The sequence below is a fragment of the Streptomyces cinnabarinus genome (assembly GCF_027270315.1).
GTDB classification, from domain to species: domain Bacteria; phylum Actinomycetota; class Actinomycetes; order Streptomycetales; family Streptomycetaceae; genus Streptomyces; species Streptomyces cinnabarinus.
The window spans coordinates 3,761,272-3,818,942 of the sequence record NZ_CP114413.1 but is presented as its reverse complement, the minus strand read 5'-3'; the positions used below and the strand labels follow the sequence as shown (position 1 = coordinate 3,818,942).

Annotated in this window: 49 protein-coding genes (2 of these 49 only partly in view); 29 read left to right on the top strand and 20 right to left on the bottom strand. The window is 71.3% G+C overall.

The genetic code is table 11. The features are described from left to right. The 6 genes from STRCI_RS17090 to STRCI_RS17065 form a co-directional block, all read left to right on the top strand. Positions 1-218 carry the 3' portion of an STAS domain-containing protein gene (locus STRCI_RS17090; protein WP_269659817.1) on the top strand. 160 nt of this gene lie to the left of the window's left edge, so the window shows 218 of its 378 coding nt (coding positions 161-378); its start codon lies beyond the left edge, outside the window; its stop codon occupies positions 216-218. A 217-nt stretch (positions 219-435) separates the two neighbouring features. Continuing rightward, a complete protein-coding gene (locus STRCI_RS17085; RefSeq protein ID WP_269659816.1) occupies positions 436-942 on the top strand; it encodes an ATP-binding protein in 507 nt (168 codons plus the stop codon). Between the two features lie 127 nt (positions 943-1,069). Then, positions 1,070-1,759, top strand: a complete 690-nt coding sequence (locus STRCI_RS17080; RefSeq protein ID WP_269659815.1) for an LPXTG cell wall anchor domain-containing protein — start codon at positions 1,070-1,072, stop codon at positions 1,757-1,759. Between the two features lie 101 nt (positions 1,760-1,860). After that, the gene (locus tag STRCI_RS17075; RefSeq protein ID WP_269659814.1) at positions 1,861-2,673 is read left to right on the top strand and encodes a hypothetical protein; all 813 of its coding nucleotides are present in this window, start codon (positions 1,861-1,863) and stop codon (positions 2,671-2,673) included. Next, a complete protein-coding gene (locus STRCI_RS17070; RefSeq protein WP_269659813.1) occupies positions 2,673-3,746 on the top strand; it encodes a hypothetical protein in 1,074 nt (357 codons plus the stop codon). The genes STRCI_RS17075 and STRCI_RS17070 overlap by 1 nt, the downstream gene beginning before the upstream one ends. Beyond that, a complete protein-coding gene (locus STRCI_RS17065; RefSeq protein WP_269659812.1) occupies positions 3,743-4,981 on the top strand; it encodes a hypothetical protein in 1,239 nt (412 codons plus the stop codon). The genes STRCI_RS17070 and STRCI_RS17065 overlap by 4 nt, the downstream gene beginning before the upstream one ends. A gap of 69 nt (positions 4,982-5,050) precedes the next feature. On the opposite strand, the gene STRCI_RS17060 is transcribed toward STRCI_RS17065, so the two are convergent. Next, a complete protein-coding gene (locus tag STRCI_RS17060; protein WP_269659811.1) occupies positions 5,051-6,547 on the bottom strand; it encodes an oligopeptide:H+ symporter in 1,497 nt (498 codons plus the stop codon). Between the two features lie 440 nt (positions 6,548-6,987). Between STRCI_RS17060 and STRCI_RS17055 the strand changes: the two genes are divergently transcribed. Both STRCI_RS17055 and STRCI_RS17050 read left to right on the top strand, forming a co-directional pair. Further along, positions 6,988-7,665: a response regulator transcription factor gene (locus tag STRCI_RS17055; RefSeq protein WP_041821882.1), complete on the top strand. Its 678-nt coding sequence runs from the start codon at positions 6,988-6,990 to the stop codon at positions 7,663-7,665. A gap of 12 nt (positions 7,666-7,677) precedes the next feature. Continuing rightward, complete coding sequence (locus STRCI_RS17050; protein ID WP_269659810.1) at positions 7,678-8,946, top strand: ATP-binding protein; 1,269 nt, start codon at positions 7,678-7,680, stop codon at positions 8,944-8,946. Between the two features lie 24 nt (positions 8,947-8,970). On the opposite strand, the gene STRCI_RS17045 is transcribed toward STRCI_RS17050, so the two are convergent. After that, positions 8,971-9,495 carry a GtrA family protein gene (locus STRCI_RS17045; RefSeq protein WP_269659809.1) on the bottom strand — a complete coding sequence of 175 codons (525 nt, stop codon included), beginning with the start codon at positions 9,493-9,495 and terminating at the stop codon, positions 8,971-8,973. A gap of 128 nt (positions 9,496-9,623) precedes the next feature. Between STRCI_RS17045 and STRCI_RS17040 the strand changes: the two genes are divergently transcribed. The 4 genes from STRCI_RS17040 to STRCI_RS17025 all read left to right on the top strand — a co-directional run bounded on the left by STRCI_RS17040 (position 9,624) and on the right by STRCI_RS17025 (position 13,736). Next, the gene (locus STRCI_RS17040; protein ID WP_269659808.1) at positions 9,624-10,763 is read left to right on the top strand and encodes a 5-(carboxyamino)imidazole ribonucleotide synthase; all 1,140 of its coding nucleotides are present in this window, start codon (positions 9,624-9,626) and stop codon (positions 10,761-10,763) included. Beyond that, on the top strand, positions 10,760-11,281 hold the full coding sequence (gene purE, locus STRCI_RS17035) for a 5-(carboxyamino)imidazole ribonucleotide mutase (protein WP_269659807.1): 522 nt from the start codon (positions 10,760-10,762) through the stop codon (positions 11,279-11,281). The genes STRCI_RS17040 and purE overlap by 4 nt, the downstream gene beginning before the upstream one ends. A 5-nt stretch (positions 11,282-11,286) precedes the next feature. After that, on the top strand, positions 11,287-12,465 hold the full coding sequence (locus STRCI_RS17030; protein WP_418953464.1) for a dipeptidase: 1,179 nt from the start codon (positions 11,287-11,289) through the stop codon (positions 12,463-12,465). Positions 12,466-12,596: 131 nt separating this feature from the next. Beyond that, positions 12,597-13,736, top strand: a complete 1,140-nt coding sequence (locus tag STRCI_RS17025) for a dipeptidase (RefSeq protein ID WP_269659805.1) — start codon at positions 12,597-12,599, stop codon at positions 13,734-13,736. Positions 13,737-13,739: 3 nt separating this feature from the next. Here STRCI_RS17025 and STRCI_RS17020 read toward each other — a convergent pair whose 3' ends face one another. Beyond that, positions 13,740-14,132, bottom strand: a complete 393-nt coding sequence (locus STRCI_RS17020) for a VOC family protein (protein WP_269659804.1) — start codon at positions 14,130-14,132, stop codon at positions 13,740-13,742. A 17-nt stretch (positions 14,133-14,149) separates the two neighbouring features. Continuing rightward, positions 14,150-14,509 carry a VOC family protein gene (locus tag STRCI_RS17015; protein ID WP_269659803.1) on the bottom strand — a complete coding sequence of 120 codons (360 nt, stop codon included), beginning with the start codon at positions 14,507-14,509 and terminating at the stop codon, positions 14,150-14,152. 88 nt (positions 14,510-14,597) lie between these two features. Between STRCI_RS17015 and STRCI_RS17010 the strand changes: the two genes are divergently transcribed. Continuing rightward, positions 14,598-15,098 carry a CGNR zinc finger domain-containing protein gene (locus STRCI_RS17010; RefSeq protein WP_269659802.1) on the top strand — a complete coding sequence of 167 codons (501 nt, stop codon included), beginning with the start codon at positions 14,598-14,600 and terminating at the stop codon, positions 15,096-15,098. Between the two features lie 177 nt (positions 15,099-15,275). Here STRCI_RS17010 and STRCI_RS17005 read toward each other — a convergent pair whose 3' ends face one another. After that, positions 15,276-16,619, bottom strand: a complete 1,344-nt coding sequence (locus tag STRCI_RS17005; protein ID WP_269659801.1) for a UDP-glucose dehydrogenase family protein — start codon at positions 16,617-16,619, stop codon at positions 15,276-15,278. A gap of 191 nt (positions 16,620-16,810) precedes the next feature. Between STRCI_RS17005 and STRCI_RS17000 the strand changes: the two genes are divergently transcribed. After that, positions 16,811-17,968, top strand: a complete 1,158-nt coding sequence (locus tag STRCI_RS17000) for an acyl-CoA dehydrogenase family protein (protein WP_269659800.1) — start codon at positions 16,811-16,813, stop codon at positions 17,966-17,968. Between the two features lie 56 nt (positions 17,969-18,024). Here the strand turns inward: STRCI_RS17000 and STRCI_RS16995 are convergent, their stop codons facing one another. Continuing rightward, a complete protein-coding gene (locus STRCI_RS16995) occupies positions 18,025-18,582 on the bottom strand; it encodes an acyl-CoA thioesterase (protein ID WP_269659799.1) in 558 nt (185 codons plus the stop codon). A 119-nt stretch (positions 18,583-18,701) separates the two neighbouring features. Here STRCI_RS16995 and STRCI_RS16990 point away from each other — a divergent pair, with 119 nt between their 5' ends. Beyond that, the gene (locus STRCI_RS16990; RefSeq protein ID WP_269659798.1) at positions 18,702-19,970 is read left to right on the top strand and encodes an LCP family protein; all 1,269 of its coding nucleotides are present in this window, start codon (positions 18,702-18,704) and stop codon (positions 19,968-19,970) included. A 45-nt stretch (positions 19,971-20,015) separates the two neighbouring features. Here STRCI_RS16990 and STRCI_RS16985 read toward each other — a convergent pair whose 3' ends face one another. From STRCI_RS16985 to STRCI_RS16975, 3 genes are all read right to left on the bottom strand, one after another. Continuing rightward, the gene (locus STRCI_RS16985) at positions 20,016-22,715 is read right to left on the bottom strand and encodes a S8 family serine peptidase (protein WP_269659797.1); all 2,700 of its coding nucleotides are present in this window, start codon (positions 22,713-22,715) and stop codon (positions 20,016-20,018) included. Between the two features lie 179 nt (positions 22,716-22,894). Further along, complete coding sequence (locus STRCI_RS16980) at positions 22,895-23,725, bottom strand: SAM-dependent methyltransferase (RefSeq protein WP_269659796.1); 831 nt, start codon at positions 23,723-23,725, stop codon at positions 22,895-22,897. 122 nt (positions 23,726-23,847) lie between these two features. Beyond that, positions 23,848-25,299, bottom strand: a complete 1,452-nt coding sequence (locus tag STRCI_RS16975; protein ID WP_472926749.1) for an LCP family protein — start codon at positions 25,297-25,299, stop codon at positions 23,848-23,850. Positions 25,300-25,426: 127 nt separating this feature from the next. Between STRCI_RS16975 and STRCI_RS16970 the strand changes: the two genes are divergently transcribed. Further along, on the top strand, positions 25,427-26,458 hold the full coding sequence (locus tag STRCI_RS16970) for a glycosyltransferase family 2 protein (RefSeq protein WP_269659794.1): 1,032 nt from the start codon (positions 25,427-25,429) through the stop codon (positions 26,456-26,458). 30 nt (positions 26,459-26,488) lie between these two features. On the opposite strand, the gene STRCI_RS16965 is transcribed toward STRCI_RS16970, so the two are convergent. The 5 genes from STRCI_RS16965 to STRCI_RS16945 all read right to left on the bottom strand — a co-directional run bounded on the left by STRCI_RS16965 (position 26,489) and on the right by STRCI_RS16945 (position 34,193). Beyond that, the gene (locus STRCI_RS16965; RefSeq protein WP_418953346.1) at positions 26,489-28,069 is read right to left on the bottom strand and encodes an LCP family protein; all 1,581 of its coding nucleotides are present in this window, start codon (positions 28,067-28,069) and stop codon (positions 26,489-26,491) included. A 120-nt stretch (positions 28,070-28,189) separates the two neighbouring features. Further along, entirely contained in the window at positions 28,190-29,905 is a 1,716-nt protein-coding gene (locus STRCI_RS16960) for an LCP family protein (RefSeq protein WP_269659793.1), read from the bottom strand. 219 nt (positions 29,906-30,124) lie between these two features. Beyond that, positions 30,125-31,846, bottom strand: a complete 1,722-nt coding sequence (locus STRCI_RS16955) for an LCP family protein (protein WP_269659792.1) — start codon at positions 31,844-31,846, stop codon at positions 30,125-30,127. Positions 31,847-32,074: 228 nt separating this feature from the next. After that, positions 32,075-33,202 (bottom strand): LCP family protein, encoded by a 1,128-nt coding sequence (locus STRCI_RS16950; RefSeq protein ID WP_269659791.1) that lies wholly within the window; start codon positions 33,200-33,202, stop codon positions 32,075-32,077. A gap of 235 nt (positions 33,203-33,437) precedes the next feature. Continuing rightward, entirely contained in the window at positions 33,438-34,193 is a 756-nt protein-coding gene (locus STRCI_RS16945) for a TIGR03089 family protein (RefSeq protein WP_269659790.1), read from the bottom strand. Between the two features lie 129 nt (positions 34,194-34,322). Between STRCI_RS16945 and STRCI_RS16940 the strand changes: the two genes are divergently transcribed. Then, positions 34,323-35,678, top strand: coding sequence for a peptidoglycan recognition protein family protein (locus STRCI_RS16940; RefSeq protein ID WP_269659789.1), 1,356 nt, complete (start codon positions 34,323-34,325; stop codon positions 35,676-35,678). A gap of 174 nt (positions 35,679-35,852) precedes the next feature. Continuing rightward, positions 35,853-36,935: a mannose-1-phosphate guanylyltransferase gene (gene manB / locus STRCI_RS16935; protein ID WP_269659788.1), complete on the top strand. Its 1,083-nt coding sequence runs from the start codon at positions 35,853-35,855 to the stop codon at positions 36,933-36,935. 144 nt (positions 36,936-37,079) lie between these two features. Here the strand turns inward: manB and STRCI_RS16930 are convergent, their stop codons facing one another. The 4 genes from STRCI_RS16930 to STRCI_RS16915 form a co-directional block, all read right to left on the bottom strand. Continuing rightward, complete coding sequence (locus tag STRCI_RS16930; RefSeq protein WP_269659787.1) at positions 37,080-38,084, bottom strand: DNA-3-methyladenine glycosylase family protein; 1,005 nt, start codon at positions 38,082-38,084, stop codon at positions 37,080-37,082. Positions 38,085-38,146: 62 nt separating this feature from the next. After that, on the bottom strand, positions 38,147-39,454 hold the full coding sequence (locus STRCI_RS16925) for a coenzyme F420-0:L-glutamate ligase (RefSeq protein WP_269659786.1): 1,308 nt from the start codon (positions 39,452-39,454) through the stop codon (positions 38,147-38,149). Then, a complete protein-coding gene (gene cofD / locus STRCI_RS16920; RefSeq protein ID WP_269659785.1) occupies positions 39,451-40,410 on the bottom strand; it encodes a 2-phospho-L-lactate transferase in 960 nt (319 codons plus the stop codon). The genes STRCI_RS16925 and cofD overlap by 4 nt, the downstream gene beginning before the upstream one ends. Positions 40,411-40,452: 42 nt before the next feature. Then, complete coding sequence (locus tag STRCI_RS16915) at positions 40,453-40,944, bottom strand: cysteine dioxygenase (protein WP_269659784.1); 492 nt, start codon at positions 40,942-40,944, stop codon at positions 40,453-40,455. Positions 40,945-41,546: 602 nt separating this feature from the next. Here STRCI_RS16915 and STRCI_RS16910 point away from each other — a divergent pair. The 3 genes from STRCI_RS16910 to STRCI_RS16900 all read left to right on the top strand — a co-directional run bounded on the left by STRCI_RS16910 (position 41,547) and on the right by STRCI_RS16900 (position 47,212). Then, positions 41,547-41,810 (top strand): WhiB family transcriptional regulator, encoded by a 264-nt coding sequence (locus tag STRCI_RS16910; protein ID WP_003975777.1) that lies wholly within the window; start codon positions 41,547-41,549, stop codon positions 41,808-41,810. Between the two features lie 216 nt (positions 41,811-42,026). Further along, complete coding sequence (locus tag STRCI_RS16905; RefSeq protein WP_269659783.1) at positions 42,027-45,674, top strand: glycosyltransferase family 2 protein; 3,648 nt, start codon at positions 42,027-42,029, stop codon at positions 45,672-45,674. Further along, on the top strand, positions 45,671-47,212 hold the full coding sequence (locus STRCI_RS16900; protein ID WP_269659782.1) for a DUF5719 family protein: 1,542 nt from the start codon (positions 45,671-45,673) through the stop codon (positions 47,210-47,212). The genes STRCI_RS16905 and STRCI_RS16900 overlap by 4 nt, the downstream gene beginning before the upstream one ends. A 56-nt stretch (positions 47,213-47,268) precedes the next feature. On the opposite strand, the gene STRCI_RS16895 is transcribed toward STRCI_RS16900, so the two are convergent. Further along, a complete protein-coding gene (locus STRCI_RS16895) occupies positions 47,269-47,718 on the bottom strand; it encodes a metallopeptidase family protein (RefSeq protein ID WP_078599031.1) in 450 nt (149 codons plus the stop codon). A 342-nt stretch (positions 47,719-48,060) separates the two neighbouring features. Here STRCI_RS16895 and STRCI_RS16890 point away from each other — a divergent pair, with 342 nt between their 5' ends. The 7 genes from STRCI_RS16890 (at position 48,061) to STRCI_RS16860 (ending at position 55,573) form a co-directional block, all read left to right on the top strand. After that, positions 48,061-48,438 (top strand): DUF3499 domain-containing protein, encoded by a 378-nt coding sequence (locus STRCI_RS16890; protein WP_015659980.1) that lies wholly within the window; start codon positions 48,061-48,063, stop codon positions 48,436-48,438. A gap of 179 nt (positions 48,439-48,617) precedes the next feature. Further along, positions 48,618-50,234: an L-lactate permease gene (locus STRCI_RS16885; protein ID WP_269659781.1), complete on the top strand. Its 1,617-nt coding sequence runs from the start codon at positions 48,618-48,620 to the stop codon at positions 50,232-50,234. Between the two features lie 101 nt (positions 50,235-50,335). Further along, on the top strand, positions 50,336-51,700 hold the full coding sequence (locus tag STRCI_RS16880) for a phosphomannomutase/phosphoglucomutase (RefSeq protein ID WP_269659780.1): 1,365 nt from the start codon (positions 50,336-50,338) through the stop codon (positions 51,698-51,700). A gap of 214 nt (positions 51,701-51,914) precedes the next feature. Continuing rightward, a complete protein-coding gene (locus STRCI_RS16875; RefSeq protein ID WP_015659983.1) occupies positions 51,915-52,085 on the top strand; it encodes a Trm112 family protein in 171 nt (56 codons plus the stop codon). A 36-nt stretch (positions 52,086-52,121) separates the two neighbouring features. Continuing rightward, positions 52,122-53,249, top strand: coding sequence for an SIS domain-containing protein (locus tag STRCI_RS16870; RefSeq protein WP_269659779.1), 1,128 nt, complete (start codon positions 52,122-52,124; stop codon positions 53,247-53,249). 66 nt (positions 53,250-53,315) lie between these two features. Continuing rightward, on the top strand, positions 53,316-54,467 hold the full coding sequence (manA, locus tag STRCI_RS16865) for a mannose-6-phosphate isomerase, class I (RefSeq protein WP_269659778.1): 1,152 nt from the start codon (positions 53,316-53,318) through the stop codon (positions 54,465-54,467). 125 nt (positions 54,468-54,592) lie between these two features. Next, a complete protein-coding gene (locus tag STRCI_RS16860; RefSeq protein WP_269659777.1) occupies positions 54,593-55,573 on the top strand; it encodes a cation diffusion facilitator family transporter in 981 nt (326 codons plus the stop codon). Between the two features lie 69 nt (positions 55,574-55,642). On the opposite strand, the gene lepB is transcribed toward STRCI_RS16860, so the two are convergent. Then, positions 55,643-56,320, bottom strand: a complete 678-nt coding sequence (gene lepB, locus STRCI_RS16855) for a signal peptidase I (protein ID WP_269659776.1) — start codon at positions 56,318-56,320, stop codon at positions 55,643-55,645. Between the two features lie 462 nt (positions 56,321-56,782). On the opposite strand from lepB, the gene ahcY reads away from it, so the two are divergent. Next, positions 56,783-57,671, top strand: partial view of an adenosylhomocysteinase gene (gene ahcY / locus STRCI_RS16850; RefSeq protein WP_269659775.1) — the 5' portion only. 569 nt of this gene lie beyond the right edge of the window; only the first 889 of its 1,458 coding nucleotides appear in the window; the start codon lies at positions 56,783-56,785; its stop codon lies beyond the right edge, outside the window.

Genomic DNA, 57,671 nt, shown 5'->3' with positions numbered 1-57,671 from the left:
GCCGGCTGGTCGTGGACTGTGCGCGACTGGACTTCTGCGACTCCACGGGACTCAATGTGCTGCTCGGGGCGCGCCTGAAGGCGGAGGCCGCCGGTGGCGGTGTCCATCTCGCCGCGATGCAGCCCGTGGTGGCGCGGGTCTTCGAGATCACCGGGGCCGAGGCGGTCTTCACCGTCCACGACAGCCTCGAATCCGCCCTGGCCGACGAGGCCGACTGAACCGGACGGCGCCCGGGTGCCCGCACCCGCCGCCCTCCCCGGAATGCCGCACTCCGGATGTCACGGGATTCGTGCCGAAATCCGGGGGTGTTCCACCGGTCCGCTCGGGCAGGAGTCATCCTGAACATGTCGCTGTCATGGCGGCGAGGCCCGCGACCGGACCTAGGTATCGATTTCTTGAATCATGAACTTGGTGAATCGGTGAGGTGAAGCGCTGATGAGCACCACCCGGCCCTGCACGCCGGGCGACCGCGGCCCCGAGCCCAGCGGCGCTTCCGGGATGTCCGACGCGGGCCCGTCCGGGCCGGTGACCGGGCCCCAGGTCCGCAGCCTGGCCCTGGACGGGCAGAGCGGTGTCGTGCCGCTCGCCCGCGACTTCACCCGGCAGGCCCTGTACGCGTGGGGCTGGCTGCCCGCCGCCACCGCCGACCAGCGGGCGGCGGCCGAGGACGTGCTGCTCGTCGTCTCCGAGCTGGTCACCAACGCGTGTCTGCATGCCGAGGGCCCCGACCACCTCCGCATCACCTGTGACAACAAGGTGATCCGGCTGGAGGTCTCCGACCGCGGCACCGGCCAGCCCGCACCCCGTACCCCGCACCGCGCGGGCCGTCCCGGCGGCCACGGCATGTTCATCGTGCAGCGGCTCTGCCTGGACTGGGGCGTCGTACGGACCCCGGGGGTCACCGGCAAGACGGTCTGGGCCGAGCTCGGGGCGCCTGCCTGACCGTCCGCAACGCCGGCGACGAGTATCCCCACACTTCCGACACGCACTGTGTCTTCCCTCCTCACGGCCCCGGGCGTACCTTGACGGCCGATCTGATGTGCCGTCAGGAACGAGAGGGAGCGGAACCGTGTCGTACCGGAATCGAACCGCCGCGCTCGCGTCCGTCGCGGCCCTGGCCGGCTCGGCGGTGCTGATGGCCGCCCCCGCCGCCCGGGCCGAGGCCGTGGACGTCAACTACCAGTGCAAGACCCCGATCGGCGACAAGAGCGCCGTCTCGCCCATCGACATCAAGGGTGTCGAGAGCGGCGGCGGCTACAAGATCACGATGTCCTGGCAGAAGGGCGTCTCCTCCAGCCCGGTCGAGCTGGGCAAGGGCGCGATGAACCCCAGTGCCACCATCAAGCTGGGCGGCGCGGAGAGCGGCACGCTGTCGGTGTCCGGTCCGGCCAACCAGGAGGCCATCCCGGCCGACACCCCCATCAAGATCAACGACCTGACCGGCACCTACACACCGAAGAAGTCCGGCAAGGTCACCTTCACCCCGGGCGTCCTCACCATCAAGGCGCTCGGTACGACGACCACCTGCACTCCCTCCAACAGCCCCGGCCCGGCGCTCACGCTGGACGTGAAGGCGGCGGGTGGCGGGGGTGGTGGCGCGCCCCAGTCCGGCTCCGGCTCCGACTCCGGGTCCGAACTCCCGCAGACCGGCCCCGAGGACTCGGCCGTGGCCCTCGGCACGCTCGGCGGCACGGTCCTGCTCGCGGGTGCGGCGGGTGCGCTGTGGCTTACGCGACGGAACCAGACGGCGCGTCGCTGAACGCTTGTGGTCTTTCGTCTGCGGCGACGTCGTGGCTGGTCGCGCAGTTCCCCGCGCCCCTATGGGGCGCTGATGAAACGGCGTTCGTCATGGAGCCGCCGATGTCGCTTACCGTCCGTGTCCTGTGTCTGTCGCTGTTCGTCCTGCTCGGTGTCACCCCGCAGGCGAACGCCGCCTCGGGCTGGTCCGTCGCGCCCGGCGGCGGCGGGCGGCCCGCCTTCTACGCCGAGGGCGCGCCCGGGGCGGTGGTCGAGGACACGGTGTCGGTGACGAACCGGGGCGGTGAGCCGGTCACCGTCCGGCTGTCCGCCACCGGCGCCCGGGTCGTCCTGGCCCGCTCCGAGGTCAGCGTCCCGGCCCGCACCCGCGCCGACGTCCCCTTCACGGTGACCGTCCCGGACGCCGACCGCTCGGCCGTCCTCACCGCCCGCGGTCCCGACGGCCGCTCCCGCACGGTCGGCCTGCATCTGCGCGCCCGCGTCCCGCGGTTGTCGGCGCTGACGGTCGAGCGGGTACGCATCGGCGGCGACGGCATCGCCTACGAGATCGTCAACCGCGGTACGACCACGCTCGTCCCCCGGCTGGCCGTGCGCGCCGACGGTCTGCTCGGCCCGGTCCTGGACCGCCCCACGCGCACCCTTCCCGTCGAACTCCCCCCGGGCCGACGGATCCGGCTCACCGAGCCCTGGCCCGACCGCCCGGCCCTCGACGCGCTCGACGTCCGACTCACGGTGACCGCCGGGGGAGGGGCGCGCGACACGGCGCAGGCGTCGGCCCGGTTCGTGCCCTGGCAGCCGGTGGCGGGCGGCGCGGGCGCCCTGGCCACCGCCGCCTTCTTCGGCATACGGCGTCACAGGCGCCGCACGCGCGAACCGTCTGATGCAGACGCCGAGTTGACGGGAGCCGTGAAGTGATGAGCAAGGTGCGGATCCCGGCGCTGCTCGCCGTACTGCTGCTGGCGCTCTCCCTGACGCCTGCCTCCGTCTCCGCAGCCGCCGATCCGCCCTCCGTGAAGCTCTCCAAGTCGCAGGCGGGAACCGGGGGCTCGGTCACCGTCACCGGTGAGGGCTGGCGGCCCCGGGCGCTGCTGATGATCCTGATCTGCGGCCAGTCGGTGCCCGCCACGGGCGTGACCGGCGGCACCAACTCCTGTGCCAACGCCGACGGCCGGGCCGTGACGACCGACGCAGAGGGCCGGTTCGGCCGGAAGCTCCCCGTGGCCGAACCGCCCGTGCCCTGCCCCTGTGTGGTGCACGTGGCCACGGTCCAGGGCGCCAAGGCCGAGGCCGACGCCGTGTTCCAGGTGGCCGGGCACGCCGTCGAACCGCTGCCCGCGGACGCCTCCGGCGGACGGCTGTCCGTCCTCACCGACACCCGTCTCGACGGGTCGAGCGGCCTGCTGACCTGGTTCGGCGCCCCGCCCGCCCGCACCCTGGTCTTCACCGTCGGCAACGTCGGCACCTCACCCGTGAAGAACCCGGTGTTCCAGGTCGGTACCTCGCACGGGGTGTTCGCCCCCGAATGGCAGGAACAGCAGTGGCGCGGCACCATCCGGCCCGGCGGCAAGGCGCGCATCGAGCTGCCGGTCGAACTGGCCGCCGGAGCCCACGGCGACTACACCGTCTCGCTGAAGTACGGCGGCAAGGTGATGGCCGAACAGCCCTGGGGAGTGGGCCGCCCCTGGGGTGTGACCCTGTTCTGGATCCTGGTCTGCCTGGTCGTCCCGGCCGCGGTGTTCCGCGTCGGCATGGCGGCCGTGGACCGGGTACGGCCCCGGCCGCACCAGCGCCGCCGCGGGCTGCGCCTGCCCGAACTCGCCCTGCGCCTGCCCGGGCTGAAGCCCCGCGAGGAGGCCAGGCACTCGATCGCCTCGACCCTGCCGTGGTTCACCCCGGACTCCGGTCCGGACCCGGCCGGTCGGCTCTCCGCACCGCACGACGACAGCCCGTCGAGTCCAACGACTCCCATCAGGAAGGGACCCACGTGAGCAAGCGCAGGAGAGCCATCCCGGTCGTCGCGGCCGCACTGCTGCTGGGCGTGGCCGCGAGCCCGGCGAGCGCGGCGGAGGTGGCGTACGCGACCGAGTGCGTCCCGCCGTCGATCTCGGGCCTGCCGCCGGTCCACGGCATCACGAAGGTCGACATCACCGCGCCGGAGACGGCGAAGGTGGGCGACGAGATCGAGGTGGTCTGGAAGTTCGTCCAGGCCGCCTCCAAGAACCCCGACCTCATCGACCTGCCCGCGAACTCGGTCCAGCCCGGCGGCACCCTCAAGGCGGCCGGCGCGCAGAGCGCGGACATCGCGATGCGGGGGCCGCGGGAGAACCCGGCGATCCCCAAGGGCGGCGCCATGGTGCTGTCCGACATGAAGGGCACGCTGAAGCTGACGGCGCCGGGTGAGGTGACGCTGACGCCGGACGCGTACGCCATCAACGCCATGTCGACGGACACCAAGTGCACGCCGGAGGAGGCCGTCGGGCCCGCGGCGACGATCACCGTGACACCGGGGGACGGGAGCCCTTCCACACCGGCGCCCGATCCGACGGACAGCCAGACGCCGAGCCCCTCACCGACCGCCTCGCAGACCGAGGGCGGCGGACAGACCGACTTCACCGGCAAGGAGGTCCAGGTCCCGTACGCCTGCAAGACGCCCATCGGCGACAAGAAGGCGACCTCCCCCGTGCAGATCGACGCCAAGAAGAACGGCGGCGGCTTCGACCTCACCGTGCAGTTCAAGAAGTCGGTGATGGACAGCCCCGCCGACATCCCCAAGGGCTCGGTCAAGCCCTCCATGGAGGTCGCCCTGGGCGGCGCCGACAAGGGCACGGTCCATGTCGAGGGCCCGGCCAACGCCGAGGACATCAAGGCGGGCGACCCGATCGAGATCCCGGATCTCAAGGGCACCTACAAGCCGGGCGCGAGCGGTGAGTCGACCCTCGCTCCGGGCGTCCTGACCATCGAGGCCCTGGGCACGACGACCACCTGCACACCGGAGAAGACAGAGGTCTCCCTGACTCTGGACACGACCGAGCAGGAGGGCGGCGCGGCGGGAGGCGGCGGCTCCACCGGTACGACGGGCGGCAGTACGACCCCGGACGGCGGCCTCGCGGACACGGGCGCCGAGAGCGACGGCTCGCTGAAGGCACTGGGCCTGGTGGCGGGGACGGCGGTGCTGCTGGGGGCGGCGATCTTCACGTTCCTGCCGGGCAGAAGGGCACGCTGAACGTACGTGAACGGGGCCGCCGCGATCCCGGAGGATCACGGCGGCCCCGTTCACGGCTCGGACCTGACGTCAGTTGACGCTGCCCATGAGCTCCTTGACCTTCTTGCGGTACATCCACACAGCGACACCGGCGACCACGGCGAGCGTGGCCTCAAGAGCGACGACACCGGTCTTGTTCAGGTCGACCCCGCCGAGGGACAGCAGACCCGTGGTCGCGTCACCCGCGGTCACCGCCAGGAACCAGACACCCATCATCTGCGAGGCGTACTTCGCGGGCGCCATCTTCGTCGTCACCGACAGACCCACCGGCGACACCAGCAGCTCACCGACGGTCTGCACGAAGTAGATCGCCACCAGCCACATCGCGGCCGCCTTGTGACCGCCCTCGGCGATCGACAGCGGGGCGAGGAAGAGGAAGAAGGACGCGCCGACCAGGACCAGACCCGAGGCGAACTTCACGATCGTGCTCGGCTCCTTGCCGCGCCGGTTCAGCGCGAGCCAGAACCAGGCGAAGACCGGGGCCATGGCCATGATCAGGACCGGGTTGACCGACTGGTACCAGGAGACCGGGAACTCCCAGCCGAAGACGGTGTTCTCGGCCGAGGCGTCGGCGAAGATCGACAGGGTCGAGCCGCCCTGGTCGTAGATCATCCAGAAGACGGCCGCGGCGACGAAGAACCAGATGTACGCGGACATCGACTTCTGCTCGGTGCGGTCCAGGTCCCTGTCGCGCTTGATGCGGACCAGGACCATCGTCGGGATGATCACGCCGAGCAGGGTCAGCGGGACCAGGATCCAGTTCAGCGTGTAGTTGCCGGAGAGCCCGACGATCGCGTAGAAGACCAGGGCGATACCGGCCCAGATCGCGGCCTTGCGCAGCGTCGAGGACTTCTCCTCGGCGGACAGCGGCGTCGGGACGACGCTGGAGCGCGCGGCCAGGTTGCGGCTGCCGATCAGGAACTGGGCGAGGCCGAGCGCCATGCCGAGCGCGGCGAGGGCGAAGCCGAGGTGCCAGTTCACGTTCTCACCGATGGTGCCGATGATCAGCGGAGCGGCGAAGGCACCCAGGTTGATGCCCATGTAGAACACGGTGAAGCCACCGTCGCGGCGCGGGTCGTCCGGACCGTCGTAGAGGTGGCCGACCATCGTGGAGATGTTGGCCTTCAGCAGACCCGAGCCGATGGCCACCAGGCCGAGACCGGCGTAGAAGGTGCCCGAGGAGGGCAGGGCCAGCGTGAGGTGGCCCAGCATGATCACCGCGCCGGCGACCGCGACGGTCTTGCGCGGACCCCAGACCCGGTCGCCGAACCAGCCGCCGGGCATGGCGAGCAGGTACACGAGCGACACGTACACGGAGTAGATCGCGGTGGCCGTCGCCGCGTCGAGGTGGAGACCACCCGGCGCCACGAGGTACAGCGGGAGCAGAGCCCTCATGCCGTAGTAGGAGAACCGCTCCCACATCTCGGTCATGAAGAGAGTGGCCAGTCCGCGGGGGTGGCCGAAGAAGGTGCGCTCGGTGCCGGGGGTGCCCGGTCGGGCCGAGTCCTTCGTCAGGCTGGACGCCATGGTCGTTCCTTGCTGGTCGGGACGCGCGGGGTGGAGCGTCGCGCGCCCGGTGGGGCGGCCGGCACCGGCGGGGTCGCCGCCGGGATCCACGCCCCGCACGGGGGCCCGGCCACGGGTCGTTCCGATCGGGGCCGGTGGAAAACCGGCCCCCACACAAAAGAGACCCTCGGCGTCGAATACGACACCGAAGGCCCCCATGGCGCTAAGAGCGCTCAGTCACCATACGGCAGGACAGCGCCTGAAATGAAAGGACTTGAGACACGGATCACAGGTGTCGACGGAGCCGTGCACACCCTTTCGAAGGTCCCTGACAGGATCGCACCCCATGACCATAGGTCCGTACCAATTCGCGGCGAGGTAAGAGGCTGGTGGGGGAGAGGTGAGAATCACTCCCGGCCATCCCGCCCCGGCTCTTGTCATGGGCGGACTACCATCAGCTCATGACCCGTGTACTGCTCGCCGAGGACGACGCGTCCATCTCGGAGCCGCTGGCCCGTGCCCTGCGCCGGGAAGGGTACGAGGTGGAGGTGCGTGAGGACGGCCCCACCGCACTCGAAGCCGGCATGCAGGGCGGCGTCGACCTCGTGGTGCTGGACCTCGGGCTGCCCGGCATGGACGGCCTGGAGGTGGCGCGGCGGCTGCGGGCCGAGGGCCACAGCGTCCCGATCCTCATCCTGACCGCGCGCGCCGACGAGGTGGACACCGTCGTCGGGCTCGACGCGGGCGCCGACGACTACGTCACCAAGCCCTTCCGCCTCGCCGAGCTGCTCGCCCGGGTCCGGGCCCTGCTGCGGCGAGGTGCCGCGGAACCGCAGCAGCCGCCGGCCACCCACGGCGTGCGGATCGACGTGGAGTCCCACCGCGCCTGGATGGGCGAGGAGGAGCTCCAGCTCACCGCCAAGGAGTTCGACCTGCTGCGGGTGCTGGTCCGGGACGCGGGCCGGGTGGTGACGCGGGACCAGCTGATGCGCGAGGTCTGGGACACCACTTGGTGGTCGTCCACCAAGACCCTCGACATGCACATCTCCTGGCTGCGCAAGAAGCTCGGCGACGACGCCGCGAACCCGAGGTACATCGCGACGGTGCGTGGCGTGGGCTTCCGGTTCGAGAAGAGCTGAGCAAGCAGCTCCATGCGCCGCCGACTGATCCAGTCCACGCTCGCCGTGGTGCTCGTGGTGATCGCCGTGTTCGGGGTCTCCCTCGTCATCGTGGAGACCCGCACGATCAGCAGTACCGCGCAGGAGCGGGTCGACTCCGAGGCGGTGCGGCTCGCGTCCATCGTGGACAGCAGGCTCATCGCGACCGGTGCGGTCACCGCGGACATGCTGCGCGACCAGGTGCCCAAGGACCGGTACGCGGTGATCCGGGTGCCCGGGGAGCGGCCCATCGCGATCGGCACCAAGCCGGACGGGGACACCATCAAGGCCACCCGCAAGGGCGAGGAGGGCGAGACGGTCACCGTCCAGGAGCCCCGCTCGACGGTGACCCGGGAGGTCGGCCGGACGCTGCTGATCATCGGGGCCGTGGCCCTGCTGGCGGTGATCGCGGCGGTGCTGCTGGCGCTGCGGCAGGCGAACCGGCTGGCGTCCCCGCTGACCGACCTCGCCGAGACCGCGGAACGCCTCGGCTCGGGCGACCCGCGCCCCCGTCACAAGCGCTACGGCGTCCATGAGCTGGACCGGGTCGCGGATGTGCTGGACGCGAGCGCGGAGCGGATCGGCCGCATGCTGACCGCGGAGCGGCGCCTGGCCGCGGACGCCTCCCACCAGCTGCGCACCCCGCTCACCGCCCTGTCCATGCGGCTGGAGGAGATCACCCTCACCGACGACCCGGACACCGTGAAGGAGGAGGCGATGATCGCGCTGACGCAGGTGGAACGCCTGACGGACGTGGTCGAGCGCCTCCTGACCAACTCCCGCGACCCCCGGACCGGCTCCGCCGTCACCTTCGACCTCGACGAGGTCATCCAGCAGCAGCTGGCGGAATGGCGCCCGGCGTACCGGGGCGTGGGCAGGGCGATCGTCAGCTCGGGCAAACGGCATCTGGAGGCGGTCGGCACGCCGGGAGCGGTGGCCCAGGTCCTCGCGGCGCTGATCGAGAACTCCTTGATGCACGGCGGCGGCACGGTGGCGCTGCGTACCCGTGTCACCGGGAACCAGGCGGTGATCGAGGTGACGGACGAGGGGCCCGGTGTCCCGGCCGACCTCGGCGCGCGGATCTTCGAGCGGGCGATCAGCGGCCGTAACTCCACGGGCATCGGCCTGGCGGTGGCCAGGGACCTGGCGGAGGCGGACGGCGGCCGGCTGGAGATGCTCCAGGCATCCCCGCCGGTGTTCGGCCTGTTCCTCTCCCGGACCCCGGCCAGGCCGAGCAAGGACGCGACACCGACGGTCAGGTAGCTCCGGGGCGACCGGGCTACGGGCTTACGGGCGCCTGCCCGCCGGCTGCGGGGAGCGGCGTCGGCGCTGGACCGGAGGCGGGTCCTCCAGGAACGATTCCGCGGTGGCCACCGTGTCGCGGGCCGGGAGTGCCCGGAACACCCAGGTGCGGTAGGACCAGAAGCGGAACAGGGTCGCGACGCCGATGCCGAGGAACTTGAAGATGTTGCTCTGCAGCGGGCTGTCCCAGTGGAAGCCGTAGGTCGCCGCGTACAGCACGCCGTTCTCGATCACCAGTCCGACCGCGCTGAACAACAGGAACAGGGTCAGTTCCTTGGTGCGGCCGCTCTTGTCACGGTCCCGGTAGGTGAAGTAACGGAAGCCGACGTAGTTGAAGGCGATGGCGATGACCGTGGCGATGACACTGGCCCGCACGACCTGGAGATCGGTGACGTGCCGCACGAGGTTGAAGACACCGAGGTTGACCAGCAGCCCGGCCCCGCCCACGGCGCCGAACTTGGCGACCTCGTGCGCGTAACGTCGCAGCAGCCCCGAGGAACCACGTCCCATGGAGTGAAAGCCCCCGTCAGTCGGTTTCGTCAACCAAGCCATGCTAACCACCCCTCCGCACGATTGCCTGTGGACCGGCACACAGGCGCCGAAACCGGCCTTCCCGGCGTGGCCGATACCCTAGGGGCGTGACGTTCCCGGTAGTCGGCATGGTCGGCGGGGGCCAGCTCGCTCGTATGACACACGAGGCAGGCATCCCGCTGGGCATCAGGTTCAAGCTCCTCAGTGACACCCCTCAGGATTCCGCGGCCCAGGTGGTGAGCGAAGTCGTCCTCGGCGACTATCGCGACCTGGACACGCTGCGTGACTTCGCGCGCGGGTGCGATGTGATCACCTTCGATCACGAACATGTACCCACCGAGCACCTCAGGGCCCTGGAGGCGGACGGCATCCCCGTGCGCCCCGGCCCGGACGCTCTGGTGCACGCCCAGGACAAGGGGGTGATGCGGGCGAAGCTGGACGCCATCGGCGTGCCCTGCCCACGGCACCGCATCGTCTCCGATCCCGCGGACGTGGCGGCCTTCGCGGCGGAGGGCGACGGATTCCCGGTCGTCCTCAAGACGGTCCGCGGCGGCTACGACGGCAAGGGCGTGTGGGTCGTGGACTCCGTCGAGGAGGCCGAGGCCCCCTTCAAGGCCGGCGTCCCGGTGCTCGCCGAGGAGAAGGTCGACTTCGTCCGCGAGCTCGCCGCCAACGTCGTACGCTCCCCGCACGGCCAGGCCGTGGCCTACCCGGTGGTCGAGTCCCGTCAGGTCGACGGCGTCTGCGACACCGTGATCGCCCCCGCCCCCGACCTCGACCCGGCCCTCGCCCTGCACGCCGAGGAGATGGCGCTGCGCATCGCCAAGGAACTGGGCGTCGTGGGCCACCTCGCCGTCGAGCTGTTCGAGACCCGCGACGGCCGCGTCCTGGTCAATGAGCTCGCGATGCGCCCGCACAACTCCGGCCACTGGACCCAGGACGGCGCGATCACCAGCCAGTTCGCCAACCATGTGCGGGCCGTGCTGGACCTCCCGCTCGGCGACCCGCGCCCGCGCGCCAAGTGGACGGTGATGGCCAACGTCCTCGGCGGCGACTACCCGGACATGTACTCCGCGTACCTGCACTGCATGGCCCGCGACCCCCAGCTCAAGATCCACATGTACGGCAAGGACGTGAAGCCGGGCCGCAAGGTCGGGCACGTCAACACCTACGGCGACGACCTGGACGACGTGCTGGAGCGCGCCCAGCACGCGGCCGGATACCTGAGAGGCACGATCACCGAATGAGCCCGGTTGTAGGCATCGTCATGGGGTCGGACAGCGACTGGCCGGTCATGGAGGCCGCCGCGCAGGCGCTCGACGACTTCGAGATCGAGTACGAGGTCGACGTCGTCTCCGCGCACCGCATGCCGCGCGAGATGGTCGCCTACGGCGAGCAGGCCGCCGAGCGCGGGCTGAAGGTGATCATCGCCGGGGCCGGCGGAGCCGCACACCTCCCCGGCATGCTCGCCTCCGTCACCCCCCTCCCCGTGATCGGCGTGCCGGTCCCGCTGAAGTACCTGGACGGCATGGACAGCCTGCTGTCCATCGTGCAGATGCCGGCCGGGGTCCCCGTCGCCACCGTCTCGGTCGCCGGTGCCCGCAACGCCGGACTGCTCGCCGCCCGGATCCTCGGCACCCAGGACGAGGAGCTGCTCGGCCGGATGCGCGAGTTCCAGCAGGAGCTGAACGACCAGGCCACCGAGAAGGGCAGGCGGCTGCGCACCAAGGTCGAGGGGTCCAGCGGCTTCGGCTTCGGGAAGTGACGGCCGTGGGCTCCGTGGACGCGGCCCGGGAGCTGCTGCGGGAGTTCCCCGTGGTCGACGGGCACAACGACCTGCCCTGGGCACTGCGCGAGCAGGTCCGCTACGACCTCGACGCCCGTGACATCGCCGCCGACCAGAGCGCCCATCTCCACACCGACCTCGGCCGCCTGCGCGCGGGCGGGGTCGGGGCGCAGTACTGGTCGGTGTACGTCCGCTCCGACCTGCCCGACCCGGTCCCGGCGACCCTGGAGCAGATCGACTGCGTACGGCGGCTGATCGAGCGGCACCCGGCCGAACTGCGGGCCGCGCTGACCGCCGCCGACCTGGAGACCGCGCGCCGGGAGGGCCGGATCGCCTCGCTGATGGGCGCGGAGGGCGGGCACTCGATCGCCAACTCCCTGGGCACCCTGCGCGGCCTGTACGCGCTCGGCGTCCGCTACCTGACGCTCACCCACAACGACAACGTGGACTGGGCGGACTCGGCGACCGACGAACCGGGCGTGGGCGGTCTGTCGGCGTTCGGGCGGGCGGTCGTGCGGGAGATGAACCGCGAGGGCATGCTGGTCGACCTCTCCCATGTCGCCGCGACCACCATGCGGGACGCGCTGGACGCCACCGCGGCGCCGGTGATCTTCTCGCACTCCTCGTCGCGGGCGGTCTGCGACCACCCCCGCAACATCCCGGACGACGTCCTGGAGCGGCTGCCCGCCAACGGCGGGGTGGCGATGGTGACGTTCGTCCCGAAGTTCGTGCTCCGGGCGGCCGTCGACTGGACCGCTGCGGCGGACGAGAACATGCGCGCCCACGGCTTCCACCACCTGGAGACCACCGCCGAGGCGATGAAGGTGCACCGCGCCTTCGAGGAGCGCAACCCGCGCCCGATCGCCACGGTCGCGACGGTCGCGGACCACCTCGACCACATGCGCGAGGTCGCGGGCATCGACCACCTCGGCATCGGCGGCGACTACGACGGCACCGCCTTCACCCCGGACGGCCTGAACGACGTCTCTGGCTACCCGAACCTGATCGCGGAGCTCATGGACCGCGGCTGGTCGAACACCGACCTGGCCAAGCTGACCTGGCAGAACTCGGTGCGGGTGCTGGGCGCGGCGGAGGACGTGGCCCGTGACCTCCAGGCCACGAGCGCGCCGTCCCACGCCACGATCGAGGCGCTGGACGCGTGAGTGAGGCGGGCGGGGCGATCGGCTGCCCCGCCCGTCCGGCGGACCCCCGAACGCCCCGTCCACCAGGAAGCCCCCGGTCACGCGTGCGACGGTGACCGTACAGCGATCACCTCGCACGTACGGAGCCCGCCATGGCAGATCTCCAGGACGACCTGCATCCCCCGGCCGAGGTCGACGCGCTCGACGAGCTGCCGCTGGCCGACCCCTTCCCGGCCGGGCCGCCCGCTCCGCTCACCGACGATCCGGACCCCGCCGACCCGGACGCCGAGCCCCTGGAGCGCGCCCACGCCCTGCTCGTCGCGCACCCCGTCGCCGACGGCTACAGCGGACTGCCCTGGGCGCTGCGCCACCTGCCCTGGTACGACCTGGAGCTGGGAGAGAGCGCTGTCGACACCGATGTGCCGCGGCTGCGGCAGGGCCATGTCGGCGCGCTGTTCTGCTCCCTGCACCTGCCCGAGGGGCTGGCCGCGGACCGGGCCGTCGCCGCCACCCTGGAACAGCTCGACCTGGTGCGCGCGGTGATCGCGGCACACCCCGAGGGCCTACGGCTCGCGCGCACCGCGGGCCAGGTCATCGACGCCCGCAACTGCGGCCGCGCGGCGGTGCTGCTGGGCCCGGCGACGGCCGCCGCGCTGGACGACTCGCTCGCCATCCTGCGCGTGCTGCACAGCCTGGGCCTCAGGGTGCTCACCCTGGCCGGGACCTCGTGGGCCAGTGAGGCGGGGCTGACCCGGTTCGGGGAGGAGGTGGTCCGGGAGATGAACCGGCTCGGTGTGCTCGCCGACCTCTCCGGCGCCTCCGAGCAGACCATCCGCCGGGCACTGGCCGCCTCCAAGACGCCCGTCCTGTGCACCCGCTCCGCGGCCCGCGCGCTGCGGCCGCACCCGGCCAACCTCCCCGACGACCTGCTCGCCGAGCTGGGCGCGGCGAAGGGCCTGTGCATGGTGCCGCTGACCGCCGAGCAGACCGGCCCCTCGGTGCGGGACGTCGCCGACCACCTCGACCATGTCCGCGGGGTCGCGGGCACCGAGTGCGTGGGCCTGTCCGGCACCTACGACGTCGGCACCGCCCATCCGCAGGACCTCGCCGACACCTCCTGCTACCCCCACCTCGTCGCCGAACTGCTCCGCAGAGGCTGGACGGAGACCGACCTGTCCCTGCTGACCTGGGGCAACATCCAACGCGTCCTGCGCACCGCCGACTTCACCGCCAAGGCGGCCCAGCAGCGCCGGGAGGCGTCCACGGCACAGATCGCGGAGCTCGACGGCTGAGCCCTACGGGTGGTCGATCCGGCACAGGCAGAACGGATGCCCCGCCGGATCGGCGTACACCCGGAAGTCCTCCGCCACCGGATCCTCCTCCCGCTTCAGCGGCCGTGCCCCCAGCGCCAGCACCCGTCGCTCCGCCGCGTCGACGTCCGCCCAGGTGGACCCGGCGTCGAGGTCGAGGTGGAACTGCTGGGCGTTGCCGCCCTCGCGGGGCCAGGCCGGGGGCCGGAAGCCCGGCTCCCGGTTGAAGGCGAGGCGCGGCACGCCCGGCGCTTCGAGGACCACCCAGTCCTCCTCCTGCACCTGGGGAGTGCCGCCGAGGAGCGCCGCGTAGAACTCGGCGAGCGCGAGCGGCTCGGGGCAGTCGATCACGACCGAGCGGAAGCGGGCGACCGGCACGGGGGAGACCTCCTGGGTCAGCCGGCGCAGAGGCAGAACGGGTGGCCGGCCGGGTCCGCGTAGACCCGGAAGCTGCGGGTGCGGTCCTCCGTGTCCAGGGGCTTGGCGCCCAGTTCCAGTACGCCCTTCTCGGCCGTGTCCAGGTCGGTCACGGTCAGGTCGAGGTGGAACTGCTGGGAGTGGTCGGACGAGGGCCACTTCGGCGGTACGAAGCCGGGGGCGGCCTGGAAGGCCATGCCGGTCCCGCTGGGCAGCTTCAGGTCCACCCACTCTCCCTGGTCCTCGATGGTGCCGCCGAGGACGGCGGCGTAGAACCCGGCCAGGGCCGTGGGGTCGGGACAGTCCAGGACGACGACGTCCAGGGTGGCGAGAGCCATGACTTCCTCCGGTCGTTGTTACTGGTAACGGCCTTCATGCAGTAACGCCGTTACTGCATGCTCTCGCATTGGAGGTAACGTCGCAACCATGAATGCGCGCTCACCCGCCCCCGGGGCCCTGGAGCTGGTCCAGTCCCTGGTCAACACGCTGGACCTGGAGTCGGGCGCCGACGCGCTGGACACCGCGGACGGCCGGGCGCGCCTGGGGCTGGCCGAGGAGGAGGTCCCGGCCGCCCGGGAGCTGCGCGAGTCCCTGCGGGCAACGCTCCTGGCCCACGCCGGTCACCTCCCGCACCGCGACGTGACCCCGCTGACGGAGCTGCTCTCCCGGGCCGCGCTCCATCTCTCGGTCGACCCGGCCGACGGCTCGGCGGTCCTCACCGCCGCCAACCCCCGCGCGCTCACCTCGCGGATCGCCACCGCCGTGGCCGAGTCGCTGGTCGCGGGCACCTGGCCCCGTCTGAAGGCATGCGAGGCGGCCGACTGCCACTGGGCGTACTACGACCGCAGCCCCGCGGGACGCGGCCGCTGGTGCTCGATGCAGGTGTGCGGGGCGCGGGCGAAAATGCGGCGTTACCGGGCCAAGTAGCCGCGCGGAAGCGCCGCTTCACGACACGCGGCGCAAGGGCCTGTTGAGGACTCCCGGGCCACTGCGCCCCGGTGTGCGGCAGAATGCGGGAAGACGCCGTTTCGGCCGACTGAGCCTCGGCCGAAGCGGCGTCGCCTTTCCTGCCCGGCGCCGCGGCGACTCTCCGGTGGACAGGCCCTACGCGGTCGGGCGCCCCATCGCCCGGTACGTCCACCCCGCCGCCCGCCACAGCGTCGGGTCCAGGGCGTTGCGGCCGTCGAGGACGAGCCGGGTCGCCGCGACCTCGCCCAGCGCCGCCGGGTCCAGCTCACGGAACTCACGCCACTCGGTGAGGTGCAGGACGACATCGGCGCCGCGGACCGCCTCCACGGCGGAGTCGGCGTAGCCGAGCGTCGGGAAGACACGGCGCGCGTTGGTCATGCCCTTGGGGTCGTAGACCGTGACCTGGCCGCCCTGGAGATGGATCTGGCCCGCCACATTGAGCGCGGGCGAGTCCCGCACGTCGTCCGAGTCCGGCTTGAAGGTCGCGCCGAGCACCGCGACCCGCTTGCCGAGGAAGGGCCCGCCGCCCAGCGCCTGCCGGGTCAGCTCCACCATCTGGCCGCGCTGGCGCATGTTGATGGAGTCGATCTCGCGCAGGAAGGTCAGTGCCTGGTCCGCGCCCAGCTCACCGGCGCGCGCCATGAACGCCCGGATGTCCTTCGGCAGACAGCCGCCGCCGAAGCCGATCCCGGCCCGCAGGAACTTCTTCCCGATCCGGTCGTCGTACCCGATGGCCTCCGCCAGCTTCGCCACATCGCCGCCCGCGGCCTCGCACACCTCCGCCATCGCGTTGATGAAGGAGATCTTCGTGGCGAGGAAGGAGTTCGCCGAGGTCTTCACCAGCTCGGCGGTCGGGAAGTCGGTCACCACGAAGGGCGAGCCCTCCGCGATCGGCGCCGCGTACACCTCGCGCAGCAGCTTCTCGGCCCGCTCACTGCGCACCCCCACCACGAGCCGGTCGGGGTGCAGGGTGTCGTTGACGGCGAAGCCCTCGCGCAGGAACTCCGGGTTCCACGCCAGCTCCGCGTCCGCCCCGGCCGGCGCGTGCTCGGCGAGGTAGGTGGCGAGCCGGTCCGCGGAGCCGACCGGCACCGTCGACTTGCCGACGACCAGCGCGGCGTTGGTCAGATGCGGGGCGAGCGAGGCGAAGGCGGAGTCGACGTAGCTCATGTCACAGGCGTACTCGCCGTGCCGCTGCGGAGTGTTCACACACACGAAGTGCACATCGCCGAACGCGCCGATCTCCGCCCAGTCCATGGTGAACCGCAGCCGCCCGCTGGAGCCCTCGATCCCGGCCACGTGCTTGCGCAGCAGCTCCTCCAGACCCGGCTCGAACATCGGGACCTCACCGCGCCGGAGCATCTCGATCTTCTCGGGCACCACGTCCAGCGCCAGGACCTCGAAACCGAGCTCGGCCATGGCCGCGGCGTGGGTGGCGCCGAGATAGCCCGTGCCGATCACGGTGAGCTTGAGGGCCATGGGGGACTCCCTTGAGTGGTGCGGCGGCGGTGCGCGCCCGAGCATAGTCGGGGCGTCGCGGTGCGCCCCACCGGGCACTTTTCCCGCTGTCGCCAAGCTCACGTATCACCAGCGTGGGCGGAGCTCTAAAATTTGAGTTACTTAACGGTAATTAGCGCCAGCATCACAGCGTCTTTGGAGCGTGAGAGACCTTGGCCGGATCGGCTGACTTCGACCTGTACCGCCCGTCCGAGGAGCACGACATGCTCCGCGACGCCGTCCGCTCCCTGGCCGAGGCGAAGATCTCGCCGTTCGCCACCGCGGTGGACGAGGAAGCCCGCTTCCCGCAGGAGGCCCACGACGCGCTGGTCGCCAACGACCTGCACGCCGTGCACGTGCCCGAGGAGTACGGCGGCGCCGGCGCCGACGCGCTCGCCACGGTCATCGTGATCGAGGAGGTGGCCCGCGTCTGCGCGTCCTCCTCCCTGATCCCGGCCGTGAACAAGCTGGGCTCCCTGCCGGTGATCATCTCCGGCTCCGAGGACCTGAAGAAGAAGTACATGTCGCCGCTCGCCAAGGGCGAGGGCATGTTCTCCTACTGCCTCTCCGAGCCGGACGCGGGCTCGGACGCGGCCGGCATGAAGACCAAGGCGGTCCGCGACGGCGACACCTACGTCCTCAACGGCGTCAAGCGCTGGATCACCAACGCGGGCGTCAGCGAGTACTACACGGTCATGGCCGTCACCGACCCCGCCAAGCGCTCCAAGGGCATCTCCGCCTTCGTGGTCGAGAAGGGCGACGAGGGCGTCTCCTTCGGCGCCCCGGAGAAGAAGCTCGGCATCAAGGGCTCCCCGACCCGCGAGGTCTACCTCGACAACGTCCGCATCCCCGCCGACCGCATGATCGGCGAGGAGGGCACCGGCTTCGCGACCGCGATGAAGACCCTGGACCACACCCGCATCACCATCGCCGCGCAGGCCCTCGGCATCGCCCAGGGCGCCCTGGACTACGCCAAGGGCTACGTCCAGGAGCGCAAGCAGTTTGGCAAGCCGATCGCCGACTTCCAGGGCATCCAGTTCATGCTCGCCGACATGGCCATGAAGATCTCGGCCGCCCGCGCCCTGACCTACCAGGCCGCGGCCGCCTCCCAGCGCGGCGACGCGGACCTGACCTACCTGGGCGCCGCCGCCAAGTGCTTCGCCTCGGACGTGGCCATGGACGTCACCACCGACGCCGTCCAGCTCCTCGGCGGCTACGGCTACACCCGTGACTACCCGCTGGAGCGCATGATGCGCGACGCGAAGATCACCCAGATCTACGAGGGCACCAACCAGGTCCAGCGCATCGTCATGGCGCGCAACCTGCCGTAGCGGAACGGACAACGGCCCCCGGCGCAGCTGCTGCCGGGGGCCGTTGTGCTGGGCGCTCAGTCCTCGATGCCCTCCGCCGCCCGCTTCTCCCGCAGTTCCTTGATGGCCCGGCGGCGGGCGAGGCGGTGGGTGCGGCGGATCTGGGCCTCCTGGTAGCGGCGGTTGTCCCGCTCCGTCTCCGGGAGGACCTGGGGGACCACGCGGGGCTTGCCGTCGGCGTCGACCGCGGCGAAGACCAGATAGGCCGAGCCGACCTGGGTGGGCGGGGTGGATTCGTTCCAGCGCTCCGCCAGGACCCGCACGCCCACCTCCATGGAGGTGCGGCCGGTCCAGTTGACCTGGGCCTTCACATGGACCAGGTCGCCGACCCGGACCGGCTCCAGGAACACCATCTCGTCCATGGACGCGGTCACCGCGGGGCCCCCGCTGTGCCGTCCGGCCACCGCGCCGGCGGCGTCGTCGACCAGTTTCATGATCACACCGCCGTGCACCGTGCCCAGCAGGTTGGTGTCGTTGTGGGTCATGATGTGGCTCAGCGTGGTGCGGGACGCGGACGTCGGCTTGCCCGGGATGTCCGGCGTGCCCGATTGCGTCGTGGGGACCTGGTGTGTCATGGCCTCCACCTTATGCCGAGGGACGAACCGGGGATTTTGTGTTGGGTTCGCAACAGCCGTGCCCCTATTTTCCGCCGACCCTTGTAAGACGCACAGCCGTTCCCTGCACACTGGGGCCCATGAACAACTGGCCCGAGGGATGGTCCGACGGAAACCGCGGTGGCGGCTACGGACACGGCAGCGCAGGCGCACAGCCGGATGGCGCACGCGTCATGCGGCAGGTCCGGCGCGGCCCGGCGGCGCCCGGCGGGGGCCAGTCGGCTCCGCCGTACGGTGTGCCGTCGCAGCAGCCGTACGACGATGGCCACGGCCAGGACGGCTATGACAGCGGCTACAACACCGGCCAGGTCTACGGCGGTGGTGGTGGCCAGGGGCGCGGCGGGGACATGTACGAGCCGCGGCCCGCGCCGAACTGGCGGCGCCGGATCAAGTGGACCGCGATCACGGTCGTCACCGTGTTCGTCGTCACCACCGTCGCCACCTACTTCTGGGCCGACTCCAAGCTCAACCGTGAGGTCGACCTGTCCAAGGTCATCGAGCGGCCGGAGGCGGGCGAGGGCACGAACTACCTGATCGTCGGCTCGGACAGCCGCGCCGGCATGTCCGCCGAGGAGAAGAAGAAGCTGCACACCGGGTCCGCCGAGGGCAAGCGCACCGACTCGATGATGATCCTGCACACCGGGGACAACGGCCCGACGCTGATCTCGCTGCCCCGTGACTCGGACGTGGAGATCCCCACCTTCGTGGGCTCGGAGTCCGGCAAGACCTACCCGGGCACGGGCCGGCACACCAAGCTGAACGCCGCCTACGCCGAGGACGGCCCCGAGCTGCTGGTGCGGACGGTCGAGTTCAACACCGGTCTGCACATCGACCACTACGTCGAGATCGGCTTCGCGGGCTTCGCGAACATCGTGGACGCGGTCGGCGGCGTGGAGATCGAGATTCCCAAGGGCGGCATCAAGGATTCCAAGTCCGGCGCCGACCTGGCGGAGGGCAAGCAGACCCTGAACGGCGAGGAGGCGCTCGCCTTCGTCCGTACCCGGTACGCGCTGGCCGGCTCCGACCTGGACCGTACGAAGAACCAGCAGAAGTTCCTCGCGGCGCTGGCCAACCAGGCCGCGACGCCGAGCACCGTGCTGAACCCCTTCAAGCTGTACCCGACGATGAGCGCCGGTCTGGACACGCTCATCGTGGACAAGGACATGGGGCTGTTCGACCTGGCGTCGATGTTCTGGGCGATGAAGGGTGTCACCGGCGGTGAGGGCAAGTCCATGAACATGCCGATCTCCGGATCCTCCGGCGGCAACCTCGTCTGGGACAAGGCGAAGGTGAAGACGCTGGTGGAGCAGTTGAACAACGACGAGAAGGTCACCGTCTCCGGGAACTGAGAGGTGTCGGGTCCGCCGGGCCGGTGAGCCCGGCGGACCGCTCCGTCAGATCCGGCCCACGACGAACCGCGGGTGCTTCTCCACCCGCCAGCCGCCCGCGTCGTGGCCGAGGTTCCGCACCACCAGCCGGGGGTCCCCGAAGGCGCCCTTGCCGCCGTTGAGGGCCTCCCAGACGCCCGCGTACCCGAAGCCGACGATGTCGGCGCTGCGGTCGCCGGTGAGGTCGGCGAGGAAGCGCGGGTGTTTCTCGGTCCGCCAGCCGCCCGCGTCGTGGCCGAAGTTCTCGACGACGAGCTGCGGGTCCTGGAAGGTGCCGTCGCCGTTGTTCAGCGCGGCCCAGACGCCCGCGTTTCCGAAGCCGACGATGTCGGCGCTGCGGTCGCCGGTGAGGTCGGCGAGGAAGCGCGGATGTTTCTCGGTCCGCCAGCCGCCCGCGTCGTAGCCGAAGTTCTCGACGACGAGCCGCGGGCTCTGGAACGTGCCGTCGCCGTTGTTGAGGGACACCCACACCCCGGCGTATCCGAACCCGACGATGTCCGCACGGCCGTCGCCGGTGAGGTCGGCGAGAAGGCGCGGATGCTTCTCCACCCGCCAACCGCCCGCCACGTAGCCGAAGTTCTCCACGACGAGCTCGGGACCCTGGAAGGTGCCGTCGCCGTTGCTCAACGACACCCAGACGCCCTTGTCGCCGAAGCCGACGATGTCCGCGCGGCGGTCGCCGGTGAGGTCGGCCAGGAAGCGCGGGTGCTTCTCCACCCGCCAACCGCCCGCGCTGTAGCCGAAGTTCGGCACCATGAGCTGTGGGGCGGCGAAGGTGGCGTTGCCCCGGTTCAGGGAGACCCAGGCGCCCGCCTCGCCGAAGCCGATGATGTCGGCGCGGCGGTCGCCCGTGAGGTCGGCGAGGAAGCGTGGGTGTTTCTCCACCCGCCATCCGCCCGCGTCGTAGCCGAAGTTCTCCACGACGAGCCGCGGAGCCTGGAAGGAGCCGCTGCCGTTGTTCAGGGAGACCCAGGCGCCCGCGTCGCCGAAGCCGATGATGTCGGCGCGGCGGTCGCCGGTGAGGTCGGCGAGCAGGCGCGGGTGTTTCTGCGTACGCCAACCGCCCGCCGAGTAGGCGAAGTTCTGGACCTTCAGCTTGGGTTCGGTGAAGGTGCCGTCGCCCTTGTTGAGCGCCACCCACACTCCGGCGTCGCCGAAGCCGGCGAGGTCCGCGCGGCCGTCGCCGGTGAGGTCCGTGCCGGACGGGGCGGGCTCGGGGTGGATCAGCGGGCTGGTGACGGCGCGGTGGGCGTTGACCCGGCCCCGGCCCAGCATCCCGGCGAAGCCCGGGTTGGCCCCGTCCACGTCGTCACAACTGCTCTCGACGATCCGGCGGACCTGGTCGCCGGTCAGTTCCAGGTTGCGGGACCAGACCAGGGCCGCGACGCCCGCGACATGCGGGCTCGCCATCGACGTGCCGTCCAGGAAGCGGTGGTTGCCGTTCAGGTACGTCGACCAGACGGTGACGCCCGGGGCGGACACGTCGACGTTCGTGCCGAAGTTGGAGAAGCCCGCCCGGCGGCCCGCCGAGTCCAGCGCGGCGACCGCGATGACCTCGGGGTACACGCCGGGGAACTGCGGCGTCACGTCGGTGTTGTTGTTGGCGTTGCCCGCGGCGAAGCAGATCACCACACCGGCGGCGACCGCGTCCTGGACGGCGGTGCGGATACCGGCGTGGTCGCCGTTGGCGCGCCAGCTGCAGTTGACGACATAGCGCCGGTCGCGATGGTTCAGGGACTGGCGGCGGACGTAGTCGATGGCGTCGGCGCGGTTCGGGTTCATGCCCGCGGTGAGGTTCACCCGCAGCGGCATCAGCCGGCAGTCCGGGGCCACGCCGATCACGCCCAGGTCGTTGTCGGCCGCGGCGATCGTCCCCGCGCAGTGGGTGCCGTGGCCGTCGCCGTCCTCCGGCACCGGGTCGCCCGCGTCGGAGAAGTCCCAGTCCTCGGCGCCCCGCGGCAGGATGTTCGCCGCGAGGTCGGGATGGTCGAGGTCGCAGCCGGTGTCGATGACGGCGACGATGACGTCCGGGTGGCCGCGGGTGTGGTCCCAGGCCTCGGTGACGCCGATGTCGACGCCCGCGGTGCCGGGGACGCCGTCGACGGTCTGCCCGGTGTTGCGCAGGCCCCACAGCCGCTCGAAGTCGGGCTCGTCGGGCAGATAGGGCTGTGCGTCGTGGAACCCGGCCTCGGACGGCTCGGCGAACCGGACCTCGTCGAGGGCGGAGAACTCCCTGATGGTCGCGAAGAGTTCGGCCCCCTCGGGGATCCGCAGGGTGTAGTACCCCGGGGTCCGCTGGGCGACGGCGACGCTGCTGCCGTGCTCGGCGATGATCCGCTCGGCGCGCTCCCGGTCGACGTCCGCGCGGAACCGTACGGTGAACTCGCCGGGCACGAAGTACCGGGACGCGCCGTGCTCGTCGATCATCACCGGGAGCGAGCCGAGGACGTCCGGCTCGTCGGTGAGGGCCGCCGCGTCCGTGTCGGCGGCCGGGTTCAGGTAGACCGCGGCGAAACCGCGGTCGAGGTTGTAGCCCTGGCTGACGGAGAGCAGTGGGCGGGCGGCGACCAGGCGGTCCACCGTCGCGCCCGTGGCGTCGGACGGCAGCCGGACCATGGCCTCGGTCCCGGACGGTCGGAAGTTCCGCAGGCCGCCGCCGGCCTTGTCGACGTAGCTGAGATCCGCCGGTTGGTCAGGTGTGCTCATGAGGTGCCCCCGTTGGCGCTCGTGAGGTGTCGCCCTGGGCCGCCGCCGCCGAGGCGGGGGCCGGCGACCGTGCGGGACCACCCTCCTCCTGCCCGCACGGGCCGCCTAGGCGAGCGACCGGGAAGGCGCACGAGATACGCCGAGCGGCCGACGGAGCGGGGCCGGGGCGACGTAGCGCGTCAGCGCTTGCGGCCCACGCCCCCGAAGTGCGTGACCTCGACGATCTCGGCGTCCGGGGTGTCGGGGCGCCAGCGGGAGCAGGAGACGATGCCGGGCTCCAGCAGCTCCACGCCCTCGAAGAGCCGGACCAGGTCGGCGCGGCTGCGCAGGGTCATGGCGGCCGAGCCCTGGCTGTTCCAGTACTCCACCGCCGTCTTCATCGCCTCGCCGTCCACCTCGGTGGTGGGGTGGGACACGACCAGGTAGGAGCCCGCGGGGACGGCGTCGAGCAGGCGGCGGACGATGGCTGCGGCCTCGTCGGTGTCCAGGACGAAGTTCAGGATGCCCAGCATGGTGATGGCGACCGGCTGAGTGAGGTCCAGGGTGCGGGCCGCGCCCGCGAGGATCGCCTCCGGGTCGTGGACGTCGGCCTCGATGTAGTCGGTGGCGCCCTCCTTCGCGCTGGTGAGCAGGGCGTGCGCGTGGGTGAGGACGAGCGGGTCGTTGTCGACGTAGACGATCCGCGCGTCCGGGGCGACGCGCTGGGCGACCTCGTGGGTGTTGTCGGCGGTGGGCAGGCCGGTGCCGATGTCCAGGAACTGGCGTATGCCCCGCTCCCCGGCGAGATGGCGGACGGCGCGGGCGAGGAACTGGCGGTCGGCGACGGCGGAGCGGGGCAGGGCCGGCACGAACGACAGGATCTGGTCGCCGACCTCCTCGTCCACCGGGTAGTGGTCCTTGCCGCCCAGCCAGTAGTTCCAGATCCGCGCCGAGTGGGAGACGTCGGTGCGCAGCCGCGCGGTGCGGGCCACGCCCTCGTCGTCGGGCGATGGCGTGGTGAGGTCGGACATGGGTCTGGTCTCCTTCGGGCGCGAGCGGTCTGACTCCGCTCCAAAGTAGACACAACTCGGCCAGCGTGGCGGGTACTTGACCAAGCTTCAGGAGACGACGCAGGCCTCCCGCCGGGCCCGTGCTACCCGCACACCACCTCGTCCCCCCGCACCACCCCGGACTCCGCCCGCGGCGGCTCCGCCGCCCGGACCTTGCGCACCTGCTTGAAGTCCGACCCCGCGATCACCTTCAGCGTCGGACCCAGTCCCTTCACCGCCCGCAGCTCGCTGCCCGGCAGCGCCGCGGCCAGGGACCTGGCCGAGCGGTCCCAGCGGGGGTCGTAGGCCACCACCGTCCGCCGTACCGTCCGCTCCGCCGCGTTCACCGGCGCCCGGCTGGTGCGGAAGCCGGTCGCCGCGAGGGCGGAGTCCATGCGTTTGCCGAGGCCCGCCGTGGACGTCCCGTTCTCCACCTGGACCCGGATCTGCTCCGGCGCGACGGCCACCTTCACCGCGGCGCTCCTCGGCGCCGGCCGGTGCGCGGCCAGCGGCTTGTCGTCCCGCAGTGCCTTGAAGAGCCGCTGGGACTTCGTGGCGTCCCAGCGCAGCGTGGAGCCCACGCCCTTCACGGCGTATCCCATCTGCCCGATCGGCACCGTGGTGAACTCCGACGAGGAGGGGGAGAAGTTCCGCATCGCCCGGCCCAGATCCAGCAGCTCGTCCGTGCCGAAGCCCTTGTCCGCCCGCACCGACCCCAGCACCGCCCGGGTCACGTCCCGGAACTTCATCGGGTTCAGCAGGATCCCGGACGAGGTCGCCCGCTCCACCAGCGCGGCCAGGAACCGCTGCTGGCGCTGCATCCGCCCGAGGTCGGAGGCCCCGTCGACATGCCGGGCGCGCACGTACTGCAGGGCCTCCCCGCCGTTCAGGGCGTGCGTGCCCGCCGGGAGGTCGAGGCCGGTGTACGAGTCCTTCAGCGGCTGAGCCGTGCAGACCTTCACCCCGCCGAGCACGTCCACCGTCTTCATGAAGCTCGTGAAGTCGACCTCCAGATAGTGGTCGATCTTCACCCGCGTCATCGACTCCACCGTCCGCACCGTCAGCTGCGGCCCGCCCTCCGCGTACGCCGCGTTCAGCTTCAGCGGATGCCCGTGGTGTCGCTCACCGCTCACCTCGTCGAGATGCGCCGGAGTCATCGCGTACGAGTCCCGCGGCAGGCTCACCACACTCGCCCGCTCCCGGTCCTCCGAGATGTGCACGATCATGATCGTGTCGGTGCAGTGGCAGGGCGCCCCGCCCAGCCGGTACTCGCGCCGCTGCGCCTCCGAGATCCGGTCCCGTCCGTCCGTGCCGACCAGCAGCACGTTCATCCCGTGCCCGGCCCGCGGCCGGTTCTTCATGTCCTTGAACGGGTCGACCCGCGCGATGTCCGCGTCCAGGCCGGTCAGCACCGCGTGCCCGATCCCGGCGGACGCCAGCACCACCACCGACAGCGTGGTCACCGCCCGCATGGCCCAGCGTGGCTTCTTCCGCCGGACGGGGGGCCGGGGGCGTCGTTGCGGAGGTCTGGCGGGGGAGCGGGGCGGCGTGGGCATGGGGGACACCTCCGCGAGGGCCGTACGTGGGATCTTGAGCACCGTAGGCCCATACGATCTGTGGCCCGGGGCACCGCCCCGGGCGGGGCGCACCGGTGTCCCCCGTTCGCGGTAACGTGAGCCCCCTATGAACGCCAATCCCGACGTGCAGCTCCCCGCCGTGTCCGTCATCATGCCCGTCCTCAACGAGGAGCGGCATCTGCGCGGAGCAGTCCAAGCGATCCTCGCGCAGGAGTACGCCGGCGAGATGGAGGTCGTGATCGCCCTCGGTCCGTCCACGGACCGTACGGACGAGATCGCGGCCCAGCTCGTCGCCGAGGACTCCCGCGTCCACACGGTCCCGAACCCCACCGGCCGTACGCCCGCCGCGCTCAACGCCGCGATCAAGGCGTCCCGCCACCCGATCGTGGTCCGGGTCGACGGTCACGGCATGCTCTCGCCGAACTACATCACCACCGCCGTGCGGCTCCTGGAGGAGACCGGCGCGCAGAACGTGGGCGGCATCATGCACGCCGAGGGCGAGAACGACTGGGAGCACGCGGTCGCCGCCGCGATGACGTCGAAGATCGGCGTCGGCAACGCCGTCTTCCACACCGGTGGCCGGGCGGGCGAGGCCGAGACCGTCTACCTCGGCGTCTTCCGGCGCGAGGCGCTGGAGCGGCAGGGCGGCTACAACGTCGAGTTCATCCGCGCCCAGGACTGGGAGCTGAATTTCCGGATCCGCGAGGCGGGCGGGCTGATCTGGTTCTCGCCCGAGCTGAAGGTGTCGTACCGGCCCCGCCCCTCCATGCGCGCCCTCGCCAAGCAGTACAAGGACTACGGCCGCTGGCGGCATGTCGTCGCCCGCTACCACGAGGGCTCCATCAACCTGCGCTACCTCGCCCCGCCGACCGCGGTGTGCGCGATCGCGGCGGGCCTGCTCGTGGGCGTGCTGCTGAACCCGCTGGGCCTGGTGATCCCCGGCGGCTATCTCGCGGCGATCGTCCTGGGCTCGGTCCCGGCGGGCAAGGGCCTGCCGCTGAAGGCGCGGCTCCAGATCCCGGTGGCCCTCGCCACCATGCACATGTCCTGGGGCTGGGGCTTCCTGACCAGCCCCCGCTCCCTGGCCCGCAAGGTCATCGCCTCCCGCCGCCCCGCCGTGGTCACCACCGGAAGCTGACCACGGCACCCGTCGAACCCGGCCCGCCCCCTAGAAGGTGAAGGCCGGGTTCACGTGCATACAGGCGTCCTCGTCGGCGCCGTTGAGGGCCTTGTCGGCGTCGGGCAGCTTGTCGTCCCGCTTCGGCGCCTTGTACGCCGTACCCTCGCGCCAGTCGGCGCCGACAACGAGCGTCACCCCCGTGACCTCCGTCGAGCGCTTCACTGAACTCAGCGGAATCCCCAGGGACTTGGCGACCCGCTGGGCGTCGCCCTCCAGCTCCGCGCTCGGGTAGCGGACGACCGTACGGTCCTCGCTCAGCACCACCGAGCCGTCCGCGGCGGCCAGTGCGAAGCCCTGGTCGACGAGCAGGCCCGCGACCGTGCTCGCCCGGCCGCCCGCCGGGGCCAGGGTGTCGGTGCGGGTGCCGTTCTGGACCTGGACGCCGAGCTCGGCGTCGGGCGCCGCCGGATCGTCGGAGAGCTTCTCCTCGGCCTTCGCCTTCTTCTTGTCCTTGCCGTCCAGCGCGATGTCCTCGCGCACCAGCCGGAACAGCTGCTCGGCGTCCTCGGTGGGCTCCACCTGCACGCCCACGTACCGGTTCGGCATCGTGGTCATGGTGATGCGCTTCGGGTCCACCTTCCGCAGCTCGTTGCTGAGGTCGAACAGCTTCTTGACGTCGTCCAGACCCGGGTCGACGGTGAGCGCGTCGGTGGCCTCCTCGGCGAGCCGGCGCAGCTTCATCGGGCTGCTCAGGGTGGCGTTCTCACGCAGCTCGCGGACCATCGAGGTCATGTACATGTGCTGCGCCTTGGCCCGGGCGAGGTCGCTGCCGTCCTCGAAGCCGTAGCGGGTGCGCAGCCACTGCAGGGCCTGCTCGCCCTTGATCGGGTGCGTGCCCTCCTCCAGCTTCAGACCGGAGCCGTGGCCCTGGCTGTCGCGCGACTCGATGTTGGCGTCCACGCACACCGGGACGCCGCCGATGGCGTCCGCCATCGACACCACGCCCGCGAAGTCGACCATGATGAAGTGGTCGATGTGGATGCCGGTGAGCTCCTGCCAGGTCGCCACCGTGCAGCCCGGACCGCCGTGCCGCAGGCTCTGGTTCGTCGCCACCCGCCCGTCGCTCGCCGGGTACACCTCATCGTCGTCCGGGTCGGTGCACTTGGGGATCTGCACGAGGGTGTCGCGCGGCATGCTGATGACCGACATGTTGGAGCGGTCGGCCGACAGGTGCAGCAGCATCTGCACGTCCGCCCGCGGCGGCGTACCGAAGGTCTCCCTGGCGCCGCCGAGCTTCTGGTTCTCCTCGGTGTCCCGCGCGTCGGAGCCGATGAGCAGGATGTTCAGCGGCGTCTGCCCGGCGGCGTTCGGCGTCGGCTTCGCAACCTTGTTGTCCCCCAGGTTCAGGTCGTCGTGCTTGATGTTGCCGTTCAGATGGCGGTAGTAGAGGTACCCGGCACCGGCCGTCCCCACTATCAGCACCGCGAGCACGGTCGCGGACCATTTCATGAACCGCCGCCCGCGCCCCGGCCGCCCTCTGCGGCGACCGCCCATGCCTTCCCCGCCGTCGACCGTCCCCGCGCCGCCCCCCTCGGCGACCGGAGCGGCCTCCCGCACGCTGCTCTGCATCACTTACCGTCCCTCCCCACCCTTGCCGGTCGAACCGCCCCACCCGCGCGCCATGGAACGGGGCCTGTCGTACGTCATGTCAGAAGACGTTCGACAGGCCCGTCAGGTCGCCTCAGAGGTTCAACCGGCGCATTGGACCTTGTCAGCCGTCGACTTCTCCACGTTCGGCGTCTTCACCGAGGAGGAGTCGAGCTTCACGCCCGCGCCCTTGAAGTCCTTGCCCAGGATCAACGTCATCGTCGGCAGACCCTGGGAGTTGAGCTCGCTCTCGCCGGGCTTCATCGCGGAACCGGACAGACCCATGATCTCCGCCAGCCGGCGTGCCTGAGCTGCCTGGTCAGGAGCGTACTCCAGGGTCGTCTTCGCCTGTTCCGCCCCCGCGTTGCCCGCGTTCTCGGACTTGGTCACGCCCTCCTGCGTCTGGAGATACGTGAGCTGGTCCTGGGCGCTGCCGGACTCCGCGCCGCCGTTGAGGACGCGTACCCGCACCTCGGAGGCGTCCGCCTTGGTGCCCTTGAGACGGGCGGCGACGGCGGCCTTCTCCTTCTTCTGCTGCGCCTTGACCTCCGTGAACGACACATCGTTCTTGATCATGTCGAAGACCTGGGGCGCATTCTCGTTCGGGACGACCGTCGCCTTGATGACCTCGGCCGGGTTGTCCTTGACCGGGACCGTCGTGAAGGTGATGTTCTTCGGCGGCACCTTCTTCAGCTCCAGGGCCACGTCCTTGAGCGTGGTGGCCTTCCCGATGGCCTTGTCCACGGTCAGCGCCTCGGTGGCGGCCTCGGCCAGCTTTATCAGCTTCTTGGGGTTGGTCAGGGTGTCGCTGGAGGACATCTTGCGCATCAGCGAGCCCAGGAACTGCTGCTGCACCTTGATGCGGTCCAGGTCGCTGCTGTTGCTGTACGCCTTGCGGGTGCGGACGAAGGCGAGCGCCTCCTCGCCCTCGATCTTCGACTCGCCCTCGGGCAGGTCGAGTTTGGACTTGTCGTCCTTGATGGGGCGGTTCAGGCACACCGTGACCCCGTCCACGGCCGTCGTCAGGGTCTTCACGGCGTTGAAGTCGACCATCATGAAGTGGTCGGGCTGGATGCCGCTGAACGCCTTGACCGTGTTCATGGTGCAGCCGGGATCCCGCTCGCTCTCCCCGAGGCTGCGATTGAAGCGCACGCCCTGAAGGCCGGGGATGGCCTTCTCGGTGCCGTCCTCCAGCTTCGTCGTGCACTCCGGGATGTCGACGACCATGTCGCGCGGAATGCTCATCGCGGTGGCGTTCGACCGGTCCTTGGCGACGTGCAGCAGGATCGTGGTGTCCGCGTGCCCGACGCTGTTCTTGTCGCCGTAGCCCTCATTGCCCTCACCGGTGCGCCGGTCGGTGCCGATGATCAGGATGTTGAAGGCCTCGTCCTTGCGGAAGTTGCTCGCGCCCGCGTCACCGACGTCGATCGTGTCGACGTTGCCTTCCAGGTGCCGGAGGTAGAGGTAACCGCCGGTGGCGACGGCGACCAGCACCAGCGCCATGGAGCCGCCGGTCCACAGCAGCACCTTCTTGGCCTTCGACTTCGGCTTCCCGGGCCGGTGTCCGCGCCGCCCCGGCAACGGCTCCTCGGGCGCGCCCCGCCGTCGGCGCGGCGGTGGAACGTCGCGGCCGGGGGCGGTGGGCTCGGCCGTGGTGGCGCCTGGGCGGCTGCGGGGGCCGGGGACGGGGGACTGCCGGGGTCTCGGTGATTGCGGTGCGGAAGGGCTCAGTCGCAATTCGTATTCGCCGGTGTTCGGATTGAGTACCCATTGGTCTGCGGGGTCGATGTTCTCCGACCGCCCACGGCCTGCGTCCACGGTTGTCCGAATCCTCCGTCGGGAAGGCGCCGCGCGGGAAAACGCCGCACGGCCCGATGCACCGGATCGCTCACACTATCCGCACACTTCGGCGTCGAGGGACGGCGGTGAGAAATTCCACGTGCGTACAACCGATTCCGGTGTCCCTACAAGCGGTCAATTCGTTCCATTTCCCTGAACGAAGCGGTCGCGTTCCCTGAACTGACCGGTCAGGTCAGGTCACTTGGCGCACTCGACCTGATCCGCGGTGGACTTGTCCACGCCCTCGGGAGTCTTGCCCGACGACGACCCGGTGAGCGGGACCCCGGCACCCTTGAAGTCCTTGCCCAGGGTGAGCGTCATCGTGGGCAGCCCCTGGGAATTGGTGACGCTCTCGCCGGGCTTCATCGCGGCCCCGGAAAGACCCAGGATGTCCGCCAGCCGCCGTGCCTGGTCGGCCTGTTCGGGCGCGTACTCCAGGGTCGTCTTCGCCAGGGCTTCCGGAGCGTTGCCCGCGTTCTCGGACTTGGTGACGCCCTCCTCGGTCTGGAGCCAGGTCAGCGTGTCCTGGGCGCTGCCGGACTCCGCGCCGCCGTTGAGGATGCGCACGCGCACCTCGGAGGCGTCCGCCTTGGTGCCCTTGAGGCGGGCGGCGACGGCGGCCTTCTCCTTCTTCTTCTGTGCCTTGACCTCCGTGAACGACACATCGTTCTTGATCATGTCGAACACTTCGGGGGCGGTCGTCTCGTTGACGACGACGGTCGCCTTCACTGTCTCGGCCGGGTTGTCGATCACCGGAACCGTGGTGAACGTCAGGTTCTCGGTGTTGAGCTTGCCCAGCTCAAGACCGAGGTCCTTCAGCTTGCCGATGCTGTCGAGCGTGGAGTCGACGGTGAGCGCCTCGGTGCCCGCCTCCGCCAGCTTCACCATCTTGGTCGGGCTGGTGAGGGTGTCGTTGGACTTCAGCTTGCGCATCAGCGAGCCGAGGAACTGCTGCTGGATGCCGATCCGGCTCAGGTCGCCGCCGAAGCCCACCGAGTGCCGGGTGCGCACGAAGGCCAGCGCCTGCTCGCCCTCGATGGTGTGGGTGCCCTTGGACAGCTTCAGATGCGAGTCGGGGTCGTCGATGTCCTTCGCCAGGCACACCTCGACCCCGCCGACCGCGCTGGTCAGCGTCTTGACCGCGTTGAAGTCGGCGACCAGGAAGTTGTCCGGGGTGATCCCGGTCAGCTCCGTCACCGTCCGCATGGTGCAGCTGGGCGTACGGCCGCTCTGGCCGAGGCTGGTGTTGAAGCGGACGCCGGTGGACCCGGCGATGACCTCCTTGGACCCGTCCTCCTGCGTCGTGGGACAGTCCGGGATGTCGACGATCAGGTCCCGGGGGATGCTCAGCGCGGTGGCGTTCGACCGGTCCTTGGAGACATGCAGCAGGATCGTGGTGTCGGCGTGGCCGGCGCTGTTCTTGTCGCCGTAGCCCTCGTTGCCGGAGCCGGTGCGCTTGTCCGTGCCGATCAGCAGGATGTTGATGGCCTGGTCCTTCTTGAAGCCACCCGTGCTCGCGCCGTCGTCCGGGACGGAGTCGATGTTGTCGTTGAGGTGCTCCAGGTAGAGATACCCGGCGCCGGCGGTGGCGATCAGCAGAAAGGCCATGGACCCGCCGGTCCACAACAGGAACTTCTTGACCTTGGACTTCTTCTCCGGCCGCCGTCCGCGCCGGGTCGGCAGGGGCTCCTCGGGCACGCCGCGCCGCCGCCGCGGCGGCGGGACATCACGTCCGGGACGCGGCTCGCGCACGGGCGTCGCCGTGCGGGAGGCGGTTCTGCGGGGGCCGCGGGGGCCCGGCACGGCCGACTGCGCTGCGGAAGGGCCCAGTCGCAGTTCGTATTCACCGGTGTTCGGGTTGAGTACCCACTGGTCTGCGGGATCGATGTTGTCCGCCCGCCCACGGCCTTGCGCGTCCACGATTGTCCGAATCCTCCGTCGGGGCCACGCGGCGCCTTCCCCCTTCAGGCGCTCGGTCTCGGTCAAACAGTGCGCGACCAGGAGGCCGGGTGCACCGGGTCGCTCACACTAGCCGCCCTCTTCGGCGTCGAGCGACGCCGGTGACATTTTCCACGCCCCTACAACCGGGCATTACGGAGCATTTCCCTGAACAGGGGTTCGTCGCCCCGGTGAGCCTTGGTGAGCGCTTTACTCGCAGGTGCGCTGGGCGGCGGTGTTCCCGCGAAACGTGGGGGCGGGGGAGTCGGGGTCGCGAGCGGGGCCCTTTTGACTGACTTCGACGGGCGTGTCGGTCCGCAGCCGCTCGAACAGCCTTTCTGCCTCGGGCTCGATCAGCTGGTCGCGATTGGAGTTGTAGACATACGACTCCCGGGGAACGGTCAGAAATTGCACACGTTCGGTGGGGATGTCGCGCACGCCACGGACGAGCTGGTACAAGCCTCGCAAACTGGCAAGATCCGGATCGGTGGTCAGGGAGGACGTGGCGGCGTCGAGCAGGGGATAGAGCCGCACCGGATTCAGCAGTACGTCATTGCTCTGCACCTTGTTGACCAGCGCACCGAGGAATCGCTGCTGCCGGTCCATCCGGTCGGTGTCACTTCCGTTCCCGAGCGACTTGCGGGCCCGCACGAAACCGAGGGCCTGTTCCCCGTCGAGCGTCACGCGCCCGGCGGGAAGCCGGAGTTTGGCGGCCTTGTCATTGATGGGCGACTTCAGGCACACCTCGACCCCGCCCACGGCGTCGACCATGTCCTTGAACCCACGGAAGTCGACGACCATGTGATGGTCGATCCGCACGCCGGTGAGTTTCTCGACGGTACGGATGCTGCACGCCGAACCGCCCATCTCGAAGGCGTAGTTGAACATGGCGAACATCGGCTCGGAACGGCTGCCGTCGGGCCGTAGACAGGCGGGCACGTCCACCATCAGATCCCGGGGGAGGGAGACGGCGGTGGCGCTGCGCCGGCCGGCCGCCAGATGCAACAGGATCGTGGTGTCGGACCGCTCGGTCCCGGAGTCCCGCCCGTAGCGCCGGTTCTCGTCGCCGGACCGGGAGTCGGACCCGATGAGCAGGATGTTCTGGGCGTTCTTGACCAGCGAGGTCGGCCGCTCTCCCTCGTACCGGGCCAGCTCCTCGGCGGCCGCGCTGTCCGGGGTGATGTTCCCGTCGAGCTTCACGTACACGGCCCACCCGGCCACCACCGCCCCCAGCACCACCACCCCGACGCCCGCCCCGACCCCCCGGACCCACCGCCTCCTCCGCCGTCGTATCAGCCCCACCCCACTGGCCCGGGCTCCACCAACAGTCTTCGTCACGTCTACGTCCACCCCTCATGGCGCGCGGGCGTGTGTCTGCCTGGTCTCGCTTACGACGATGACGTGGATGGCGGGTGGGGGGTGAGCGGTGGTGGGCCGAATGGGGGACGGGAGGGGTGGGGGCGGGGTGGAGGGAAGGGCGGGGCGGGGGTGGGGGCGGCGAAGCGGGCCGCGCGGCGATCGACCTGGTCAGCGCGCCGTGGTCGACCTGGTCGGCGCGCCACGATCGACTTGGTCAGCGGGCCACGGTCGTGACCCGCTCGCTCTCGATCCGCTTGGCCAGCGCCTCCTCGTCCAGTGCCCCGAGGTTCCGGCACAGCACCACCGAGCCGCCGGTGGCCAGCGCCCCGTACAGCCCGGCGTTGAGCCCCTCCCAGGTGTCGTACCCGAGCCCGGACAGGATCCGGGAGCCGGGGCCGGTCAGCCCCAGCCCCGTCGCCTCGTCCCGTGCCCGCTCCACGACCTCCGCCCCGGTGAACTCCCGCCCGGCGACGATCAGCGCCGGCTCCTCGGGGTCCACCGGCGAGAACGGTGCGAACCGGTCCCCCTGGGACGGGACCTCCACCGCGTAGTCCGCGAACCCGGCCGGCGGCTGCGGGAAACGCCCGCCCAGCGGACGCAGCGCGAGCGCCACCCGCTCGCCGCCGCACGCGCGGGCCGCGTCCAGGCTGTCGGGACCGCTCACCACGACATCGGCCGCCGCCGCGTCCCCGTCGACGTCCGCCAGTACGCCCACGGACGAACAGGCCAGCAGCCACACGGCCGTCTGCCAGTGCGCGGGCAGCAGCAGGGCCACCCGGTCGCCGGGTCCGGCGCCCAGATCCCCTTGGAGCAGATTCGCGGTCTTGGCCACCCAATTGGCGAAGGTGGCCACGGACAGTTCGACACGCTCCCCGGTGGCATCGTCGTAGAAGGTCACCAGGGGACGCCCGGGATCCGCGGCAAGCGCGGAACGCAGCAGGTCGGCAGGGGTGCGATCGGTGGAATTCACCCGAGTCAGCGTACGCGCGCCCGGCCTCGCGCACTCCTCGCGCCCACCACCGGTTCGGCCGAACACCGCCCGACGCCCCGTCAACTCCCCAATGGACAGATTTGTATGACTATGTCCAACATCAGGGGCATGCGTGGATTGCTTGCTTCTTCGATCGGTGTCACCTGTGCGGCCGCTCTCATGCTTCCGCTGACCCCATCCGCCGTCGCGGCGAACACAAGACCCGCGCCGACGGCGGATGCGGCCACGAGAGCCGGCGACAGACCGGCCCCGGGCCACACCGAGTCCTTCCCCCTGGCTCCGCTGAACCGGAACAGGGCCACCCCCGCGGCACCCGAACAGGGCCTGCCACCCAAGGACGTACGCCGCTTCTCGCTCGTCGGCGTCGTCTGGGACAACCCCGACACCGAACTCCACGGCCGGGTCCAGGTCCGTACCCGGGCGACCGCGACCGGCGCCTGGTCCGGCTGGCAGGACGTGGAGACCCACAACGCCGAACACGGCGCCGACCCGGGCACGGCGGAACGCGCCTCGGGCCGGGTCCGCGGCGCCACGGCCCCGCTGTGGGTCGGCGACTCCGACGGAGTGGAGGTGCGCGTCAAGGCCGAGCCGTCGGAGTCGGCGGGGCTCCCCACCCTCCCCACGGGCCTGCGCCTGGAACTGATCGACCCCGGCGAGGAGGCGCCGCCCCAGCCGATGACCCGCGCCGACGCCCCGGCCAACAACCTCACCGCGGAAGCGGCGGCCGCCTCGGCCGTCAACGCGGAACTGGCCCCCCTGGGCGCCCTGGAGATCCCGGCCCTGACGGCCGAGGAGACCCGCCGCGAACTGCTCGCCGTGGGCGACACGGAACTCGCGGCGGAGCAGCAGGCGAGGCCGTACATCGGCCCGCGCCCCCGCATCGTCACCCGCCGCGGCTGGGGCGCGAGCGAGTCATGGCGGGAGCGGAAGTTCGTCTACACGAAGAAGGTGAAGGCGGCCTTCGTCCACCACACGGCGTCCGGCAACGGGTACTCCTGCGCGCAGGCACCCTCCGCCATCCGCGGTATCTACCGCTACCACGTGGTGAGCATGGGCTGGCGGGACATCGGCTACAACTTCGTCGTCGACAAGTGCGGAAACATCTACGAGGGGCGTGCCGGTGGCGTGGCCAAGCCGGTCCTCGGCGCCCACACCCTCGGTTTCAACACGCACAGCATGGGGATCGCCCTCCTCGGCAGCCACGCCTCGGCCAAGCCGTCGGCCGCCGCCGTGAAGGCCGTGGCCCGGCTCACGGCCTGGAAACTCGGTCTCTTCGGCGCCAATCCGCGAGGAAGGACATACCTGAAGTCCGGAGGTGGCAATCTCTACGCAAAAGGTAGGAACGTACGACTGAATGTGATCTCCGGCCACCGTGACGGTTTCGCCACGGAGTGCCCGGGCTGGCAGATGTACCGCAAGCTCGGCAGCGCACGGACGAAGGCGGCGGAACTCCAGGGCCGCTGACGGGCGTCGCTGACGCCGGACGAACACATGCACCGCCATCGGGGGAAAGGCGGATCAATGACGGACTCCGCACCGCCGTCGAGGGCGCCAGACACGGTCTGGACACAACGGTCTGCATACACTGACCGGCCGAAAGACAGTTCGGCCGGTCCCGGCAGGAAGCGGAGACAACAGGTGACAGAAGCGATCCTCCTGGTCGGCGGCAAGGGCACACGGCTGCGTCCGCTCACCGTGCACACGCCCAAGCCCATGGTCCCGGCGGCCGGGGTCCCCTTCCTCACGCACCAGCTGGCGAGAGCGAGAGCGGCGGGCGTGGACCACATCGTGCTCGCGACCTCCTACCTGGCCGAGGTCTTCGAGCCGTACTTCGGGGACGGCGCCGCGCTGGGCCTGCACATCGAGTACGTCACCGAGGAGGAGCCGCTCGGCACGGGCGGCGCCATCCGCAACGTGGCCTCCCGCCTCCACTCGGCTCCCGACGACCCGGTACTCATCTTCAACGGCGACATCCTGACGGGGCTCGACATCAGGGCGCTGGTGGAAACGCACCAGCGCACGGCCGCGGACATCTCCCTCCACCTGACGAAGGTGACGGACCCGAGGGCGTACGGCCTGGTCCCCACGGACGAGACGGGCCGGGTGACGGCGTTCCTGGAGAAGCCGCAGACTCCCGAGGAAATCGTCACGGACCAGATCAACGCGGGCGCGTACGTCTTCCGCCGCTCGGTCATCGACACGATCCCGACGGGCCGCCCGGTCTCGGTGGAACGAGAGACGTTCCCGGACCTCCTCTCCGCCGGGGCTCACCTACAGGGCATGGTGGATTCCACCTACTGGCTCGACCTGGGCACCCCGGCGGCCTTCGTACGAGGTTCCGCGGACTTGGTGCTGGGCCGAGCCCCGTCCCCCGCAGTGCCGGGCCGCTGCGGCGACCGCCTGATCCTCCCCACGGCACGGGTGGCCCCCGACGCGAAACTGTCGGGCGGCACGGTGGTGGGCGAGGGGGCGTTCGTGGCGGAGGGCGCCAGGGTCTTCGGCAGCACGATCCTCCCCGGCGCGGTCATCGAACCCGGCGCGGTCATCACCGACTCCATGATCGGCACGAGGGCCCGGGTGGGCGAACGCTCCATCCTCACGGGCACGGTCATAGGCGACGACGCCACGGTAGGCGCCGAGAACGAACTCACCGACGGCGCCCGAGTCTGGTGCAACGCCCAAATCCCCGCCAGATCCCTCCGCTTCTCCCCGGACCAGTAGGGCTTGAGCGCCGTCCCCGGGAAAGGGGGACGGCGCCTTCTGTCGAGCGACATCCAGCGGCTCGCAGAAGTATCGACCCCGATCCCCCCGCACCCGCTTTTCAGCCCGTCCGGCGCTTGAGGACAAGGCCCCAGTACCCCACCGTCACAACCGCCCGATATCCCCCCGAGGCATCCGCGGAGCCCTCCGCGCCGGCACCCGCCCGCTCAGCAGAATCAACCGAGCCGCCCGATGCCGCTGCCCCGCATACGGCTCCAGCAGCGACAACATCACCGCATCATCCGCATCCCGATCCCCGGCCAGCGCAAACCCCACGATCCCCGGCAGATGCAGATCCCCCACCGTCACCGCATCCGCCGCCCCGTGACTGCGCTGCACCACTTCCGCAGAGGTCCAGGGCCCCACCCCCACCACCGCCTCCAACCGCGCCTGCGCATCAGCGGCCCCCATGAACACGGCCTCCTCCAGCCGCGCAGCAACCCGCACACACCGCACAATCGTCGACGCCCGCTTGTCGTCGACCCCCGCCCGATGCCACTCCCACGACGGGATCAACGCCCACGTCCGGGCATCCGGCATCACACACATCCGCCCCGGCACGGGCCCGGGCGCCGGCTCCCCGTACTGCCGTACCAACAACCGCCAGGCCCGATAAGCCTCATCGGTCGTGACCTTCTGCTCCAGAACCGACGGAATCAACGACTCCATCACCAGCCCGGTCCGCGTCAGCCGCAACCCCGGCCGCCGGTGCCGCGCAAGAGCCACCACCCGATGCCGCGGCACGAACGCCGACGGATCATCCAAGGCCCCCAACAGCGCCGGCACCCGCTCCAGGAGCCACTCCGCCCCCGGCCCCCACGCCTCCGCCCGCACGGCGGCACCCCGCAAGGCGATCCGTAGGGTCCCCACCCCGCCCGGCGTCCGACTGGCCCGCCACACGGACCCGTCCGGCATGGCCCGAAACGTCGGATCCCCGGGCCCCCGCCGCAACGGCCCGAGCACCAGCCCGAGATCGAGCGGCCCCTCAGGAACCCAAGTCCGCACCCGCCCACCAGAAGAGGCGGCCCCTCGAGGCGCCCCCACGGGCACACCGACATGCCCACCACGCACAGTCGTACGCGTGGGCCGAGGCGCGAATCGTCCAGCCACGAATCAGGTCCCAAACAAAGAGCGAGAACAGCCCTACGAGATTAGGCCGAAGCCGCCATACGTCATCGCACCTCGATGAAGTCCGACCCATCCCGCTCGGCCCGCGGCCGCGGCTCCTCCGCCGGATGCCCCACAGCCACTGCCCCCATCGGATCCCACGAAGACGGCAGCCCCAACACCTCCCGCACCACATCCCGGCAGAACATCGTCGACGACACCCACGCCGACCCCAGCCGCTCCCCGGCCAATGCCACCAGGAAGTTCTGCACCCCGGCCCCGGCAGCCACCACGAACATCTCCCGCTCGGCACCGTCCCGCCGCGGATCGCCGTATGTGTGCGACCCGTCCATGACGAGACAAGGCACCACCAGATACGGCGCGTGCCGCAGCACATCCCCCCGCCGCACCCGCTTGGCGATGGACTCCTCCGACTTCCCGTCCCGCCGCAGATCCGCGACCCACGCGTCCCGCATCGCGTCGAGCAGCCGCACCCGCGACTCCTCCGACTCCAGCAGCACGAACCGCCACGGAGTCGTGTGATGCGGCGCCGGCGCCGTCACGGCCGCGGCGACGGCCCGCCGGACCGCCCCGGGATCGACGGCGGCGTCGGTGAAGGCCCGGACCGTACGGCGCTGGGTCACCGCGAGCCGTACCGCCTCGGACGTCCCCAGCCGGAACATGTCGTCGTGCCCGCCCCGCACCATGGCCCGAGCCCCTTCGCCGTCCTCGGCCACCACATGCGCCAGCCCGCGCACCACGGCGACAGGCAGCCCGGCGGCCTTCCCCTTGACGAGATCACCCGCCGCGGCCAGCTCGTCGGCGGTCGCCACGACGGTCGCGCTCAGCGGATTGCCGTACGCGTCCTGCCCGCCGCGCAGATCGTCGAGCACCTGCACCCCGGCGGCGCCGATCGCGACGTCCGTGAGCCCCGAGCGCCAGGGCCGCCCGAAGGTGTCGGTGACGATCACCCCGACGTTGACGCCGAGGGCGTCCCGCAGACCGTCCCGGATCGCCCGCGCGGAGGCGTCCGGGTCCTCGGGCAGCAACAGCACGGTCCCGGCGGGCGTGTTGGAGGCGTCGACCCCGGCCGCGGCCATGACCAGGCCCTGCCGGTTCTCGACGATCCGCAGGGTGCCGCGCCGGGCCACGACCCGTACGGTCTCGGCGTCGATCGCGGCCTCCCGGTCGGCGGCCTCGACGATCCGGCCCTCCGCCTTGGACACGATCTTGGAGGTGACGAGCAGGACGTCACCGTCGGCCAGCGCGGGCTCGGCGGCCGCGATCAGCTTGGCGAGGTCGTCCCCCGCCGCGACCTCGGGCAGCCCGGGCACGGCCCAGACCCGGTACCCCCCGGAAGCCTCCTCGCTCACGCCCCCCGCACCTCCTCGGCCAGCGTCAGCGCCTCCTGGACCATCCGCGCGGTGGCGTCGAGATCGGTCATCATCAGCGGTACGGCACGGCAGCGGATGCCCGCCGCCTCGATCCCCTCGACGGAACCGGCGTCCACGGTGTCGACGAGCCAGCCGTCCAGCAGCCCCGAGCCGTAGTGCTCGGCGACCGCCGCGGCCGTCGACTCCACGCCGACCGCCGCGAGCACCTTGTCGGCCATCCCGCGCACGGGCGCGTCCCCGACGATGGGGGAGAGGCCCACCACCGGCACGCCCGCCTCGGCGATGGCCTCCCGGATGCCGGGCACGGCGAGGATCGTGCCGATGGAGACGACCGGGTTGGACGGCGGGAACAGCACGATGTCCGCCCCGGCGATCGCCTCCAGGACGCCCGGCGCGGGCTTGGCCTGCTCGGCGCCCACGGGCACGACGGCCTCGGCGGGGACCGAGGCGCGCAGCCGTACCCAGTACTCCTGGAAGTGGATCGCCTTGCGCTCGCCGTCCAGTTCGACGGCGACATGCGTCTCCACGCGGTCGTCGGTCATCGGAATGAGCTTCACGCCCGGCTTCCAGCGGTCGCACAGCGCCTCGGTGACCGCGCTCAGCGGGTATCCGGCGGCGATCATCTGGGTCCGCACGATGTGGGTGGCGAAGTCCCGGTCGCCGAGCCCGAACCACTCGGGCCCCACGCCGTATGCCGCGAGCTCCTCCTTGAGATGGAAGGTCTCCTCGGCCCGCCCCCAGCCCTGCTCCTCGTTGATGCCGCCGCCGAGGGTGTACATCACCGTGTCGAGGTCGGGGCAGACCTTCAGCCCGAAGAGGTGGATGTCGTCGCCGGTGTTGCCGATGACGGTGATGTCCGCGTCCGGCGCGGCCCGCTTCAGACCACGCAGGAACCGGGCACCGCCGATGCCGCCTGCCAGAACCACAATGCGCATGGGAGCAAGCATGGCAGGCGGGTACGACAACGCGTCAGGCGGTCACGCGACCCGGGCGGCCTCCGCCGTGCACCGGGTGTGCATCGGCATCTCGGTCAGGCCCGGGTAGTAGACGTGCAGGCTGACCGCCGGCTCCAGCGCGTCATTGCTCACCTCGTGCACGTACCCCGGTGCGAACACCCGCTGCGCGCCCGGCGTCAGCACGCGCGTGCCGCGCTCCGTGTGCTCGGTGAGCGTGCCCTCCAGGACGGTCAGTACGCCGGAGGAGGGGCCGTGGTCGTGCAGTCCGCTGCCCTGTCCGGGCACCCAGGACAGCAGCCACACCTCGTAGCCGGGGCCGGTGCGCAGCCGGTGGTACCAGCGGGAGGTGGCGTCGTACTGGACGAGGTGCTCCCACTGGGAGCGGTCCGCGGCGATGGCGCGGGCCAGGCCGACGAACTCGGCGACGGTGGCCGGGTGCTCGCGCGGAGGCTGGAGGAGGTGCGGGACTTCGAGGATGTCGCCGGCGATCTGGAGGTCGCTGTCGCTGTTCATGGGTGGGGTGGTTCCTCAGTGAAAGAAGGTCAGAGGGGAACGAGAAACCGGGACGCAGGGGACGGGACCCGGCCTGCAGCTGGAGCGGGGATGGCTCAACAGCTGGGACAGCAACAACAGCTACAGCGAGCACGGGCAGCACCGAGGGACCCGACGGTGCGGGTCGAGGTGAGCGCCAAGTTCGCGAGCATGCCCACAAGGACAGCGGTTCACACCTCCACTGTCAACTCGACGCCCGGAATGTGGGACATGGTTCACCTCATCCGGTTCATCTGGCTGCCGAAAGGTTTGTTCACGGGTAACCCCGGACACATGGCGCACAACCGGGCGCACAAGGAACGAGATCGAACTTCTGGGCGTCCTTTTCCGTACTAGGTCTGTACGGCCCCGGAGGCCCTCCTGGGTCTCACCTGCATGTCAAGGTTTATGCCGATTTGAACACTTTCCGCTAGGCCTTGGTTCCGCAGAGTGAATAAGGGGCCCAATAGCAGATCTCGGCTTGACTCGCCCGGAGCAGCACACTTGTAATTTCACTCGTGTCGTTCAGCCGAAATCGGTAACGGCTAGATCACGGGGACGCGAAAGACGGACGAGGGGCGCACATGACCGAGCTGGTGCAGCAACTGCTGGTCGACGACGCGGACGAGGAACTCGGCTGGCAGGAGCGCGCGCTGTGCGCCCAGACCGATCCCGAGTCCTTCTTCCCCGAGAAGGGCGGCTCCACCCGCGAGGCCAAGAAGGTCTGCCTCGCCTGTGAGGTCCGCTCCGAGTGCCTCGAGTACGCCCTCGCCAACGACGAGCGCTTCGGCATCTGGGGCGGCCTGTCCGAACGGGAACGCCGACGCCTGAAGAAGGCCGCCGTCTGAGAGTCCCAGGGGGCCGCCGTCCGACCGAACGGCGCGCGTCCACACGTAACCACGCGCATCCACACGTAACCAGCGGCCCGTCGCAGGTGGGTTATCCACAGGCGGCGGGCCTCCGTCATGCCCAGCCGATAGTGTGGTCGCTCGTCCGAGACGTCCCGCCGCCCTCACACGGCGCAGACGTCCACCGCAGTCCACCGAACCGGGGCCCGTACCTCGATGTCCGTGCACAGCCACACGGCGGCGCAGCAAGAAGCGTCCGCCACACCAGAGTTCCCGCGTCATGTGGTGACCGCGGTCCTCGTCTCCCATGACGGCGCCCGCTGGCTCCCCGACGCGCTCGCCGGGCTGCTCGGCCAGGAGCGCCCGGTGCAGTCCGTCATGGCCGCCGACACCGGCAGCGCCGACGACTCCGCCGTGCTCGTCACCGAGGCCCTCGGCCCGGACCGCGTCCTGCACCTCGCCCGGCGCACCGGTTTCGGCCAGGCCGTCGAGGAGGCCGCCCGCACCGCGCCGGTCCTCACCCCGGACGAGCTGCCGTACCTGAAGCGCCCGAGCGGCTGGGACCCTGTCACGCGCTCCTGGCGCGACGACGCCTATGACCTGCCCGAGCTGCCGCACGGCGAGCCGGTCCAGTGGCTGTGGCTGCTGCACGACGACAGCGCCCCCGAACCCGACGCCCTGGCCCAGCTGCTGCGCGTCGTGGAGAACGAACGCGAGCTCGGCCGCGACGACGTCGCCGTCGTCGGCCCCAAGCTGCGCGGCTGGTACGACCGGCGCCAGCTGCTGGAGGTCGGCGTCTCCATCGCCCACTCCGGCCGCCGCTGGACCGGCCTGGACCGCCGAGAACAGGACCAGGGCCAGCACGACCACGTCCGCTCCGTGCTGTCGGTGTCCACCGCCGGCATGCTCGTCCGGCGCGACGTCTTCGAACAGCTCGGCGGCTTCGACCGGCGACTGCCCCTGATGCGCGACGACGTCGACCTGTGCTGGCGCGCCCAGGCGGCCGGCCACCGCGTCCTCATCGCCCCCGAGGCGGTCGTACGCCACGCCGAGGCGGCCTCCCGCGAGCGCCGCGCGGTCGACTGCGCGGGCCGCACCACGGCCTCCCCGCACAAGGTCGACAAGGCCGGCGCCGCCTACACCCTGCTCGTCAACACCCGCTCGGCCGCGCTGCCCTGGGTGCTGCTGCGCCTGGTGCTGGGCACCCTGCTGCGGACCGTCGCCTATCTCGTCGGCAAGGTGCCCGGACAGGCCGTGGACGAGATCCGCGGTCTGCTGGGCGTGCTGCTGCGGCCCGAGCGGATCATCGCCGGACGGCGCAGCCGTGGCCGCCCGGTCGTCGACAAGGACGAGCTGCGGCCGCTGTTCCCGCCGCCCGGCGCGACCGTGCGGGCCACCGTGGAACAGGCCGCTAGCAGCCTCTTCGGCAGCTCCGACCCCGAGGCCACCTCCGGCGCCGGACGGCACGGCGGCGGCATCGAGTCCGGACCCGGTGGCGACGACGCGGACTTCCTGGAGATCGAGCAGTTCGCCCGTCTCAAGCGCGTCGCCCGCAAGCCGGGACCGGTGCTCTTCCTGGTGCTGCTGCTCGTCTCGCTCGCCGCCTGCCGCGAACTGCTCCGCACCGGCGCCCTCGCGGGCGGCGCCCTGCTGCCCGCCCCGGCCGACGCCGCCGAGCTGTGGTCGCACTACCTGGACTCCTGGCACCCGGTCGGCGCCGGCGGCACCGCGTCCGCGCCCCCGTACCTGGCGATCGTGGCGATGCTGGCCTCCGCGCTGTTCGGCTCGACCGGGCTCGCGGTGACCGTGCTGCTCGTCTGCTCGGTCCCGCTGGCCGGAATCAGCGCCTACTTCGCCTCCCGCCCGCTCGTCGAGTCGCGCCTGCTGCGCGCGTGGGCGGCCGTCGTCTACGCCTTCCTGCCCGCCGCCACCGGCGCCCTCGCCGGCGGCCGGATCGGCACCGCGGTCCTCGCCGTCCTGCTGCCGCTCATCGCCCGCGCGGGTGTCGCCGCCAGCGGCCTGGCGAACACCTCCGGGGTGCGCGGCGGCTGGCGGGCGACCTGGGCGTACGCCCTGCTGCTGACGATCACCACGGCGTTCACGCCGATCGTGTGGCCGATCGCGCTGCTGCTCGGCGTGGCCCTGCTGGCCGTGCGCCGCACCGACATCACCGCCTACGGCCTGCGCTTCGTGGCCCAGCTCGGCACCCCGCTGCTGATCCTCGCGCCCTGGTCGCTGACCCTGCTCCCGTTCGGCTTCTTCGACGAGGCCGGCCTGGAGTACGGCTCCTCGGCCGCCTCCGCGCTCGACCTGCTCGGCGCCAGCCCCGGCGGCCCCGGCACGGTCAACGGGCTGATGCTGATCGGCGTCGTCCTGGCCGCACTGGCCGCCCTGCTGCGCTCGGAGCGTCAGTTCGGAATCTGGACGGCCTGGGCGGCCGCCCTCGTGGGCCTCGTCTTCGCGGTCCTGTCCAACGACTCCACGTGGGCCGGCCCCGCCACCCTCGTCCACGGCCTCGCCCTGCTGGCTGCCGCGCTGCTCGGCGCCGACGGCGCGCGCTCACGCGTGGCCGAGCAGAGCTTCGGCTGGCGCCAGCCGGTCGCCGCGCTGATCGCCCTCGCGGCCGCCGTGGGCCCGCTGCTGGTCGCCGTCGGCTGGGTGCTCGACGGCGCCGACGGCCCGGTGGAGCGCCGCGACCCGGTGCAGGTGCCCGCGTTCGTCGCCGAGGAGAGCGGCAACCGCGACCAGACCCGCACCCTGGTCCTCGACAGCGACTCCTCCGCCCACGTGGGCTACACCCTGGTCCGCGGCTCCGGTGCCCGTCTCGGCGACGCCGAACTCGCCGCGGTCGCCGGGGAGAACAGCGGGCTCGACAAGGTCGTCGCCAACCTCGTCGCGGGCTCCGGCGCCGACCAGGCCGACCAGCTCGGCAAGTTCGCCGTGGCCTACGTCCTCGTGCACCAGGGCGCGCCCCGCGAGGTCACCCGCGTCCTGGACGCCACCCCCGGCCTGAAGCGGCTCAGCGAGCAGCACGGCAGCGCGCTGTGGCGGGTCGACCAGGACGTCGCGCGCGCCATGATCGTCGCTGGCTCCGGCGCCGCCCCGGGGACCGTCGCCGCCGGCCCGGTGGAGATCCACACCGAGATCCCGGAGGGCGCCGACGGCCGGATCCTGCGCCTGGCCGACACCGCCGACGAGGGCTGGACGGCCACCCTGGACGGCAGGCCGCTCACCCGCACCACGGTCGACGGCTGGGCCCAGGGCTTCGAACTCCCCGCCTCCGGCGGGCAGCTGGACGTCACCTTCGAGGACCCCTTCGGCCACACCGCCTGGCTGTGGGCCCAGGGCTCCCTCGCCCTAGTCCTGGTCGTCCTCGCCCTGCCCGGCCGCCGCCGCGACATCGACGACGACCTCCCCGAGGAGCAGCCGATCCCGGCGCAGGCCGCGTCCGGCGAGGGCCGCCGCGCCCGCCGCCTGCGCGCCCAGGCGGAGGCCGAGGAACAGGGCGGCCCCGACGAGTTCCCGGCGCCGCCCGCACAGGCGCCGCCCGCCCCGGTCCCGCAGCAGCAGCCCTACGGCGACTACGACACACCGAGCTACGCGGGCGCGGGCGAGTACGGCGGCTACGGCGAGCAGTACCAGAACGGCCAGGGATACCCGGCGAGCGGCTACGACCAGGGCTATCAGGCGGATCCGTACCAGTCCGGCCAGTACGACCCGTACGCGTACGGCGGGCAGACCCAGCAGGGCACGTACGACCAGAGCGCGTACGAGCAGCCGTACCAGCAGGGTTACGACACCGGCTATGACCCGGCGCAGCAGCACCCGCACGAGGTCGAGCGTCCCGACGGGAGCCAGCAGTGAACCGCACCACCCTCTCCCTGATCGCCGGTGTGACCGCGCTCGCCGCCGTCACCGGGTACGCCACCCTGAGCGCGCCGGAGGCCTCCGGCAAGGACAGCGCCGAGGCGGCCGCCGTGCTGCCCGTGGAGCGCACGAGCCTGCTCTGCCCGACGCCCAGCACCTCCGACCTGGCCGAGACGACCTACACCTCCTTCACCCCCGTCACCAAGGGCACCAGCGGCGACGGCAAGGCCGAACTGCGCGCCGCGGACACCCAGTCGACGCAGGAGAACGACAAGAGCGAGGACGACAAGGCCGCCGGGGAGGGCGAGAAGGGCGAGAAGGGCGAGAAGAAGGACGGGGAGAAGCCCGTCCTGGAGCCCAAGGAGGCGGGCAAGCCCGTCACCGAGGACGCCTCCGGTGCCGACGCGCCCGCGCTCGTCGGCACCGCGGAGGGCAAGTTCGCGCCCGGCTGGACCGTGCAGCAGACCACGGAGGTGGCAGCGGGCACCGGACGCGGTCTCCAGGGCGTCAACTGCACCGCGCCCGACACGGAGTTCTGGTTCCCCGGCGCCAGCACGGCGGGCGACCGCACGGACTATGTGCACCTGACCAACCCGGACGACTCGGCAGCCGTCGTGGACATCGAGCTGTACGGCAAGGACGGCGCCCTGGAGACGAACATCCCGGACGGCATCACGGTACCGCCGCACGCCTCCGAACCGGTCCTGCTGTCCACGCTCATCGACGAGAAGCAGCAGACCAACCTCACGGTGCACGTCAGTGTCCGCAGCGGGCGCGTCGGCGCGGCGGTGCAGGCCCTGGACGACAAGCTCGGCGGCGACTGGCTGGCCGCGTCCACGGATCCCACGGGCACCCTGGTCCTGCCCGGCATCCCCAAGGACGCCACCGCGGTACGCCTGATCGCCTTCACGCCGGGCAACTCCGACGCGGATCTGAAAGTCCAACTCGCCTCGCCGACCGGCCTGATCACCCCGGCCGGCAACGAGACGCTGCACGTGAAGTCCCGGATGACCTCGGCCGTCGACCTGGGCGACGTCACGCGCGGCGAGGCGGGCTCGGTCCTGCTGACCCCCACCGACAGCTCGGTCCCGGTGGTGGCCGCGCTCCGGGTAATCCGCGGCAAGGGCGCCGACCAGGAGACGGCGTTCATCCCGGCCACGCGGGAGGTCGGCACCCGCGCGACGTCGGCGGAGAACACGGCCAAGGGCACGGTCCTCTCCCTGACCGCGCCGACCAGCACCGCACAGGTGAAGGTCACGGCCTCGGCGGGCACCGAGGCGGGAACGGCGTCGACTCGGACGTACACGATCAAGAAGGGGACGACCCAGGCCATCGAGGTCCCGGCCCCGAAGTCCCTCAAGGGCAGCTACGCGCTGACGGTGGAAACGGTCTCCGGCGGCCCGGTCTACGGCTCCCGGACCCTCACCGTGCCCCAGGGAGGCATCCCGTTCTTCACCGTCCAGCCCCTCCCGGACGACCGGGGGATGGTGGCGGTACCGGAGGCTGATCAGGATCTGTCGGTGCTCCAGAAGTAGGCGGGTTCCGTCGGCGCGGGCCACCCGGGTCCGTGCCGACGGAAAGCTCGGCGGGCTCAGTCCTCGCCGTACCGGGGATCGACGGTCTCCGGTGTGAGCCCGAGCAGCTCGGCCACCTGCTCGACCACGACCTCGTGCACCAGCGCGGCCCGTTCGTCGCGCCCCTTGGTGCGGATCTCCACGGGCCGCCGGTAGATGACCACCCGCGCGGGACGGCCCTCGCGTGCGGTGATCGTGCCGCCCAGCGGTACCGCCTCGTCGTTCCAGACCTGCCCCGCGCCGTTCAGCGGCGGCACCTCCAGGACCAGGAAGTCGATCTCCGCCAGCTGCGGCCACCGGCGCTCCAGGCGCTCCACGGAGTCCTGGACCAGGTCCGCGAACGCCTCGGCACGGCTGGCCGCGAGCGGCACCTGCGGCGGCGCGATCGGCCCCCGCATGCCCCGGCCATGGCGATCGCGACGGCGGGGCCCGGGGCCGGTGGCGGGGGGCGGTACAGGCGTGTCCATCACTGGTGAAGCGTAGTCCTCGCGGGGACCGCGCGCCGCGCCCCACACGGCATCGGGGCCGGTCCGGACCCGCCCGCACCCCATGTCGCAGGATGACCATTCCGGCCAAGGTTCGGCTCGATTCCGTATCGCTCCCAGACCGGCGATCTCAAGGCAATTGACGTGGTTTGTGCCGAGCAGTGACCGGAACTCTATCTGTCAGACCGGCTGAAAATCGACGTTACCGCAGGTCAAGGGCGTGCGTCGGAAGGGGTGCGTGGGGCGCTTCACGACACGACACGGTGGAGTGACCTGGGGGAGATTCGTCGCGGCCCGCTCAAGAGTGCGGTACCGTCCAACGTCGTGAGCCCTGTACGTCGCTGTTCGCGCACCGCTTGCGGCCGCCCCGCCGTCGCGACGCTGACGTACGTCTACGCCGACTCGACCGCGGTCCTCGGCCCGCTCGCCACCTACGCCGAACCCCACTGCTACGACCTGTGCGCCGAGCACTCCGAGCGCCTCACCGCCCCGCGCGGGTGGGAGGTCGTACGGCTCCTCGACGGCTCCGCTCCGGCCCGCCCGAGCGGCGACGACCTGGAAGCGCTTGCCAACGCCGTGCGCGAGGCGGCCCGCCCGCAGGAACGTGCCGCGGAGGCCGGCGGTGGCGGGGCCCGGACGGCCGACCCGCGCGAGGTCGCGCGCCGCGGTCACCTCAGGGTCCTGCGCTCGCCGGACAACTGACCCGGCGTCACCCGCTCGACTGATCCCGCGTCACCCTTCCGGCAGTTCTGCGACTGCGCGTTCCATTGAATGACGCACGACCATTGACGTGGCCTTGTCACGGACGCGACCATTCCGTTTCAGCCCAAGTGAGAAATCGCTTTCCGTATGACGGAATCCGTGGCTCCGGGGAGGCGCCCGTGTACGTCCAGGAACTGGAACCCGTCGCCGGCTCGCTCAGGCTGTCCGCGCTCGTGGCGGCCCTGCCCCTGGTGATCGTCCTCGTACTGCTCGGCGGCGTCCGCATGAAGGCGCATCTGGCGGGCCTGACCGGCCTGCTGGCCGCCGCGCTGGTCGCCTGGCTCGCCTACGGCATGCCGCTCGGCCAGACGGCTTCCAGCGCCGCCCAGGGGGCCGTCTTCGGCCTCTTCCCCATCCTGTGGATCGTCGTCAACGCCCTGTGGGTGTACCGGATGACCGTCCGCACCCGGCACTTCGACATCCTGCGCCGCTCCTTCGGGCGCCTCTCCGACGACCCGCGCATCCAGGCCCTGGTCGTCGCGTTCTGCTTCGGCGCCCTGCTGGAGGCGCTGGCCGGGTTCGGCGCCCCCGTCGCGATCTGCTCGGTCATGCTCGTGGCGCTGGGCTTCGAGCCGGTGCGCGCCGCCGTCGTCGCCCTGGTCGCCAACACCGCGCCGGTCGCCTTCGGCGCGATGGGCACCCCCGTCGTGACGCTCGCTCAGGTCACCGGGCTGCCCCTGGACGACGTCGCCTCCGTGGTGGGCCGCCAGACGCCGCTGCTCGCCCTCGTGGTGCCGCTCGTGCTGGTCTGGCTGGTCGACGGACGGCGCGGCCTGCGTGAGACCTGGGTGCCCGCCCTGGTGTGCGGAGTCGCCTTCGCCGTGGCGCAGTTCGCCGCCTCGAACCACCTCTCCGCCCAACTCGCCGACATCGGCGCCGCCTTGGCGGGCGCGGGCGCCCTGATCGCCGTACCGCAGGCGCGCAGGCCCGCCGAGGAGCCGGTGCGGGCGGCCGTGCTGACCGGGGCGCGCAGCGAGGAACTGGACGAGGCCGACCCGCGCCGGGAGGTCGTACGGGCCTACTCCCCGTACGCGCTCATCGTGGCGATCTTCTCCGTCGCGCAGATCCCCGCGGTCAAGGACTGGCTGGCCGGGGCGACGCAGACGTACGACTGGCCCTTCCTGGACGTCGTCGACCCGCGCGGGGAGGCCGTCGGCGGGAATGCGTTCACCTGGCCGATCGTCTCGACCGGCGGCACGCTCGTGCTGCTCGCGGGAGTGTGCACGGCGCTCGTGCTCGGCGTGCACACGCGCGTGGCGGTCAAGGAGTGGGCGGCGACCGTGTACGAACTGCGGTTCGCGATCCTGACGGTGACGAGCGTGCTGGCGCTCGCCTACGTCATGAACCTCTCCGGACAGGCCGCCACCATCGGCCACTTCGTGGCGGCGGCCGGGGCGGGCCTGGCCTTCCTTTCACCCGTCCTGGGCTGGTTCGGCGTCGCGGTGTCCGGCTCCGACACCTCGGCCAACGCGCTCTTCGGCGCCCTCCAGGTGACCGCCGCCCGCGAATCGGGCCTGTCGCCCGAACTCCTGGCGGCCGCGAACAGCTCCGGCGGGGTCCTCGGCAAGATGATCTCGCCGCAGAACCTCACCATCGCCTGCGCGGCCGTGGGCCTCGCGGGCAAGGAGGGTGACCTGCTGCGCAAGGTACTGCCGTGGAGCCTCGCCCTGTTGATGGTGATGTGTCTGATCGTGGTCGGCCAGAGCTCGCCGGTGCTCGACTGGATGCTGCCCTGACCTGAGATGACGGCCCGGAGTCCACTCAGGGATCCCACAGCGCACTGTCAGTCCGTACGGGTACTTTGTGATGACCGATGGGACTTTCAGGAAGGTTGGCCGTGGTTGCTGATCTGTCACAGCTCGTGAAGGCGTACGACGTGCGCGGAGTCGTCCCCGATCAGTGGGACGAGACGCTCGCCGAGCTGTTCGGGGCGGCCTTCGTCCGGGTGACCGGCGCGACCGCGATCGTGACCGGGCACGACATGCGTCCCTCGTCCCCCGGCCTCTCGGCGGCCTTCGCGCGCGGGGCGGCCGCGCAGGGCGTCGACGTCACCGAGATCGGCCTGTGCTCCACGGACCAGCTGTACTACGCCTCCGGCGCGCTGGACCTGCCGGGCGCGATGTTCACGGCCTCGCACAACCCGGCCCAGTACAACGGCATCAAGCTGTGCCGCGCGGGAGCGGCCCCGGTCGGCCAGGACACGGGCCTGAGCGAGATCCGCGAACTGGTCGAGCGGTGGAGCGACGAGGGCGCCCCCGCACCCGCCGCCACGACGGGAACGATCACCCAACGGGAGTCGTTGTCGGACTACGCGGCCCACCTCCGCTCGCTTGTCGACCTGACCTCCATCCGCCACCTGAAGGTCGTGGTCGACGCGGGCAACGGCATGGGCGGCCACACCGTGCCCACCGTCTTCTCGGGCCTGCCGCTCGACCTGGTCCCGATGTACTTCGAGCTGGACGGCACCTTCCCCAACCACGAGGCCAACCCGCTCGACCCGGCGAACCTCGTCGACCTCCAGCACCGGGTCCGCGCGGAATCCGCCGACCTGGGCATCGCCTTCGACGGCGACGCCGACCGCTGCTTCGTCGTCGACGAGCAGGGCGACCCGGTCTCCCCGTCCGCCATCACCGCCCTGGTCGCCTCCCGCGAGCTGGCGCGGCACGGCGGCAAGGGCACGATCATCCACAACCTGATCACGTCCTGGTCGGTCCCGGAGGTGGTGAAGGAGAACGGCGGCACACCGGTACGCACCCGCGTGGGCCACTCCTTCATCAAGGCCGAGATGGCGAAGTCCGGCGCGATCTTCGGCGGCGAGCACTCCGCGCACTACTACTTCGCCGACTTCTGGAACGCCGACACGGGCATGCTGGCCGCGCTGCACGTCCTCGCGGCCCTCGGCGGCCAGGAGGGCCCGCTGTCCTCCCTGGTGTCCCAGTACGACCGCTACGTCGGCTCGGGCGAGATCAACTCCACGGTCGCGGACCAGGCCGACCGCCTCGCGGCGATCCGCGAGACGTACGGAACCCGCGACGACGTAACCCTGGACGACCTCGACGGCCTCACCATCACCTCCGCCGACTGGTGGTTCAACGTCCGCCCCTCCAACACGGAACCCCTCCTACGGCTCAACGCGGAGGCCCGGGACGAGCAGACGATGACGAAGGTGCGGGACGAGGTGCTGGGGATCATCCGGGCCTGACAGCGGGGTTTCAGCCCGTCCGGCGTTCGAGGACGAGGCCCTTTCCGGGCCGAAGCGGGGGTCTGGGGGCGGCAGCCCTCAGGGATGGGACGGGTAGGGGCGGCGGGGGCGGACCAACACAACGGCAACCCCCCTCCACCCCCCAAGCCCCCCACCCCGGCGGTACCCTGACCAGGCACATCCACGCACTCCACCCGCCCCCGAAGGGACCCCCATGCCGCTCGAAGCCGGTCTTCTGGAGATCCTCGCCTGCCCGGCCTGCCACGCCCCGCTCAAGGAGCAGGAAGCCGAGCTGATCTGCACCGGCCAGGACTGCGGCCTGGCCTACCCCGTCCGCGACGGCATCCCGGTCCTCCTCGTGGACGAGGCCCGCCGCCCCGCGTAACCCGCCCATCCTCCCGGCGATCGGAGACTGCCGACCGTGCTCGACGAATCGCTGCTCGACAATCCCGAGGCCCTCTCGGAGGCCGACCGCCGCGGCCTGCTGCGCGGCGCCGCCGAGGCAGGGGCCCGCGTCCGCACCGCCGCCCGGCACGCCAACGAGGCAGGCGTCGCGGACCTCAAACCCGACGGCCGCCCCCGTGCCGTCCTCATCGCGGGCCCCGGCGCCGCCGCCATCTGCGTGGCCGACTTCCTCGGCACCCTCGCAGGCGCCGGCAGCCCCGTCACCCGGCTGGCCCCCACCGGCGTAGCCCCCGCCGCGGGCGCCCTGCGCTGGGAGCTGCCCGGCTGGGCCGGTTCCGTGGACCTGCTCCTGATCGCCACCCCGGACGGCACCGAACCGGGCCTGTCCCTGCTCGCCGAGCAGGCCTACCGCCGCGGCTGCACCGTCGCCGCCGTAGCCCCGGCCCGCACCCCGCTTGCCGAGGCCCTCGAAGCCGCCCACGGCCTGTTCGTACCGATGGCGACCGCCCCGTACGAGGAGGACACCCCCCTCGCCGCCTCCGCCCCCGGCGTCCTGTGGGCCCTGCTCACCCCGCTGCTCGCGCTCCTGGACCGCATCGGTCTGCTGGCCGCCCCGCCCGACGCCCTGGAGAAGGTCGCCGACCGCCTCGACCACATCGCCGAACGCTGCGGGCCCGCCATCGCGACGTACAGCAACCCGGCCAAGACCCTCGCCGCGGAGCTCGCCGACGCGCTCCCGGTGGTCTGGACCGAGGGCACCTCGGCCGGTCCCGCCGGCCGCCGGTTCGCCGCCGCCCTCGCCGAGCTCGCGGGCCGCCCGGCCGTCGTCGCCGAACTCCCCGAGGCGCTCTCCTGGCACAACGCCCTGCTCGCCGGCCCGCTGGCCGCCAGCGCCGACCCGGACGACTTCTTCCGCGACCGCGTGGAGGAGGCGCCCGCGATGCACGCGCGCGTGGTGCTCCTCCGGGACCGCCCCAGCGGCGGCCTCAGCGCCGCCCCCGCCGCCCGTGAACTGGCCCTGAGTCACGACACGCCGATCAGCGAGCTGGAACCGGAGGCCGGGGACGAACTGGACAACCTCGCGGAGCTGATCGCCATCACGGATTTCGCCGCCGTTTACCTGGCGCTCGCCTCGGGCGCCTGATCTGGCTCAGGACGCCCTGACCGTCGTACGCGGAAGAGAATCCGCGTCGTACGCAGAGAGAACCGCATGGACCGCCTCGACAACACCATCCGCCCCTACGCGTGGGGTTCCACCACCGCGATCCCGCAGCTCCTCGGGGTCGAACCGACCGGCGAACCACAGGCGGAGATGTGGATGGGCGCCCACCCGGGCGCCCCGTCGCGCACCGGCCGGGGCACGCTCGTCGACGTCATCGACGCCGAGCCGGAGCGGGAACTCGGGCACGCGTGCGTGGCCAAGTTCGGCCCCCGGCTGCCGTTCCTGCTGAAGCTCCTCGCGGCGGGCGCCCCGCTCTCCCTCCAGGTCCACCCCGATCTGGCGCAGGCGAAGGAGGGATACGCCGACGAAGAGCGCCGGGGCATCCCCCTCGACGCCGGTCACCGCAACTACAAGGACGCCAACCACAAGCCCGAACTGATCTGCGCCCTCACCGAGTTCGACGGCCTGTGCGGCTTCCGTGACCCGGTCCAGGCCGCCGACCTGCTCGACGGCCTCGGCGTCGACTCGCTCAAGCCGTACGTCGACCTGCTGCACGCCCACCCCGAGGAAGCCGCCCTCCGCGAGGTGCTGACCGCGATCCTCACCGCCGACCCGGACGACATGACCCGCACGGTCACCGAGACCGCGGCCGCCTGCACCCACCTCGGCGGCGACTACGCGCCGTACGCCGACATCGCCCACCACTACCCGGGCGACCCCGGCGTCATCGCCGCGATGCTGCTCAACCGCGTCCGCCTCCAGCCCGGCGAGGCCCTCTACCTCGGCGCGGGCATCCCGCACGCCTACCTCAGCGGCCTCGGCGTCGAGATCATGGCCAACTCCGACAACGTGCTGCGCTGCGGACTGACCCCCAAGCACGTCGACGTCCCCGAACTCCTGCGCATCGTCCGCTTCGAGGCCGCCGACGCCGGCGTACAGCGCCCGGAGGCGTCCCCGGACGACGAGGAGGTCTACGAGACCCCCATCGACGAGTTCCGCCTGTCCCGGTACGTCCTCCCCGAGGGCACCGCCCCGCACGACCTCACCCGTGCCACCCCGCAGATCCTGCTGTGCACGGCGGGTTCCGTACGGGCGGGCGAACACGAGCTGAAGCCCGGTCAGTCGGTCTTCGTTCCCGCAGGCGAGAAGGCCGAAGTCGGCGGCGTGGGCACCGTGTTCCGCGCCACTGTGATCGTATGACCGGCCTTGTGGACACCTGACGCACCGCACCCGGGCAAGGCTGCAACAATGGCCCACCGGCAAAGGACGGGCAAAGCCACAAGGGGCCGTGCCCGGGACGGCGTACGAAGGGACAACGCGGGCACATGAGCGCGTCAGGCGGGACCAAGGCGATCGTGGCGGCACTCGCCGCCAACCTCGCAATCGCGGTATCGAAGTTCGTGGCGTTCCTGTTCAGCGGCTCGTCCTCGATGCTCGCCGAGTCGGTGCACTCCCTCGCCGACTCCGGCAACCAGGCCCTGCTGCTCGTCGGCGGCAAGAAGGCCCAGCGCGAGGCGACCCCGCAACACCCCTTCGGCTACGGCCGCGAGCGCTACATCTACGCCTTCCTCGTCTCGATCATCCTCTTCTCCGTCGGCGGCATGTTCGCCCTCTACGAGGGCTACGAGAAGATCAAGCACCCGCACGAGATCGAGCACTGGTACTGGCCGGTGGGCGTCCTCGTCTTCGCGATCATCGCCGAGACCTTCTCCTTCCGGACGGCCATCAAGGAGTCCAACGCCCTGCGCGGCCAGAAGTCCTGGAAGGAATTCGTCCGCCACGCCAAGGCGCCCGAGCTGCCCGTCGTCCTCCTGGAGGACCTCGGCGCGCTGGTCGGCCTGATCCTGGCCCTCGGCGGCGTCAGCCTCGCCCTCGCCACCGGCGACGGCGTCTGGGACGGCATCGGCACCCTGTGCATCGGCGTGCTCCTCATCCTGATCGCGGTCGTCCTCGCCATCGAGACCAAGTCGCTGCTGCTCGGCGAGGCCGCGGGTGTCGAGGACGTCCACAAGATCGAGGCCGCGATCGTCGACGGCGACACTGTCACCCGCATCATCCACATGCGCACGCTGCACCTCGGCCCCGAGGAACTGCTGGTCGCCGCCAAGGTCGCCGTCCAGCACGACGACACGGCCACCGAGATCGCCGCCGCCATCGACGCGGCCGAGGCCCGTATCCGTACGGCCGTCCCGATCGCCCGCGTCATCTACCTGGAGCCGGACGTCTACAGCGAGACCGAGGCGGCCCGCGGCGCCGACCGCGAGGCCACGCCCGGCGGCCCGGCCCCCGAGGGCGCCGGCCACTGACGGCACATACGCCGAAGGGGTCCGCCGAGCGTTGTCGGCGGACCCCTTCGGCGTACTACGACACGCGCCTCACAGATGCTCCGGCCACAACGCCGTCTGCTCCGCCGGCCGCCGCCGCATGACCCGCGTGCCGATCCCGAGGATCAGCCCGAACAACGCGATCAGCAGCCCGAGCAGCGTGGCCACCCCGAGCAGCACGGGCCCCACGAAACTGTCGATCACCCGCCCCCGTACGGCGTCCACCGGAACCGTCCCGGCCCGGTCCTCGGGGAAGGCCCGGGAGTCCCGCGCGTTCTGCCGATGATCACCGAGCAGGAAGATCCGCCCCTCGGGCACGGTCACGTCGTACGGCCGGTGCAGCCCGTCCGCGATGCCGTCCTTCACATAGGACTCGCTCAGCCGCTCGCCGTTGACGGTGATCGACTCCCGGGGCGTGTCCGGCGCCTCGCAGCACACCACGCGGTCGCCGCCCACACCGATCACACGCTGCATCACGTCCACCCCGGACCCGTACCGCTCCGGCGCCGAGTACAACACCACATCGCCGCGCCGCACCTCGTCCCCGCCGACGCGCTCGGCGACGATCCGGTCGCCGATGACATACGTGGGCGACATGCTGTCGCCGTTCACCCGGGACAGCACATACCCGGTCCGCAACCACACCAGCGACCCGGCCACCAGCGCCAGCCCGAGCAGCCCCACCACCCACGCCGTCACCGTGACCCTGCGCGCCGTGCCCGCATCCATCGCCACTCCCTCCCCACGCGGAACTCCCGCGGCGGGAGAGAGTAGCGATCTTCCACGAACACCGACGCGCGGGCCCCCGCCGGTTACCGGACCTCCTCCGGCACCCCGAGCACGGCACCCACGTCCTCGGCAGCCGCAAGCCGCTCCCTGAACCCTGCTATCGCTCCCGAACACCCCAGCCCATCCCGCCCACCGGACCCTCACAGCCACCCGCGTCGGCCCGATCTGTCCGGAGGCGGACTGGGGCGGTCGGGTCGACCGGTGTAGCTTGGGACTGAGCCAGACGTCGCTGCTGATGGCGGTCGGGCGGTCCCGACAAGGACCGGCCGAGGGAGAGAGGGCCTCCGACGGACTGCGCTGCGCGCACGCGGGCATGCCTGTGTCCTCCTCGGGCACCCCTGTGTCCGCCGCCGCGCAGAACAGCCCTACCCACCTCGCCCCAACCCCGAGGAGCAGCTCGCAATGACGACTGTCGACAACCGACAGGACTTCAAGGTCGCCGACCTCTCCCTGGCCGCCTTCGGCCGCAAGGAGATCACCCTCGCCGAGCACGAGATGCCCGGCCTGATGTCGATCCGCAAGGAATACGCCGAGGCCCAGCCCCTCGCCGGCGCCCGCGTCACCGGCTCCCTGCACATGACCGTGCAGACCGCCGTCCTCATCGAGACCCTGGTCGCCCTCGGCGCCGAGGTCCGCTGGGCCTCCTGCAACATCTTCTCCACCCAGGACCACGCGGCCGCCGCCATCGCCGTCGGCCCGAACGGCACGCCCGAGAACCCGCAGGGCGTCCCGGTCTTCGCCTGGAAGGGCGAGACCCTGGAGGAGTACTGGTGGTGTACGGAGCAGGCCCTGACCTGGCCGAACAGCCCCACCGGCGGCCCGAACATGATCCTCGACGACGGCGGTGACGCCACCCTCCTCGTCCACAAGGGCGTCGAGTACGAGAAGGACGGCAAGGTCCCCTCCGTCGACACCGCCGAGAGCGACGAGCACCGCGTCATCCTCGAACTGCTGCACCGCACCATCACGGACGGCTCGCAGAAGTGGACCCAGCTGTCCTCGGAGATCCGCGGCGTCACCGAGGAGACCACGACCGGCGTCCACCGCCTGTACGAGATGCAGCGCGACGGCGTCCTCCTGTTCCCGGCGATCAACGTGAACGACGCCGTCACCAAGTCGAAGTTCGATAACAAGTACGGCTGCCGCCACTCCCTGATCGACGGCATCAACCGCGCCACCGACGTCCTCATCGGCGGCAAGACCGCGGTCGTCTGCGGCTACGGCGACGTGGGCAAGGGCTGCGCGGAGTCCCTGCGCGGTCAGGGCGCCCGCGTGATCGTCACCGAGATCG

Coding starts and splice junctions, on each gene's coding strand:
- STRCI_RS17060 (WP_269659811.1), bottom strand. CDS start 6,547: ATGGCGTCCAGCCTGACGAAGGACTCGGCCCGACCGGGCACCCCCGGC.
- purE (WP_269659807.1), top strand. CDS start 10,760: ATGAGCCCGGTTGTAGGCATCGTCATGGGGTCGGACAGCGACTGGCCG.
- STRCI_RS16860 (WP_269659777.1), top strand. CDS start 54,593: ATGAGCGCGTCAGGCGGGACCAAGGCGATCGTGGCGGCACTCGCCGCC.
- manA (WP_269659778.1), top strand. CDS start 53,316: ATGGACCGCCTCGACAACACCATCCGCCCCTACGCGTGGGGTTCCACC.
- STRCI_RS16985 (WP_269659797.1), bottom strand. CDS start 22,715: ATGAGCACACCTGACCAACCGGCGGATCTCAGCTACGTCGACAAGGCC.
- STRCI_RS17025 (WP_269659805.1), top strand. CDS start 12,597: ATGGCAGATCTCCAGGACGACCTGCATCCCCCGGCCGAGGTCGACGCG.
- STRCI_RS16990 (WP_269659798.1), top strand. CDS start 18,702: ATGAACAACTGGCCCGAGGGATGGTCCGACGGAAACCGCGGTGGCGGC.
- STRCI_RS16980 (WP_269659796.1), bottom strand. CDS start 23,725: ATGTCCGACCTCACCACGCCATCGCCCGACGACGAGGGCGTGGCCCGC.
- STRCI_RS16995 (WP_269659799.1), bottom strand. CDS start 18,582: ATGACACACCAGGTCCCCACGACGCAATCGGGCACGCCGGACATCCCG.
- STRCI_RS16940 (WP_269659789.1), top strand. CDS start 34,323: ATGCGTGGATTGCTTGCTTCTTCGATCGGTGTCACCTGTGCGGCCGCT.
- STRCI_RS16970 (WP_269659794.1), top strand. CDS start 25,427: ATGAACGCCAATCCCGACGTGCAGCTCCCCGCCGTGTCCGTCATCATG.
- STRCI_RS17085 (WP_269659816.1), top strand. CDS start 436: ATGAGCACCACCCGGCCCTGCACGCCGGGCGACCGCGGCCCCGAGCCC.
- STRCI_RS17045 (WP_269659809.1), bottom strand. CDS start 9,495: ATGGGACGTGGTTCCTCGGGGCTGCTGCGACGTTACGCGCACGAGGTC.
- STRCI_RS17005 (WP_269659801.1), bottom strand. CDS start 16,619: ATGGCCCTCAAGCTCACCGTGATCGGCACGGGCTATCTCGGCGCCACC.
- STRCI_RS16895 (WP_078599031.1), bottom strand. CDS start 47,718: ATGGACACGCCTGTACCGCCCCCCGCCACCGGCCCCGGGCCCCGCCGT.
- STRCI_RS17055 (WP_041821882.1), top strand. CDS start 6,988: ATGACCCGTGTACTGCTCGCCGAGGACGACGCGTCCATCTCGGAGCCG.
- cofD (WP_269659785.1), bottom strand. CDS start 40,410: ATGCGCATTGTGGTTCTGGCAGGCGGCATCGGCGGTGCCCGGTTCCTG.
- STRCI_RS16910 (WP_003975777.1), top strand. CDS start 41,547: ATGACCGAGCTGGTGCAGCAACTGCTGGTCGACGACGCGGACGAGGAA.
- STRCI_RS16905 (WP_269659783.1), top strand. CDS start 42,027: ATGTCCGTGCACAGCCACACGGCGGCGCAGCAAGAAGCGTCCGCCACA.
- STRCI_RS17015 (WP_269659803.1), bottom strand. CDS start 14,509: ATGGCTCTCGCCACCCTGGACGTCGTCGTCCTGGACTGTCCCGACCCC.
- STRCI_RS17075 (WP_269659814.1), top strand. CDS start 1,861: ATGTCGCTTACCGTCCGTGTCCTGTGTCTGTCGCTGTTCGTCCTGCTC.
- lepB (WP_269659776.1), bottom strand. CDS start 56,320: ATGGATGCGGGCACGGCGCGCAGGGTCACGGTGACGGCGTGGGTGGTG.
- STRCI_RS16875 (WP_015659983.1), top strand. CDS start 51,915: ATGCCGCTCGAAGCCGGTCTTCTGGAGATCCTCGCCTGCCCGGCCTGC.
- STRCI_RS17070 (WP_269659813.1), top strand. CDS start 2,673: ATGAGCAAGGTGCGGATCCCGGCGCTGCTCGCCGTACTGCTGCTGGCG.
- STRCI_RS16915 (WP_269659784.1), bottom strand. CDS start 40,944: ATGAACAGCGACAGCGACCTCCAGATCGCCGGCGACATCCTCGAAGTC.
- STRCI_RS17010 (WP_269659802.1), top strand. CDS start 14,598: ATGAATGCGCGCTCACCCGCCCCCGGGGCCCTGGAGCTGGTCCAGTCC.
- STRCI_RS16975 (WP_472926749.1), bottom strand. CDS start 25,299: ATGCCCACGCCGCCCCGCTCCCCCGCCAGACCTCCGCAACGACGCCCC.
- STRCI_RS17050 (WP_269659810.1), top strand. CDS start 7,678: ATGCGCCGCCGACTGATCCAGTCCACGCTCGCCGTGGTGCTCGTGGTG.
- STRCI_RS16965 (WP_418953346.1), bottom strand. CDS start 28,069: ATGCAGAGCAGCGTGCGGGAGGCCGCTCCGGTCGCCGAGGGGGGCGGC.